The sequence below is a fragment of the Pseudomonas sp. F007 genome (assembly GCF_057814275.1).
Genome location: NZ_JBVATA010000001.1, coordinates 332,337 through 387,278, shown reverse-complemented (window position 1 = coordinate 387,278; position 54,942 = coordinate 332,337). Strand labels below are relative to the sequence as shown.

At 61.7% G+C, this 54,942-nt stretch carries 58 protein-coding genes and 2 pseudogenes (2 of these 60 running past the window's edge); 41 read left to right on the top strand and 19 right to left on the bottom strand.

The features are described from left to right. The 11 genes from edd to ACZYR5_RS01900 all read left to right on the top strand — a co-directional run. Nucleotides 1–1,236 carry the 3' portion of a phosphogluconate dehydratase gene (gene edd, locus ACZYR5_RS01950; protein ID WP_027619858.1) on the top strand. 591 nt of this gene lie to the left of the window's left edge, so only the last 1,236 of its 1,827 coding nucleotides appear in the window; its start codon lies beyond the left edge, outside the window; it ends in the stop codon at nt 1,234–1,236. Next, entirely contained in the window at nt 1,233–2,183 is a 951-nt protein-coding gene (locus tag ACZYR5_RS01945; protein ID WP_489088141.1) for a glucokinase, read from the top strand. Before edd ends, ACZYR5_RS01945 begins: the two co-directional genes overlap by 4 nt. A gap of 196 nt (nt 2,184–2,379) precedes the next feature. Next, entirely contained in the window at nt 2,380–3,111 is a 732-nt protein-coding gene (locus ACZYR5_RS01940; RefSeq protein ID WP_489088142.1) for a response regulator, read from the top strand. Then, the gene (locus ACZYR5_RS01935) at nt 3,101–4,558 is read left to right on the top strand and encodes an ATP-binding protein (protein WP_489088143.1); all 1,458 of its coding nucleotides are present in this window, start codon (nt 3,101–3,103) and stop codon (nt 4,556–4,558) included. The genes ACZYR5_RS01940 and ACZYR5_RS01935 overlap by 11 nt, the downstream gene beginning before the upstream one ends. Nucleotides 4,559–4,664: 106 nt before the next feature. Continuing rightward, a complete protein-coding gene (locus ACZYR5_RS01930) occupies nt 4,665–5,888 on the top strand; it encodes a D-mannose isomerase (RefSeq protein ID WP_489088144.1) in 1,224 nt (407 codons plus the stop codon). A gap of 116 nt (nt 5,889–6,004) precedes the next feature. Then, nucleotides 6,005–7,297, top strand: coding sequence for an ABC transporter substrate-binding protein (locus ACZYR5_RS01925; RefSeq protein ID WP_489088145.1), 1,293 nt, complete (start codon nt 6,005–6,007; stop codon nt 7,295–7,297). Between the two features lie 199 nt (nt 7,298–7,496). Beyond that, nucleotides 7,497–8,405: a carbohydrate ABC transporter permease gene (locus ACZYR5_RS01920; RefSeq protein WP_489088146.1), complete on the top strand. Its 909-nt coding sequence runs from the start codon at nt 7,497–7,499 to the stop codon at nt 8,403–8,405. After that, nucleotides 8,398–9,243: a carbohydrate ABC transporter permease gene (locus ACZYR5_RS01915; RefSeq protein ID WP_489088147.1), complete on the top strand. Its 846-nt coding sequence runs from the start codon at nt 8,398–8,400 to the stop codon at nt 9,241–9,243. The genes ACZYR5_RS01920 and ACZYR5_RS01915 overlap by 8 nt, the downstream gene beginning before the upstream one ends. Before the next feature lie 3 nt (nt 9,244–9,246). Continuing rightward, nucleotides 9,247–10,407 carry an ABC transporter ATP-binding protein gene (locus ACZYR5_RS01910; protein WP_489088148.1) on the top strand — a complete coding sequence of 387 codons (1,161 nt, stop codon included), beginning with the start codon at nt 9,247–9,249 and terminating at the stop codon, nt 10,405–10,407. Between the two features lie 134 nt (nt 10,408–10,541). Further along, nucleotides 10,542–11,888 (top strand): carbohydrate porin, encoded by a 1,347-nt coding sequence (locus ACZYR5_RS01905; RefSeq protein WP_489088149.1) that lies wholly within the window; start codon nt 10,542–10,544, stop codon nt 11,886–11,888. Between the two features lie 118 nt (nt 11,889–12,006). Next, nucleotides 12,007–12,861: a D-hexose-6-phosphate mutarotase gene (locus ACZYR5_RS01900; protein WP_489088150.1), complete on the top strand. Its 855-nt coding sequence runs from the start codon at nt 12,007–12,009 to the stop codon at nt 12,859–12,861. 128 nt (nt 12,862–12,989) lie between these two features. Here the strand turns inward: ACZYR5_RS01900 and ACZYR5_RS01895 are convergent, their stop codons facing one another. After that, nucleotides 12,990–13,850 carry a MurR/RpiR family transcriptional regulator gene (locus ACZYR5_RS01895; protein ID WP_177327272.1) on the bottom strand — a complete coding sequence of 287 codons (861 nt, stop codon included), beginning with the start codon at nt 13,848–13,850 and terminating at the stop codon, nt 12,990–12,992. 227 nt (nt 13,851–14,077) lie between these two features. On the opposite strand from ACZYR5_RS01895, the gene zwf reads away from it, so the two are divergent. The 3 genes from zwf to ACZYR5_RS01880 are packed head-to-tail and all read left to right on the top strand — an operon-like array spanning nt 14,078 to nt 16,930. Then, complete coding sequence (gene zwf / locus ACZYR5_RS01890; RefSeq protein WP_489088151.1) at nt 14,078–15,547, top strand: glucose-6-phosphate dehydrogenase; 1,470 nt, start codon at nt 14,078–14,080, stop codon at nt 15,545–15,547. Continuing rightward, entirely contained in the window at nt 15,534–16,247 is a 714-nt protein-coding gene (gene pgl, locus ACZYR5_RS01885) for a 6-phosphogluconolactonase (protein WP_489088152.1), read from the top strand. Before zwf ends, pgl begins: the two co-directional genes overlap by 14 nt. Nucleotides 16,248–16,264: 17 nt before the next feature. Next, a complete protein-coding gene (locus ACZYR5_RS01880) occupies nt 16,265–16,930 on the top strand; it encodes a bifunctional 4-hydroxy-2-oxoglutarate aldolase/2-dehydro-3-deoxy-phosphogluconate aldolase (protein ID WP_489088153.1) in 666 nt (221 codons plus the stop codon). A gap of 90 nt (nt 16,931–17,020) precedes the next feature. On the opposite strand, the gene ACZYR5_RS01875 is transcribed toward ACZYR5_RS01880, so the two are convergent. Both ACZYR5_RS01875 and ACZYR5_RS01870 read right to left on the bottom strand, forming a co-directional pair. After that, nucleotides 17,021–18,202, bottom strand: a complete 1,182-nt coding sequence (locus tag ACZYR5_RS01875) for an aminotransferase class V-fold PLP-dependent enzyme (protein ID WP_489088154.1) — start codon at nt 18,200–18,202, stop codon at nt 17,021–17,023. A 24-nt stretch (nt 18,203–18,226) separates the two neighbouring features. After that, nucleotides 18,227–18,463: a DUF3820 family protein gene (locus ACZYR5_RS01870; protein WP_027619874.1), complete on the bottom strand. Its 237-nt coding sequence runs from the start codon at nt 18,461–18,463 to the stop codon at nt 18,227–18,229. Between the two features lie 203 nt (nt 18,464–18,666). Here ACZYR5_RS01870 and ACZYR5_RS01865 point away from each other — a divergent pair, with 203 nt between their 5' ends. The 4 genes from ACZYR5_RS01865 to ACZYR5_RS01850 all read left to right on the top strand — a co-directional run bounded on the left by ACZYR5_RS01865 (nt 18,667) and on the right by ACZYR5_RS01850 (nt 22,348). After that, a complete protein-coding gene (locus ACZYR5_RS01865; protein ID WP_489088155.1) occupies nt 18,667–19,134 on the top strand; it encodes a ferritin-like domain-containing protein in 468 nt (155 codons plus the stop codon). A gap of 158 nt (nt 19,135–19,292) precedes the next feature. Continuing rightward, entirely contained in the window at nt 19,293–21,281 is a 1,989-nt protein-coding gene (locus tag ACZYR5_RS01860; RefSeq protein WP_489088156.1) for an FUSC family protein, read from the top strand. Further along, nucleotides 21,268–21,474, top strand: coding sequence for a DUF1656 domain-containing protein (locus ACZYR5_RS01855; RefSeq protein ID WP_027619877.1), 207 nt, complete (start codon nt 21,268–21,270; stop codon nt 21,472–21,474). The genes ACZYR5_RS01860 and ACZYR5_RS01855 overlap by 14 nt, the downstream gene beginning before the upstream one ends. Before the next feature lie 10 nt (nt 21,475–21,484). After that, nucleotides 21,485–22,348 (top strand): efflux RND transporter periplasmic adaptor subunit, encoded by an 864-nt coding sequence (locus tag ACZYR5_RS01850; protein WP_489088157.1) that lies wholly within the window; start codon nt 21,485–21,487, stop codon nt 22,346–22,348. 25 nt (nt 22,349–22,373) lie between these two features. Here the strand turns inward: ACZYR5_RS01850 and ACZYR5_RS01845 are convergent, their stop codons facing one another. Both ACZYR5_RS01845 and ACZYR5_RS01840 read right to left on the bottom strand, forming a co-directional pair. Then, nucleotides 22,374–22,844, bottom strand: a complete 471-nt coding sequence (locus ACZYR5_RS01845) for a MaoC family dehydratase (RefSeq protein ID WP_007902410.1) — start codon at nt 22,842–22,844, stop codon at nt 22,374–22,376. A 40-nt stretch (nt 22,845–22,884) separates the two neighbouring features. After that, a complete protein-coding gene (locus tag ACZYR5_RS01840; protein WP_489088158.1) occupies nt 22,885–23,829 on the bottom strand; it encodes an alpha/beta hydrolase in 945 nt (314 codons plus the stop codon). 337 nt (nt 23,830–24,166) lie between these two features. Here ACZYR5_RS01840 and fadD2 point away from each other — a divergent pair, with 337 nt between their 5' ends. Both fadD2 and fadD1 read left to right on the top strand, forming a co-directional pair. Further along, nucleotides 24,167–25,855, top strand: a complete 1,689-nt coding sequence (fadD2, locus tag ACZYR5_RS01835; protein WP_489088159.1) for a long-chain-fatty-acid--CoA ligase FadD2 — start codon at nt 24,167–24,169, stop codon at nt 25,853–25,855. A gap of 330 nt (nt 25,856–26,185) precedes the next feature. Beyond that, nucleotides 26,186–27,877 (top strand): long-chain-fatty-acid--CoA ligase FadD1, encoded by a 1,692-nt coding sequence (gene fadD1, locus ACZYR5_RS01830; protein WP_489088160.1) that lies wholly within the window; start codon nt 26,186–26,188, stop codon nt 27,875–27,877. A gap of 53 nt (nt 27,878–27,930) precedes the next feature. Here fadD1 and ACZYR5_RS01825 read toward each other — a convergent pair whose 3' ends face one another. Further along, entirely contained in the window at nt 27,931–28,308 is a 378-nt protein-coding gene (locus tag ACZYR5_RS01825) for a hypothetical protein (RefSeq protein WP_489088161.1), read from the bottom strand. Nucleotides 28,309–28,510: 202 nt separating this feature from the next. Here ACZYR5_RS01825 and ACZYR5_RS01820 point away from each other — a divergent pair, with 202 nt between their 5' ends. The 3 genes from ACZYR5_RS01820 (at nt 28,511) to def (ending at nt 30,369) form a co-directional block, all read left to right on the top strand. Then, nucleotides 28,511–28,702 carry a CsbD family protein gene (locus tag ACZYR5_RS01820; protein WP_489088162.1) on the top strand — a complete coding sequence of 64 codons (192 nt, stop codon included), beginning with the start codon at nt 28,511–28,513 and terminating at the stop codon, nt 28,700–28,702. Between the two features lie 174 nt (nt 28,703–28,876). Beyond that, the gene (locus ACZYR5_RS01815; protein ID WP_489088163.1) at nt 28,877–29,827 is read left to right on the top strand and encodes a YihY/virulence factor BrkB family protein; all 951 of its coding nucleotides are present in this window, start codon (nt 28,877–28,879) and stop codon (nt 29,825–29,827) included. A 2-nt stretch (nt 29,828–29,829) separates the two neighbouring features. Continuing rightward, nucleotides 29,830–30,369 (top strand): peptide deformylase, encoded by a 540-nt coding sequence (def, locus tag ACZYR5_RS01810; RefSeq protein ID WP_489088164.1) that lies wholly within the window; start codon nt 29,830–29,832, stop codon nt 30,367–30,369. A gap of 6 nt (nt 30,370–30,375) precedes the next feature. Here def and ACZYR5_RS01805 read toward each other — a convergent pair whose 3' ends face one another. Further along, entirely contained in the window at nt 30,376–30,783 is a 408-nt protein-coding gene (locus ACZYR5_RS01805; protein ID WP_489088165.1) for a GNAT family N-acetyltransferase, read from the bottom strand. 355 nt (nt 30,784–31,138) lie between these two features. Here ACZYR5_RS01805 and ACZYR5_RS01800 point away from each other — a divergent pair. Both ACZYR5_RS01800 and ACZYR5_RS01795 read left to right on the top strand, forming a co-directional pair. Then, a pseudogene (locus tag ACZYR5_RS01800) lies at nt 31,139–31,909 on the top strand (PAS domain-containing protein); the annotation flags it as partial. A gap of 9 nt (nt 31,910–31,918) precedes the next feature. Next, nucleotides 31,919–32,458 carry a methyl-accepting chemotaxis protein gene (locus ACZYR5_RS01795; protein WP_489095154.1) on the top strand — a complete coding sequence of 180 codons (540 nt, stop codon included), beginning with the start codon at nt 31,919–31,921 and terminating at the stop codon, nt 32,456–32,458. Between the two features lie 32 nt (nt 32,459–32,490). On the opposite strand, the gene gntR is transcribed toward ACZYR5_RS01795, so the two are convergent. Beyond that, a complete protein-coding gene (gene gntR, locus ACZYR5_RS01790; protein ID WP_489088166.1) occupies nt 32,491–33,522 on the bottom strand; it encodes an HTH-type transcriptional regulator GntR in 1,032 nt (343 codons plus the stop codon). A gap of 215 nt (nt 33,523–33,737) precedes the next feature. Between gntR and ACZYR5_RS01785 the strand changes: the two genes are divergently transcribed. Together ACZYR5_RS01785 and ACZYR5_RS01780 are read left to right on the top strand one after the other, a co-directional pair. Then, nucleotides 33,738–34,271, top strand: coding sequence for a gluconokinase (locus ACZYR5_RS01785; RefSeq protein WP_489088167.1), 534 nt, complete (start codon nt 33,738–33,740; stop codon nt 34,269–34,271). 82 nt (nt 34,272–34,353) lie between these two features. Further along, nucleotides 34,354–35,706 (top strand): GntP family permease, encoded by a 1,353-nt coding sequence (locus tag ACZYR5_RS01780; RefSeq protein ID WP_489088168.1) that lies wholly within the window; start codon nt 34,354–34,356, stop codon nt 35,704–35,706. Between the two features lie 192 nt (nt 35,707–35,898). On the opposite strand, the gene alaC is transcribed toward ACZYR5_RS01780, so the two are convergent. Then, entirely contained in the window at nt 35,899–37,116 is a 1,218-nt protein-coding gene (gene alaC / locus ACZYR5_RS01775; protein WP_489088169.1) for an alanine transaminase, read from the bottom strand. A 197-nt stretch (nt 37,117–37,313) separates the two neighbouring features. Between alaC and ACZYR5_RS01770 the strand changes: the two genes are divergently transcribed. The 3 genes from ACZYR5_RS01770 to ACZYR5_RS01760 all read left to right on the top strand — a co-directional run bounded on the left by ACZYR5_RS01770 (nt 37,314) and on the right by ACZYR5_RS01760 (nt 39,101). Next, the gene (locus tag ACZYR5_RS01770) at nt 37,314–37,976 is read left to right on the top strand and encodes a LysE family translocator (protein WP_489088170.1); all 663 of its coding nucleotides are present in this window, start codon (nt 37,314–37,316) and stop codon (nt 37,974–37,976) included. 67 nt (nt 37,977–38,043) lie between these two features. Continuing rightward, nucleotides 38,044–38,529 carry a GyrI-like domain-containing protein gene (locus ACZYR5_RS01765; RefSeq protein WP_489088171.1) on the top strand — a complete coding sequence of 162 codons (486 nt, stop codon included), beginning with the start codon at nt 38,044–38,046 and terminating at the stop codon, nt 38,527–38,529. Nucleotides 38,530–38,603: 74 nt separating this feature from the next. Next, nucleotides 38,604–39,101: a GNAT family N-acetyltransferase gene (locus tag ACZYR5_RS01760; protein WP_489088172.1), complete on the top strand. Its 498-nt coding sequence runs from the start codon at nt 38,604–38,606 to the stop codon at nt 39,099–39,101. A gap of 6 nt (nt 39,102–39,107) precedes the next feature. Here the strand turns inward: ACZYR5_RS01760 and ACZYR5_RS01755 are convergent, their stop codons facing one another. Continuing rightward, on the bottom strand, nt 39,108–39,593 hold the full coding sequence (locus ACZYR5_RS01755) for a GNAT family N-acetyltransferase (protein ID WP_489088173.1): 486 nt from the start codon (nt 39,591–39,593) through the stop codon (nt 39,108–39,110). Nucleotides 39,594–39,734: 141 nt separating this feature from the next. Between ACZYR5_RS01755 and ACZYR5_RS01750 the strand changes: the two genes are divergently transcribed. From ACZYR5_RS01750 to ACZYR5_RS01735, 4 genes are all read left to right on the top strand, one after another. Beyond that, nucleotides 39,735–40,169 (top strand): YybH family protein, encoded by a 435-nt coding sequence (locus ACZYR5_RS01750; RefSeq protein WP_489088174.1) that lies wholly within the window; start codon nt 39,735–39,737, stop codon nt 40,167–40,169. A 67-nt stretch (nt 40,170–40,236) separates the two neighbouring features. Continuing rightward, nucleotides 40,237–40,581 (top strand): YciI family protein, encoded by a 345-nt coding sequence (locus ACZYR5_RS01745; RefSeq protein ID WP_489088175.1) that lies wholly within the window; start codon nt 40,237–40,239, stop codon nt 40,579–40,581. 27 nt (nt 40,582–40,608) lie between these two features. After that, nucleotides 40,609–41,100, top strand: coding sequence for an SRPBCC family protein (locus ACZYR5_RS01740; protein WP_489088176.1), 492 nt, complete (start codon nt 40,609–40,611; stop codon nt 41,098–41,100). Beyond that, a complete protein-coding gene (locus ACZYR5_RS01735) occupies nt 41,100–42,335 on the top strand; it encodes an RNA polymerase sigma factor (protein ID WP_489088177.1) in 1,236 nt (411 codons plus the stop codon). Before ACZYR5_RS01740 ends, ACZYR5_RS01735 begins: the two co-directional genes overlap by 1 nt. Before the next feature lie 32 nt (nt 42,336–42,367). On the opposite strand, the gene ACZYR5_RS01730 is transcribed toward ACZYR5_RS01735, so the two are convergent. Next, nucleotides 42,368–43,222 carry a LysR family transcriptional regulator gene (locus ACZYR5_RS01730; protein ID WP_489088178.1) on the bottom strand — a complete coding sequence of 285 codons (855 nt, stop codon included), beginning with the start codon at nt 43,220–43,222 and terminating at the stop codon, nt 42,368–42,370. A gap of 92 nt (nt 43,223–43,314) precedes the next feature. Between ACZYR5_RS01730 and ACZYR5_RS01725 the strand changes: the two genes are divergently transcribed. Further along, nucleotides 43,315–43,761, top strand: coding sequence for a multidrug/biocide efflux PACE transporter (locus ACZYR5_RS01725; RefSeq protein WP_489088179.1), 447 nt, complete (start codon nt 43,315–43,317; stop codon nt 43,759–43,761). On the opposite strand, the gene ACZYR5_RS01720 is transcribed toward ACZYR5_RS01725, so the two are convergent. Then, the gene (locus ACZYR5_RS01720; RefSeq protein ID WP_489088180.1) at nt 43,762–44,784 is read right to left on the bottom strand and encodes a transporter; all 1,023 of its coding nucleotides are present in this window, start codon (nt 44,782–44,784) and stop codon (nt 43,762–43,764) included. A gap of 233 nt (nt 44,785–45,017) precedes the next feature. On the opposite strand from ACZYR5_RS01720, the pseudogene ACZYR5_RS01715 reads away from it, so the two are divergent. Together ACZYR5_RS01715 and ACZYR5_RS01710 are read left to right on the top strand one after the other, a co-directional pair. Further along, nucleotides 45,018–45,710 (top strand): annotated as a pseudogene (locus tag ACZYR5_RS01715) (methyl-accepting chemotaxis protein); the annotation flags it as partial. 165 nt (nt 45,711–45,875) lie between these two features. Then, on the top strand, nt 45,876–46,643 hold the full coding sequence (locus tag ACZYR5_RS01710) for a methyl-accepting chemotaxis protein (protein ID WP_489095153.1): 768 nt from the start codon (nt 45,876–45,878) through the stop codon (nt 46,641–46,643). Between the two features lie 66 nt (nt 46,644–46,709). Here ACZYR5_RS01710 and ACZYR5_RS01705 read toward each other — a convergent pair whose 3' ends face one another. Then, entirely contained in the window at nt 46,710–47,027 is a 318-nt protein-coding gene (locus ACZYR5_RS01705; RefSeq protein ID WP_489088181.1) for a PepSY domain-containing protein, read from the bottom strand. Nucleotides 47,028–47,180: 153 nt separating this feature from the next. Between ACZYR5_RS01705 and ACZYR5_RS01700 the strand changes: the two genes are divergently transcribed. After that, complete coding sequence (locus ACZYR5_RS01700; protein WP_489088182.1) at nt 47,181–48,068, top strand: sterol desaturase family protein; 888 nt, start codon at nt 47,181–47,183, stop codon at nt 48,066–48,068. 3 nt (nt 48,069–48,071) lie between these two features. Here ACZYR5_RS01700 and ACZYR5_RS01695 read toward each other — a convergent pair whose 3' ends face one another. Next, complete coding sequence (locus ACZYR5_RS01695) at nt 48,072–48,755, bottom strand: helix-turn-helix domain-containing protein (RefSeq protein WP_489088183.1); 684 nt, start codon at nt 48,753–48,755, stop codon at nt 48,072–48,074. Further along, entirely contained in the window at nt 48,756–49,883 is a 1,128-nt protein-coding gene (locus tag ACZYR5_RS01690; RefSeq protein WP_489088184.1) for a glycerophosphodiester phosphodiesterase, read from the bottom strand. Between the two features lie 300 nt (nt 49,884–50,183). Between ACZYR5_RS01690 and ACZYR5_RS01685 the strand changes: the two genes are divergently transcribed. Further along, entirely contained in the window at nt 50,184–50,504 is a 321-nt protein-coding gene (locus ACZYR5_RS01685) for a DUF2025 family protein (RefSeq protein WP_489088185.1), read from the top strand. Here the strand turns inward: ACZYR5_RS01685 and ACZYR5_RS01680 are convergent. Together ACZYR5_RS01680 and ACZYR5_RS01675 are read right to left on the bottom strand one after the other, a co-directional pair. Further along, nucleotides 50,494–50,817: an antibiotic biosynthesis monooxygenase family protein gene (locus ACZYR5_RS01680; RefSeq protein ID WP_489088186.1), complete on the bottom strand. Its 324-nt coding sequence runs from the start codon at nt 50,815–50,817 to the stop codon at nt 50,494–50,496. The two genes, ACZYR5_RS01685 and ACZYR5_RS01680, sit on opposite strands and share 11 nt — an antisense overlap. Beyond that, nucleotides 50,814–51,524: a CTP synthase C-terminal region-related (seleno)protein gene (locus tag ACZYR5_RS01675; protein ID WP_489088187.1), complete on the bottom strand. Its 711-nt coding sequence runs from the start codon at nt 51,522–51,524 to the stop codon at nt 50,814–50,816. Before ACZYR5_RS01675 ends, ACZYR5_RS01680 begins: the two co-directional genes overlap by 4 nt. 17 nt (nt 51,525–51,541) lie before the next feature. Here ACZYR5_RS01675 and ACZYR5_RS01670 point away from each other — a divergent pair, with 17 nt between their 5' ends. Next, entirely contained in the window at nt 51,542–52,522 is a 981-nt protein-coding gene (locus tag ACZYR5_RS01670) for a LysR family transcriptional regulator (RefSeq protein WP_489088188.1), read from the top strand. Here ACZYR5_RS01670 and ACZYR5_RS01665 read toward each other — a convergent pair. Beyond that, on the bottom strand, nt 52,500–53,558 hold the full coding sequence (locus ACZYR5_RS01665) for a diguanylate cyclase (protein ID WP_489088189.1): 1,059 nt from the start codon (nt 53,556–53,558) through the stop codon (nt 52,500–52,502). The two genes, ACZYR5_RS01670 and ACZYR5_RS01665, sit on opposite strands and share 23 nt — an antisense overlap. 161 nt (nt 53,559–53,719) lie before the next feature. After that, entirely contained in the window at nt 53,720–54,328 is a 609-nt protein-coding gene (locus ACZYR5_RS01660; RefSeq protein ID WP_489088190.1) for a TetR/AcrR family transcriptional regulator, read from the bottom strand. 198 nt (nt 54,329–54,526) lie between these two features. Here ACZYR5_RS01660 and ACZYR5_RS01655 point away from each other — a divergent pair, with 198 nt between their 5' ends. After that, on the top strand, nt 54,527–54,942 hold the beginning of the coding sequence (locus tag ACZYR5_RS01655) for an MBL fold metallo-hydrolase (protein ID WP_489088191.1). It continues 640 nt past the right edge of the window; 416 of the gene's 1,056 nt are visible here — the first part of the coding sequence; it begins with the start codon at nt 54,527–54,529; the stop codon falls past the right edge of the window.

The following is a 54,942-nucleotide window of genomic DNA, read 5'->3' as shown; positions in this document are numbered from 1 at the left end:
GCCGAAGGCAAGGCCAGCCGCGAGGAGCTGCTGGAGTCGGAGATGAAGTCCTATCACAGCCCCGGCACCTGTACCTTCTACGGCACTGCCAACACCAACCAGTTGCTGATGGAAGTCATGGGCCTGCACTTGCCGGGCGCCTCGTTCGTCAACCCGAACACACCCTTGCGTGATGCCCTGACCCGCGAAGCGGCGTACCAGATCACCCGCATGACCAAGCAGAGCGGCAACTTCATGCCGATCGGCGAGATCGTCGACGAGCGTGCGCTGGTCAACTCGATCGTCGCCCTGCACGCCACCGGCGGTTCGACCAACCACACCCTGCACATGCCGGCGATTGCCATGGCCGCCGGGATCCAGCTGACCTGGCAGGACATGGCCGACCTCTCCGAAGTGGTGCCAACCCTCAGCCACGTCTATCCGAACGGCAAGGCGGATATCAACCACTTCCAGGCGGCGGGCGGCATGTCGTTCCTGATTCGTGAGTTGCTCGGCGCCGGGTTGCTGCATGAAAACGTCAACACCGTGGCCGGTCATGGCCTCAGTCGCTACACCCAGGAACCATTCCTCGAAGACGGCAAGCTGGTCTGGCGTGAAGGCCCGACCGACAGCCTCGACGAAAACATCCTGCGACCGGTCGCTCGGGCATTCTCGCCGGAAGGCGGCCTGCGGGTGATGGAAGGCAACCTCGGCCGTGGCGTGATGAAGGTCTCGGCCGTGGCGCCGGAGCACCAGGTGGTCGAAGCGCCGGCCATGGTGTTCCAGGATCAACAGGACCTGGCCGATGCGTTCCAGGCAGGCTTGCTGGAAAAAGATTTTGTCGCGGTGATGCGCTTCCAGGGCCCGCGCTCCAATGGCATGCCGGAACTGCACAAGATGACGCCGTTCCTCGGCGTGTTGCAGGACCGTGGCTTCAAGGTGGCGTTGGTCACCGATGGGCGCATGTCCGGCGCGTCCGGGAAAATCCCGGCGGCGATCCACGTCAGCCCGGAAGCTTTTGTCGGCGGCGCTTTGGCCCGTGTGCAAGAGGGCGATATGATCCGCGTCGATGGCGTCGAAGGCACCTTGCAGGTGCTGGTCGATGCCGATGAATTTGCCGCGCGTACCCCCGCCACTGGCCTGCTGGACAACGGCATTGGCTGCGGGCGTGAACTGTTCGGCTTCATGCGCATGGCTTTCAGCTCGGCAGAGCAGGGCGCCAGCGCCTTTACCTCTGCCCTGGAGACGCTTAAGTGAAGCTAGCGCTGGTCGGTGACATTGGCGGGACCAATGCACGTTTTGCGTTGTGGAAAGACCAGCAGCTGGCCTCGGTCCAGGTGCTGGCAACCGCCGACTTCGCCTGCCCGGAAGACGCGATTGGCGTCTATTTGAAGGGCCTCGGCCTGGCGCCTGGCGCGATCGGCTCGGTGTGCCTGTCGGTGGCGGGGCCGGTGAGTGGTGATGAATTCAAGTTCACCAACAACCACTGGCGCCTGAGTCGTCAAGCGTTCTGCCAGACCCTGCAGGTCGAGCAATTGTTGCTGGTCAACGATTTTTCGGCGATGGCCCTCGGCATGACGCGCCTGCAGCCGGGCGAGTTCCGTGTGGTCTGCGAGGGCACGCCGCAGCCGTTGCGGCCGGCGGTGGTGATCGGTCCCGGCACGGGCCTGGGCGTTGGCACCCTGCTCGATTGCGGCGAGGGTCGTTGGGCGGCGTTACCGGGCGAAGGTGGACATGTCGACCTGCCGTTGAGCAGCCCGCGGGAAACCCAGTTGTGGCAGCAGATCCACAGCGAGATCGGTCACGTCAGCGCCGAAACCGCCCTCAGTGGCGGCGGCTTGCCTCGGGTCTACCGGGCGATCTGCGCGGTGGACGGCCATGAGCCGGTGCTCAATACTCCACAGGAAATCACCGCCGCCGGCCTGGCGGGCGATCCGATTGCCCTCGAAGTGCTGGAACAGTTCTGCTGCTGGCTGGGCCGTGTCGCCGGCAACAATGTACTGACCACCGGCGCGCGCGGCGGTGTGTACATCGTCGGCGGGGTGATTCCACGGTTTGCCGATTTCTTCCTGGAAAGCGGTTTTGCTCGTTGCTTTGCCGACAAGGGCTGCATGAGCGAGTATTTCAAGGGCATTCCGGTGTGGCTGGTGACGGCGCCGTATTCGGGTCTGATGGGGGCTGGGGTGGCGTTGGAGCAATCCTGAGACCGCGGCGCCTGCATCGCTGGCAGGCCAGCTCCTACAGATTTGCGGCGCCTGCATCGCTGGCAGGCCAGATCCCACACCTGTAGGAGCTGGCGCCCGCTTGCGGCTTGCCAGCGAACAGGACCTTTCACACAACCAGGCTCCAAACCCAATCGGCCATACTCCGTCCCTAATTCCAACAACAAGGATGCCGCCCGTGAGCGCAGTCAACAAATCGATTTTGCTGGTCGATGACGATCAGGAGATCCGCGAGTTGCTGGACACCTACCTGACCCGCGCCGGTTTCCAGGTGCGCACCACGCCCGATGGCGCCGGTTTTCGCCAGGCGCTGAACGAAGCGCCGAGCGACCTGGTGATCCTTGATGTGATGCTGCCCGACGAAGACGGTTTCAGCCTGTGCCGTTGGGTGCGCCAGCATCCGCGTCAGGCGCATGTGCCGATCATCATGCTCACCGCCAGTTCCGACGAAGCTGACCGGGTGATCGGCCTGGAGCTCGGCGCTGACGATTACCTCGGCAAACCCTTCAGCCCTCGTGAATTGCAGGCGCGGATCAAGGCCCTGTTGCGTCGTGCGCAATTCGGCCAGGAACGTTCCGGCGGTGAAGTGTTGGCCTTCGATGACTGGCGGCTGGACATGGTCAGCCACCGGCTGTTTCACACCGATGGCGAAGAAGTGATTCTGTCCGGCGCCGACTTTGCCCTGCTGAAACTGTTCCTCGATCACCCGCAGCAAATCCTCGACCGCGACACCATCGGCAACGCCACCCGCGGTCGCGAGCTGATGCCCCTCGACCGCATCGTCGACATGGCCGTCAGCCGCTTGCGCCAGCGCCTGCGTGATACCGAAAAACCGGCGCGGCTGATCCGTACCGTGCGCGGCAGTGGCTACCAACTGGCGGCCAATGTGGTTGCCGGCAATGGTCACTAAAGTGCTGGCGCAAGTGCCGGTACCGCGTTCACTGCTCGGGCGGATGCTGTTGCTGACGCTCTTGGCGGTGCTGTTCGCCCAGGCGCTGTCGAGCGCGATCTGGGTCTCGCAACTGCGCGCCACGCAACTGGAAGGCCTGGTCACCGCCGCACGCAGCCTCGCCCATTCGATGACCGCCAGCGTCAGTTACTTCCGCTCGTTGCCGGTGGCCTATCGGCCGCTGGTCCTCGACCAGTTGCGCAGCATGGGCGGCACCCGATTCGTGGTGACCCTCAACGACAAACCGCTGGACATGCAACTGCTGCCACCGACCCCACGCAAGCAAGCGGTGCTGGCGGCGGTGGACGAAGTGCTGCGCCAATCCCTGGGGGCGGACACCGACATCTCCGTGCAATTCGTCAGCCCGGATGACCTGCGGATTTTCAATGGCGGGCTGAAGCTCGATGAATTGCCACGCTCCTGGGCGCACTACGCCCTGACCCTGGAGCCGGTCAACCCGCCGGTGCTGGTGACTCAGATAAAACTGGCCCAGGGCGAGTGGCTGTACATCGCCTCGCTGCTGCCGGAGCCCTACACCAGCCTCGAAGAGCAGGGCCTGCCGGCGCAACAGGTGTGGTTCATCCTGCTCACCAGTGGCTTCCTGCTGTTGTTCATTGGCTTGCTGGTGCACTGGCAAAGCCGGCCGCTCAAGCGCCTGGCGCGGGCCGCGCGGGACATGTCGCTGGGCGCCGATGTGCAACCGGTGGCCGAGGGCGGCGGCAGTGAGGTGGTCGAAGTCGGACGGGCGTTCAATGCCATGCGCGAACGGATCAGCCGCTACCTGACCGAGCGCAGCCAGTTGTTCAGTGCTATTTCCCATGACCTGCGCACCCCCATCACCCGCCTGCGCCTGCGGGTCGAGCTGCTGGAAGACGAGCAACTGCAGTACAAGTTCGGCCGCGACCTGGATGAGCTGGAGTTGCTGGTCAAGGGCGCCCTGCAATGCGTCAAGGACACCGACATTCACGAGAACATCGAACCGGTGGATCTCAACCTGGTGCTCGATTGTTTGGTCGAGCCTTACCTGGCGCCCATCGGCAATGGCCGCGTGACCCAACAGGGGCGGGCGCTGGCGCCGTATCCGGGCAAACCATTGGCGCTCAAACGCTGCATCGGCAACCTGATCGACAATGCCCTCAAGTATGGGCAGAACGCCCATCTGCACATCGAGGACGACGACGGTGCCTTCATCCTGCACGTCGACGACGAAGGCCCCGGTGTTCCCGAGCAGCGCCTGGAACAGGTCTTCGAGCCGCATTTCCGCCTGGCCGGGCAGCAACAGGGTTATGGCCTGGGGCTCGGTATCGCGCGCAACATCGCCCACAGTCATGGCGGCGAGGTCAGCCTGCAGAACCTGCGCGAAGGCGGCTTGCGGGTGACGTTGCAGTTGCCGCGCTCAGTGGATTAGTGCCGATTGTCACCAGGCGGTGACATAACCCACCGCCTTCGTTACCTGCGCGTCCTGACCCCTTGTTTAGACTCCGTTGCAGTCATAACAACAAGAAAGGTACGCCATGAATTCCGCTCCCGCCCATCACCAATGGCTGGCCGATGAGGGCCTGCGCCTGCTGACGTTTGCCAAGGCCTCACGCCTGCCCGCAGGCTTCGGCAACCTTGATCAAAAGGGCCGCCTGCCGGCCGATGCCACGGCACAGACCATGAACACCGCGCGCATGACCCACAGCTTCGCCCTGGCCCATATCCAGGGCCTGACGGGGTTTGCGCATCTGGTGGATCACGGCATCGACGCGCTGATGGGGCCGTTGCGCGACGCCGAGTACGCTGGCTGGTTCGCAACGGCTGATGCGCAGGACAACGACAAGGCCGCCTACCTGCACGCCTTTGTCGCGCTGGCGGCGAGTTCTGCGGTCGTCGCCCGGCGACCAGGTGCTCAGGCCTTGCTCAGCGAGGCAATCAACATCATCGACAGCTATTTCTGGAGCGAGGAGGAGGGCGCCCTGCGCGAGTCCTTCAACCGCGACTGGAGCATCGAGGAGGCCTATCGCGGCGCCAACAGCAACATGCACGCCACCGAAGCCTTCCTCGCCCTGGCGGATGTCACCGGTGACAGCCGCTGGCTCGAGCGGGCGCTGCGGATTGTCGAGCGAGTGATTCACCAGCATGGCGCGGCTAACGACTACCTGGTGATCGAACATTTCGACCGGCACTGGCGGCCGCTGCGTGACTACAACCAGGCCAACCCGGCCGACGGTTTTCGCCCGTTCGGCACCACGCCGGGTCATGGTTTCGAGTGGGCACGGCTGTTGTTGCACCTGGAAGCCGCGCGCATCCAGGGTGGGCTCGTCACCCCCGACTGGCTATTGAGTGATGCCCGGCAACTGTTCGCCAACAACTGCCGGTACGCCTGGCAAGTCGATGGCGCGCCGGGGCTGGTCTACACCCTCGACTGGCAGCAACGCCCGCTGGTGCGCCAGCGCCTGCATTGGGTGCACTGCGAAGCCAGCGCCGCGGCCAGCGCCTTGCTCCAGCGCACGGGGGAGAGTGAATACGCAACCTGGTATCGGCGTTTATGGGACTACAGCGAGCATCACCTGATCGACCGCGTCGACGGCAGCTGGCACCACGAGCTCGATGTGCAGAACCGCCCGAGCAGCGAGATCTGGGGTGGCAAACCAGACCTCTATCACGCCTGGCAGGCAGTGCTGATCCCACGATTGCCGTTGGCGCCGAGCCTCGCCACGGCATTGGCCCAGGGCTCTGCTGCAAGGGTTGTGTAACCATATGGTGACATTTGCCCGTCGCTTCGTTACCTGCGCCACGGATCAGCCTGTTTAAACTCGTTTGCAGCGCAAGCACCAGACTTGCATGCATAACAACAAGAAAGGTACTTCAGATGAATGCGATTTCTCGCCTCGCCACTGTCATTTCCCTTGCCTCACTGTTCCCCCTCAACGCTATGGCCGCTGACCCGAAAGGTTCCGTGGAAGTCGTGCATTGGTGGACGTCGGGCGGTGAAAAAGCAGCGGTGGATGTGCTCAAGGCACAGGTCGAAAAAGACGGCTTTACCTGGAAGGACGGCGCCGTCGCCGGTGGTGGCGGTGCAACGGCCATGACCGTGCTCAAGAGCCGTGCGGTCGCCGGCAACCCACCGGGTGTGGCGCAGATCAAGGGCCCGGACATCCAGGAGTGGGGCAGCACCGGCCTGCTCAGCACCGATGCCCTGAAAGAAGTGGCCAAGGCGGAAAACTGGGATGGCCTGCTGTCGAAGAAGGTCTCCGACACCGTCAAGTTCGAAGGTGATTACGTCGCCGTGCCGGTGAACATCCACCGCGTCAACTGGCTGTGGATCAACCCTGAAGTGTTCAAGAAGGCCGGGATCGACAAGGCCCCGACCACCCTCGAAGAATTCTACGCCGCCGCCGACAAACTCAAGGCCGCCGGCTTCATCGCGCTGGCCCACGGTGGTCAGCCATGGCAGGACAGCACCGTGTTCGAAGACGTGGTGCTGTCGGTGATGGGCGCAGACGGCTACAAGAAAGCCCTGGTGGATCTCGACCAGAAAACCCTCTCCGGCCCGGAGATGGTCAAGTCGTTCACCGAGCTGAAAAAACTCACTGGCTACATGGACCCCAACCGCGCCGGGCGTGACTGGAATATCGCCGCCGCGGAAGTGATCAACGGCAAGGCCGGCATGCAGATGATGGGTGACTGGGCCAAGAGCGAGTGGACCGCCGCGCATAAAGTTGCCGGCAAGGACTACCAGTGCGTGCCGTTCCCGGGCACCGAAAAAGCCTTCACCTACAACATCGATTCGCTGGCGGTGTTCAAGTTGAAAGCGGATCGCAAAGGCGATATCGCCGCCCAGCAGGACCTGGCCAAGGTCGCCCTGGGCAAGGACTTCCAGAAGGTCTTCAGCATCAACAAGGGCTCGATCCCGGTGCGCACCGACATGCTCAACGAGATGGATGCACTGGGCTTCGACGCTTGCGCCCAGGCTTCGGCCAAAGACTTCCTGGCGGACGACAAGTCCGGTGGCCTGCAGCCAAGCATGGCGCACAACATGGCCACCTCGCTGGCCGTGCAGGGCGCGATCTTTGACGTCGTGACCAACTTCATGAACGACAAGGATGCCGACCCGGCCAAGGCCAGTGCGCAACTGGCCTCGGCGGTCAAAGCGGCCCAGTAATCCCTGACATAGTCCTTCCCTGATTGGAACGGGGGCTTTGTAGGAGCTGGCGCCCGCTTGCGGCTTGCCAGCGATGCAGGCGACTCGGTTTGTCGATGAACCCGGTTGATGCCTTCGCTGGCAAGCCAGCTCCTACAGAATCCTGTTCCAACCGGGACGGCGCAGTGTCGATTCATTTCTCTTCACCTGGATTATCCCGATGAGCTCTGTGGCGGTTTTCAGCAAAGCCTCACCGTTCGACGCCCTGCAACGCTGGCTGCCCAAACTGGTTTTGGCGCCCAGCATGCTGATCGTCCTGGTGGGCTTCTACGGTTACATCATCTGGACGTTTGTCCTGTCCTTCACCAACTCCAGCTTCATGCCGAGCTACAAGTGGGTCGGCCTGCAGCAATACATGCGCCTGATGGACAACGATCGCTGGTGGGTCGCGAGCAAGAACCTGGCGCTCTTTGGCGGCATGTTCATCGGCATCAGCCTGCTGCTCGGAGTATTCCTCGCGGTGCTGCTGGACCAGCGCATCCGCAAGGAAGGTTTCATCCGCACCATCTACCTGTACCCGATGGCGCTGTCGATGATCGTCACCGGTACTGCCTGGAAGTGGCTGCTGAACCCGGGCCTGGGCCTGGACAAGATGCTGCGTGACTGGGGCTGGGAGGGCTTTCGCCTGGACTGGCTGGTGGATCAGGATCGGGTGGTCTACTGCCTGGTGATCGCCGCCGTATGGCAAGCCTCGGGGTTTGTCATGGCGATGTTCCTCGCCGGTCTACGGGGTGTCGATCAGTCGATCATCCGTGCCGCCCAGGTCGACGGTGCGAGCCTGCCGACCATCTACCTGAAGATCGTCCTGCCGAGCCTGCGCCCGGTGTTCTTCAGCGCCTTCATGATCCTCGCGCACATCGCGATCAAGAGCTTCGACCTGGTGGCAGCGATGACTGCCGGTGGTCCCGGCTATTCCTCCGACCTGCCGGCGATGTTCATGTATTCGTTCACCTTCAGCCGTGGCCAGATGGGCATCGGTTCGGCCAGCGCCATGCTGATGCTCGGTGCCGTGCTGACCATCCTCGTGCCGTACCTGTACTCCGAGTTGCGAGGCAAGCGTCATGACTAATCAACTCGCAAAACCGACCCTGAGTTTCAGTCGAATCGCGATCTACGCCACCCTGCTGCTGGCGGCGGCGGTGTACCTGATCCCGCTGGTGGTGATGCTGCTGACCAGCTTCAAGTCGCCGGAAGACATTCGCACCGGCAACCTCCTGAGCTGGCCGACGGTGATCGACGGCATCGGCTGGATCAAGGCCTGGGACGTGGTCGGCGGCTACTTCTGGAACTCGGTGAAGATCACCGTGCCGGCGGTGCTGATCTCAACCCTGGTCGGCGCCATGAACGGCTACGTGCTGTCGATGTGGCGCTTCCGCGGTTCGCAACTGTTCTTCGGCCTGCTGTTGTTCGGCTGCTTCCTGCCGTTCCAGACCGTGCTGCTGCCGGCCTCGTTCACCATCGGCAAACTCGGCCTGGCCAACACCACCACCGGCCTGGTGCTGGTGCACATCGTCTACGGGCTGGCGTTCACCACGCTGTTCTTCCGCAACTACTACGTGAGCATCCCCGACGCCCTGGTCAAGGCGGCACGCCTGGACGGCGCGGGCTTCTTCACCATCTTCGGCAAGATCCTGCTGCCGATGTCGATTCCGATCGTGATGGTCTGCCTGATCTGGCAATTCACCCAGATCTGGAACGACTTCCTGTTTGGCGTGGTGTTCGCCAGTGGCGATGCGCAACCGATCACCGTGGCCCTGAACAACCTGGTCAACACCAGCACCGGGGCCAAGGAATACAACGTTGACATGGCCGCCGCGATGATCGCCGGGCTGCCGACACTGCTGGTCTACATATTCGCTGGCAAGTATTTCCTGCGTGGGCTGACGTCCGGCGCGGTCAAGGGGTGAAACATGGCAACTCTCGAATTACGCAACGTCAACAAAACCTACGGCGCCGGTTTGCCGGACACCCTGAAAAACATCGAGTTGAAGATCGATGACGGCGAATTCCTGATCCTGGTCGGCCCGTCCGGTTGCGGTAAGTCGACGCTGATGAACTGCATCGCCGGCCTCGAGCAGATCAGTGGCGGCGCGATCCTGGTGGACGACGCCGACATCAGCGGCATGAGCCCCAAGGATCGCGACATCGCCATGGTGTTCCAGTCCTATGCGCTGTACCCGACCATGAGCGTGCGCGACAACATCGCCTTCGGCCTGAAGATCCGCAAGATGCCCGCCGCCGAGATCGACGCGGAAGTGGCGCGAGTGTCCAAGCTGCTGCAGATCGAACACCTGCTCAGCCGCAAGCCGGGCCAGTTGTCCGGTGGTCAGCAACAGCGCGTGGCCATGGGCCGGGCGCTGGCGCGGCGGCCGAAGATTTACCTGTTCGACGAACCGCTGTCCAACCTCGACGCCAAGCTGCGGGTCGAGATGCGCACCGAAATGAAGCTGATGCACCAGCGCCTGAAGACCACCACTGTCTACGTGACCCACGACCAGATCGAGGCCATGACCCTCGGCGACAAAGTGGCGGTGATGAAGGACGGCATCATTCAGCAGTTCGGTACGCCGAAAGAGATCTACAACGACCCGGCCAACCTGTTCGTGGCGAGCTTCATCGGTTCGCCGCCGATGAACTTCATCCCCCTGCGCCTGCAGCGCAAGGACGGTCGCCTGCTGGCGCTGCTCGACAGCGGCCAGGCGCGTTGCGAGCTGCCGCTGGGCATGCAGGACGCCGGCCTGGAAGACCGCGAAGTGATCCTCGGCATGCGCCCGGAACAGATCGTCCTGGCCAGTGGCGACGCCAACGGCTTGCCGAGCATCCGCGCCGAAGTCCAGGTCACTGAACCGACCGGTCCGGACACCCTGGTGTTCGTCAATCTGAACGACACCAAAGTCTGCTGCCGCCTCGCCCCTGATGTGGCGCCGCAGGTGGGCGAGACCCTGACCCTGCAGTTCGATCCGGCCAAGGTGCTGCTGTTTGACGCCAAGACTGGGGAGCGGTTGGGGGTTGCCGGTGTGCCACAAAGCGAAACCCGAGCCGCCAACGTCACCCAATTCAAAGGCCGCTGAAAATTGTAACTGTAGGAGCGAGCCTGCTCGCGATGGAGTGTCAGTCGACATCAATGCAGCTGACACACCTTCGCGAGCAAGCTCGCTCCTACAGAGGACTACGCAATCCAATAACAATAAACGAGGAAGTAGGGATGAAATCGAAGAACAACGCCCGGTTGATCTGCCAGGTCACCGCCGCCGCAGCCCTGGTGCTCGCCGGCAATGCCATGGCCGCTGATGCCTTCAGCGCCGACTCGAAATGGATGACCGGCGACTGGGGCGGCGAGCGCACCAAGCTGATCGAGCAGGGCATCGACATCAAGATGGACTATGTCGGTGAAGTCGGTGGCAACCTGCACGGCGGTTTCAATGACGACAAGACTGCCCGCTACGCCGACCAGTTCGGCCTGGGCGCAGCGCTGGACCTGGAGAAGCTGTTCGGCTGGGACAACACCCAGGCCAAGATCCAGCTGACCAACCGTAACGGCGAGAACATCTCCAACGATCGTATCGGCGACCCGCGCGCCGGCACCCTCAGCTCGTCCCAGGAAGTCTACGGCCGTGGCCATATGGTCCGCCTGACCCAGCTGTGGATCCAGCACCAGTTCCTCGACAACACCCTCGACGTCAAGGCCGGTTACTTTGGCGAAGGCGAGGACTTCAACACCTTCCCCTGCGAGTTCCAGAACCTGGCGTTCTGCGGCTCCCAGGTGGGTAACTGGGCCACCAACATCTGGTACAACTGGCCGGTCAGCCAGGCGGCGATTCGCGTGAAATACAACATCACGCCAGAGTTCTACGCGCAGATCGGCGCGTACAACCAGAACCCGTCGCAGCTCGAGCACGGCAACGGCTTCAAGCTCAGCGGCAGCGGCACCGCAGGTACGGTGTTGCCGGTCGAATTGGTCTGGTCGCCGAAGGTCAACAACCTGCCGGGCGAGTACCGCGTCGGTTACTACAAGAGCACGGCCGATGCCAACGACGTGCGCGAGGACGACAACGGCCAGGACGCCGCGACCACCGGTGACGGCTACCGCGTGCACGACAGCAAGCACGGCTACTGGTTCGTCGCCCAGCAGCAACTCACCAGCCACAACGGCGATGCCTCGCGTGGCCTGAACGTCGCCGCCAACGCCACCTTCCACGACAAGGACACCAACGTCGTCGACAACTACCAGTCGCTGATGTTTGTCTACAAGGGCCCGTTCGATGCACGTCCGAAGGACGATATCGGCATCGGTTTCGCGCGGATTCACGTCAACGATGACGTGAAGAAAAACGCCGAGCTGACCAACGCCGCCAACGGTGTCAGCAGCTACACCGACCCGCTGTTCGCGCCGCTGCGCAGCACCGAGTACAACTACGAGCTGAATTACGGCATCCACGTCACCAACTGGCTGACCGTGCGCCCGAACCTGCAATACATCACTCACCCAGGCGGTGTGGATGAAGTCGACAATGCGCTGGTCGCCGGCCTGAAAATTCAGTCGGTGTTCTGACGCGGTTGCGATAAGCTCCTCTCAATGTGCGCATTTTTGCGGACGGCCGTGGCTGTCCGCTTTTTTTTGCGCCGGACATGAGCTCGCAACGACAACAATGAATTCGGGACCTTGGCACATGCCAGAGCATCCGCTGCAACGTTTCTTCAAATCCATGCGCGAGCGCCCGGTGTTCGCCTGGGAGCGCTATCAGAAGCGCGACGTGCTGGTGATCGACCATCCGCTGTGCCAGGCGGTGTTCAGCCGCCAGGGCGCGCAGCTGCTGCATTTCCAGCCGGCGGGGCACAAGCCGTGGTTGTGGTGCGCGGCCAAGTGGCCGCAGGTCGGCGCCATTCGTGGCGGCGTGCCGGTGTGCTGGCCGTGGTATGGCCGTCATCCCAGCGAAAATGCCTGGCCGTCCCATGGCTGGGCGCGACTGCTCGACTGGAAGCTGATCGACAGCACCAGTGACGAAGATGGCGTGCGCCTGCACTGGCAATTGCAGCTATGCGACTGGCAAGTGGACCTGCACGCGCACCTCGGTGAGCGCATGGACCTGCGCCTGAGCACCGAGCATCAGGACAGCCTGCCGTGCCAGTTGAGCCATGCTTTGCACGCTTACTGGCGTATTGGCGATGTCGGTGAGGTAGCGCTGTCTGGGCTCGATGGAGCCCAGGGTTACGACCAGCTCAAGCGCGAGAATTGCCAGCAGGAGGGCGAGTTGCGGGTCGACGGCGGCTGCCAGCGAGTGTTCCAGCATGACGGCGAATTGCAGCTCAACGACCACGCCTGGGATCGGGCGTTGTACATCGATACCGGGGCCTCGGCCGATACGGTGGTCTGGCACCCCGGCTCACGACCGCTGTTGGGGGTGAGCTGGAATGAGGTGTCGGAGTTTGTCTGTGTCGAAGCGGCGAGTGGCGGCACCGACAGCCTGTGCCTGAAGCCCGGGGAGCGGGCGCATTTGAGTTTGCAGGCGCGGGTGGGGGGGTAGTTCGGGGATTTGTTGTGTGGCTGCCGGCCTCTTCGCGGGCAAGCCCGCTCCTACAGTTCATTCGCGCCGAGCACAAAACCTGTGGGAGCTGGCTTGCCCGCGAAGAGGCCAGAACAGGCAATAGAAATCTAATTGAACTCATCCCCCACCGGATACCGGCTGGCGTTGAGGCTTTCCTTGATCTTGCGCAAATGCGGCTGGAAGTCGACGCCACGGCGCAGGGTCATGCCGGTGGCGAGCACGTCGAGCACGGTCAATTGGATGATCCGCGAGGTCATCGGCATGTAGATGTCGGTGTCTTCCGGCAGCGGGATGTTCAGGCTCAGGGTGCTGGCCTTGGCCAGTGGCGAGTTTTCGGCGGTCAGGCCGAGCACCGAGGCACCGTTTTCCCGGGCAATCCGAGCCACTTCCACCAGTTCGCGGGTGCGGCCGGTGTAGGAAATGATCACGAACAACTCACCGGTATGGGCCACCGAGGCAATCATTCGTTGCATCAGCACGTCGGCGTGCGCCGTCACGGCCAGGTTGAAACGGAAGAACTTGTGCTGGGCATCCAAAGCCACCGGGGCTGAGGCGCCGAGGCCGAAGAAGTGGATTTGCCGCGCTTGGATCAACAGGTCGACGGCGCGGCTGATCAGGTTCGGGTCCAGTGCCTGGCAGGCGCTGTCCAGGGAGGCGATGGCGCTGCCGAAGATCTTTTGGGTGTAGGCCTGCGGGTTGTCGTCGGCTTCCACCGCGCGGCTGACGTAAGCGGCGCCGCTGGCCAGGCTCTGGGCCAGCTGCAGCTTGAGCTCCGGGTAGCCGCTGACACCGAACGAGCGGCAGAAGCGGTTGACCGTCGGTTCGCTGACCGAGGCGGCCTGGGCGAGGGCGGCGATACTGAAGCGGGTGGCCTGCTGTGGGTTGAGCAGGATCACTTCGGCGACCTTGCGTTCGGCCTTGTTCAGGTCCTCAAGGCGATTCTGGATCTGTTCCAGTAGATTTCGCACGCGGTCCATATGAATTTCCTTGGTTCTGCGTTGCAAATAGGGGCTTGGCTAGGCCAATTGGGACTTTGAACGGTCCCATAACGGTGGCCTATCCTACTGATGGCCCCGACTGACCACCACTCGGAATCTGTATTTTGGAAAAATGTTGTGGTTATTACTACATTTTTCCTTGAGCGATGCCTTGAAAAAAGGTATTTGTAGCTTAACTTGATAAAAGAACAAACATCATGCCCTCGATTACGGTTGAACCGTGCACCTTTTCCCTGTTCGGCGCCCTTGGCGATCTGGCGTTGCGCAAGCTGTTTCCTGCCTTGTACCAACTCGACGGCGCCGGCCTGCTGCACGAGGACACGCGTATTATCGCACTGGCCCGTGAGCCCGGCAGCGCCGAGGATCATCTGGCTTTCATCGCCCGCGAGCTGCGGCGTTTCGTCGAGGCCAAGGATATCGATGAGGTCGTGGTCGAGCGCTTCCTGGCGCGCCTGACGTACCTGCACGTCGACTTCCTCAAGGCCGACGACTACCTGGCACTGGCCGAACTGGCCGGCACCACGCAACGCATGATTGCCTACTTCGCCACACCGGCCGCGGTGTACGGCGCGATCTGCGAGAACCTGGCGCAGGTCGGCCTGGCGGAAAACACCCGGGTGGTGCTGGAAAAACCCATCGGTTCCGACCTGGAATCGTCGCGCAAGGTCAACGACGCCGTCGCGCGGTTCTTCCCGGAGAACCGCACCTATCGCATCGACCATTACCTGGGCAAGGAGACGGTGCAGAACCTGATCGCCCTGCGCTTCGCCAACAGCCTGTTCGAAACCCAGTGGAACCAGAACTACATTTCCCACGTGGAAATCACCGTTGCCGAGAAGGTCGGGATCGAGGGCCGCTGGGGCTACTTCGACAAGGCCGGGCAACTGCGCGACATGATCCAGAATCATCTGTTGCAGCTGCTGTGCCTGATCGCCATGGACCCGCCAGCGGACCTCTCGGCCGACAGCATCCGTGACGAGAAGGTCAAGGTGCTCAAGGCCCTGGCGCCGATCAGCCCGGAAGGCCTGACCACCCAGGTGGTGCGCGGCCAGTACATCGCCGGCTACAGCGCGGGTAAACCGGTCCCGGGTTACCTGGAAGAGGAAAATTCCAACACCCAGAGCGACACCGAAACCTTCGTTGCCTTGCGTGCCGATATCCGCAACTGGCGCTGGGCCGGCGTGCCGTTCTACCTGCGCACCGGCAAGCGCATGCCAGACAAGCTGTCGCAGATCGTCATCCATTTCAAGGAACCGTCGCACTACATCTTCGCCCCCGAGCAGCGCTTGCAGATCAGCAACAAACTGATCATCCGCCTGCAGCCGGACGAAGGCATTTCCTTGCGCGTGATGACCAAGGAGCAGGGCCTGGACAAGGGCATGCAACTGCGCAGCGGTCCACTGCAACTGAATTTCTCCGACACCTATCGCAGCTCGCGGATTCCCGATGCCTACGAGCGGTTGTTGCTGGAAGTGATGCGCGGCAATCAGAACCTGTTTGTCCGTAAGGATGAAATCGAAGCCGCGTGGAAGTGGTGCGACCAGTTGATCGCCGGCTGGAAAAAATCCGGTGATGCGCCCAAGCCGTACGCGGCGGGGTCCTGGGGGCCGATGAGCTCGATTGCACTGATTACGCGGGATGGGAGGTCGTGGTATGGCGATATCTGAATTGCAGCTGCCGCAAGGCGTCAGCGCACATGCTTACAAGAGCCCGGTGCTGTTGGCCGAAGGACTGGCCCTGAGCGTAGTCAAGCAACTGAGCGACGCGATCGACGCCCAGGGCAGTGCGACCCTGGTGGTGTCCGGCGGACGTAGCCCGGTGGCGTTTTTCCAGCATCTGGCCAAGCAGAAACTGGAATGGTCGAAGGTCGTGGTCAGCCTGGCGGATGAGCGCTGGGTGCCGGTCGAGCACGCCGACAGCAATGCCGGCCTGCTCAAGCGTTACTTGCTGCAAGGACCTGCGGCCAGCGCGCAGTTTCTCAGCCTGTACAGCGCCAGCGCCAACCTTGAACAGGCGGCCGAACAAGCCGATCGCCTGCTCGCCGAGTTGCCGCGCATCGATGTGCTGATTCTCGGCATGGGCGACGACGGCCACACCGCGTCGTTGTTTCCCAACAGCCCGAACCTCGCACAAGCCCTGGAGGCCGATGGCAGCCGCCGTTGCTGGCCGATGCTGGCGCCGACCGTGCCGCACCAGCGCTTGACCATGAGTCGCGCGTTGCTGGCTTCGGCACGCTACACCGCATTGTCGATTTCCGGTCAGTCCAAGCTGACCACCCTGAAGGCTGCACTGTCCGGTGACGATGTCGCCGCCATGCCGATTCGTGCATTTCTGCAACCCACGTTAGAGATTTACTGGTGCCCATGAGCCAAGGATCAGCCGCTATGAAAAACCCATCCCCGACCGTTTCCATGGCGGACAAAGTTGCCCTGATCGACAGCCTCTGCGCCAAGGCGCGGATCCTGCCGGTGATCACCATTGCCCGTGAGCAGGATGTCCTGCCGCTAGCCGACGCCCTCGCTGCCGGCGGCCTGACCGCCCTGGAAGTGACCCTGCGCTCGCAGTACGGCCTCAAGGCCATCCAGATCCTGCGTGAACAGCGTCCGGAGCTGGTGACCGGTGCCGGCACCGTGCTCGATCGCACCACCCTGGCGGCCGCCGAAGCTGCCGGTTCGCAGTTCATCGTCACCCCGGGCATCACCCGTGAGCTGCTGGAAGCCAGCGTCGCCAGCCCGATTCCGCTGCTGCCGGGGATCAGCAACGCTTCCGGGATCATGGAAGGCTATGCCCTGGGTTATCGCCGCTTCAAATTGTTCCCGGCCGAAGTCAGCGGCGGCGTGGCCGCGATCAAGGCGCTGGGCGGTCCGTTCGGCGAAGTGAAATTCTGCCCGACTGGCGGCGTCGGCCCGGCCAACATCAAGAGCTACATGGCGTTGAAAAACGTGATGTGCGTCGGCGGTAGCTGGATGCTTGACCCCGAGTGGATCAAGAACGGCGACTGGGCGCGTATTCAGGAGTGCACCGCCGAGGCGCTGGCACTGCTGGACTGATCGCTTTACCTGACACTTCGTTGTGTGTTCTACGGCTTTACGGTGCGCTTGGTCGGCGCACCGTTTTTTTTTGCCCGTTGAAAACCTGGGTCAGCTCAGTTCGATCAGGGCCTTGGCCAGGTAATGCATATTTTCGGCAGTGCTGGTCAGCCCCGGCGTAATCCGAATGCACGGACCGCACGCCGCGCCGGCGCGGGCCACGGTGAAGAGGTTGTAGTCGCTCAGCAGGCGTTCGACCAGGGCCTGCTGATCGGCATGCCGGGTGAAGCGCATCGAAGTGATTGCGCAGTACAGCCGCGGGTCGTCCGGGGTCGTGACCTCGATCCCGGGGACGTCACGCACGGAATCGACCCAGAGGTTGCGCAGGTAGTTGAGGCGCGCGCCCTTGGCCGCCGCACCGCCCATCGCCCAATGCTCTTCCAGCACCAGTGGCAAGGTCAGCAGGGCAGGGATGTTCTGGGTACTGTAGGGCGTACGCGAGCGGATGTCGGTGACCGGGAAGTGGAACTCGCCCATGTCCGGATCGATCTCGGCCAGGCGTTCCGGGGCGATGTAGATGAAGCCCAGGGTCAGTGGCGCGCCGATCCATTTGTGCAGGTTGTAGCCGGCAAACGCAATGCCCAGTGCTTGCAGGTTGAATTCGATCTGGCCGAGGGCGTGGGCACCGTCGAGAATCACCTCCACGCCATACTCGCGAGCCAGCGCGGCAATCGCCTGGACCGGCATCACCAGGCCGGTGCGGTGGGTGACGTGGGTCAGCGCCATCAGCTTGAGGCGCGGATGCTGTTCGAACGCGGCGCGATAGCTCGCCAGCAGGCTGTCGAAGCTGGTGGGATGGGCATGCTGGATTTCGATCACTTCGACGCCACGGTGCTGGCCCAACCAGCGCATTGCGCTCTTTACCGTGTCGTACTCCAGGTCACACAACAACACCTGATCGCCGGGCTGCAAGCCGTTGTAGTTGCGAATCAACGCCTGCAGGCCGTCCGATGCGCAGCGGGTGAACGCGACAGCCTCGGCCGACACCTGCAACAGCTCGGCCAGTCGCTCGCGGATCTTCACGCTCTCGATCTGCTCGAAGCGCTGGCGTACGTACACCGAGTTGCTGCGGTTGACCATCTCGATATTGCGCTGGTATTCGTCGATCACCGTGCGCGACATGCGGCCGAAGTAGCCGTTCTCCAGGTTGATCGGGCCGGGCTGGACGTCGTAGCGATCGGCGAAGGTCTGCCAGAAAACTTCATCACGGGCACGTAGGGTGTTGTCGGGCATGGGCGATTCGCTCTCGGGCAAGGTTCAGTGACGTGGCTTGGGTTTGCCGTGCTTGGCCCGTAACGGGTCGAGCAAGTCGGACAGGCCGTTGTGATCGATTTCCTGCATCAGGGCCAGCAAACCGCCCAGCTCACCGTGGGGAAAACCCTCGCGGGCGAACCAGTTCAGGTACGGGCCGGGCAGGTCGGCGATGATCCGACCCTTGTATTTGCCAAAGGGCATTTCGCGGGTGACCAGCAGTTCGAGTTTCTCGGGATTCATCCAGTGGTCTTCTTCAATCTGACCTTGGGAAAATACAGGCATTCTGCATGCAGGCCAATTGACAGATCATGCAAATAACGAGGATACAGATTTCGCGCTAAGACATAAGTTATTGAAATCAAAAGAGAAATTGTCGATTAAAAAGCTGGCACACGAGCTGCAATGTCCTCTCCACATTCCCATAACCTGGAAGGAATTGAAAAATGACCGACATGAACAAAGAAGCCATCTCCGTCCTCAACGACCTGATCGAAACCAGCAAGGACGGCCAGGAAGGGTTCAAAACCTGTGCTGAAGACATCAAGCACCCAGAACTTAAAGCGCTGTTCATCAAGCGTTCTGCCGACTGCGCCACCGCTGCTGCAGAACTGCAGAGCAGTGTCCGCGCCATGGGCGGCGATCCGGAAACCTCTACCAGTGTCAGCGGTGATCTGCACCGCCGCTGGGTCGACCTCAAGTCGATGATCACCGGCAAGGACGAAGAGGCGGTGCTCAACGAAGCCGAGCGTGGTGAAGATCATGCGCTCAAGGCTTACAAAGAGGCGATCGAGAAAATCAACAAACACAACCTGGTGGGCATTCGTGACCTGGTTGAGCGCCAGTATCACGGTGTGCAACGCAATCACGACCAGGTCAAAGCCTTGCGCAATCAGGCGCGCGCCCGCTCGTAAGCGTCGAAAACCTGTCAAAAACGCCAGCTTGCCTGGCGTTTTTTTGTGCTTTGGAATTAGCACTGGACGAATATAGATAGCTAGCTAATAATTTGCTTGTCGTCGTTCGTCAGCGATCACGACTATGGTTGTTTCATCCCCTCCCAGAGTTGTTTTTTGTGCCCATTACCCTGCAAGCCTTGCTGGCTCCCGACCGTCGCGCCTTGCAGTTCGCGCTCAAGACCCTGCTGGGCGGTGGGTTGGCGTTGTGGCTGGCATTGCGTTGGGGTCTGGAACAACCGGCGTGGGCCTTGATGACCGCATTCATCGTCGCCCAGCCGTTGTCGGGCATGGTGGTACAGAAGGGCATGGCGCGTCTGCTGGGCACGGTGGTGGGAACCGTGATGGCGGTGGTCTTCGTCGGCCTTTTCGCCCAGACACCCTGGCTGTTTTTACTGGCACTGGCGTTGTGGTTGGGGCTCTGTACCGCCAGCTCGACCTTGTTGCGCAGTGCCTGGTCCTATTCCTTTGTGCTGGCCGGCTACACCGTGGCGATTATCGCGCTGCCGGCCTTGAGTCATCCGCTGACCGTGTTCGATCAGGCGGTGGCGCGTTGCACGGAAATCTCCCTGGGGATTCTCTGCGCCACCGCCAGCAGTGCCTTGATCTGGCCGCTGCGGGTCGAGCAGCAACTGACAGCCCAGGCCCTGGCGGCGTGGCAAAGCGGCCTGCAGACGGCGCGGGCGACTTTGGTCGGCGATCGTCAGGCGCGCAAGGGCCTGCTGGAAATCCTCGGGCGGATCGTCGCCGTCGACGCCCAGCGCGAGCACGCCTGGTTCGAGGGCGGGTTGGGGCGCCAGCGGGCGCGGGCGATCAGCGGGTTGAGCCAGAAACTGCTGATGCTGTTGCGCATCTCGCGCTCGGTTCGCCGGCAGTGGCGCCAGCTCGACGAGCGCGAAGCTGCCCAGTTGCAGCCGTGGATGGAGCAGGTGCAGCAGGTGCTGGAGAGCGCCGACACCGGCGCCATGCAGGCCCTGCGCCCGCGCTTGCTTGACGCCTCGCATGGGGCCTCGATCAGCACCGCGCAAAGTTATTGCCTGGCCCGCTTCGCGCTGTTGCTCGACTCCGCGCTGGCCGCTTCAGTGGCGCTGGATGCGGTCAAGGAAGGTCGCGAGCCCATCGAACAACCCGCGACCCTGACACCGCACCGCGACCTGTCTTTGGCCCTGGTGTTTGGCGCGCGCAGTGCCCTGGCGTTTCTCACGGTCGCCAGTTTCTGGATGGCCACCGCCTGGCCCGCCGCGGCCGGTGCCATGTTGCTGACCTGCGTGGTCTGCAGCCTGTTCGCCAGCCGAGAGAACGGCGCGCAGATCGGCATGAGTTTTATGCGCGGTATCTTCCTGGCGATTCCGGTGGCCTTTGTGGTCGGCGAAATCCTGTTGCCGCAATGGAGCAGCTTCGCCCTGCTGGGGATGGCCTTGGGCGTGCCGCTGTTCTTTGGCGCATTGGGTATGGCCAAACCGCAGATCGGCGCGACCGCCACTTCCTTTTGCCTGCATTTCATCGTGCTGGTGGCGCCGCTGAACCAGATGGCCTTTGATGTTGCGGTGTTCCTCAACAGTGCCCAGGCGATGATGATTGGTGTCGGCGCTGCAGTGCTGGCGTTCCACTTGTTGATCTTGCGCAACCCGGCCTGGCACGGTCGGCGCCTGCTGGCGGCGACCCTTGATGACTTGATCCGCCTGACCCGGCGCAACCTGCGCGGCGCGGAAAGCTGGTTCGGCGGGCGCATGGCCGATCGTTTGCTGCAACTGGCGCGGCATTATCCGGAGCTGCCGCAGCAGGCGCGCAGTCGCTGGGATGACGGTGTATTGGGCCTGGATATCGGCGATGAATTGTTGCACTTGCGTTTGAGCCTGGCGGTGGCACAAGTGCCGGTCAGCGCTCAGCAACGCGACTATCTGGAACATCTGGAATCGGCCTTGCGCCAGGGGCCGGCGGGTAATCGCGCGGATATTCTGGAAGCGCCTACGGCGAGTTTTCTGCACAGCCTGCAGGCATTTCCAGCCAGCGATGCGCTGAAACTTTCCCAGGGCGCCCTGGTGCAGTTGCAACGTAGCTGGCGCGCCTGGTGCCAGCAACAGGAGGACAGCCATGGGCTTGCGTGAGTGGGCACTGGGTGGGGTGTTGCTCAGTCCGTTTCTGATTTATGTGCTGCTGGCGCTGGTGCTGACCGCCGGCTTGCGATTATTGCTGCGCCTGACCCCGGTCGGTCGCTGGATCTGGCATGAGGCGCTGTTCGATTGCGCGCTGTATGTCTGTGTCCTGACCCTGATCACCCTGGGGCTCGGGCCTTTATAAGGAGTTGACTATGCGTACTTCCGTACGTGTCGCGGTAACCCTGTGCCTGGTGGCCGTGGCGATTTTCGCCGGCATGCACCTGTGGCAGTACTACATGCTCACCCCCTGGACCCGCGATGCGCGGATTCGCGCCGACGTGGTGGTCATCGCCCCCGACGTGTCCGGCTGGGTGGAGGAGCTCAAGGCGGTCGACAACCAACCGGTCAAGGCCGGTGATCTGTTGCTGAGCATCGACCGCGAGCGCTACCAGGCAGCGTTGGAGAAAGCTCGCGCGGTGGTGCAGACCCGCCAGCAGCAACTCAGCCTGCGCGAACATGAAGCCAGCCGCCGCGCCGCCCTCGGGCCGCAGGCAATCAGTGCCGAGTTGCGCGAGAACGCGCAGATCAACGCCGGTATTGCCCGAGGTGAATTGCGCCAGGCCGAAGCCGACGCCAAGCTCGCCGAGATCAATCTGGCCCGTAGCCAGGTGCATGCGCCACGCAGCGGGCACGTGACCAATCTGCGCCTGGCCCAGGGCAATTACGTGAATGCCGGGCAGCCGGTGATGGCGTTGGTCGACGAATCGACGTTCTACGTGCAGGCGTATTTCGAGGAAACCAAATTGCCGCGAATCAAGGTCGGCGATCCGGTCAAGGTCTGGCTGATGAGTGCGGGAGAGGCGATTGCGGGGCAGGTCGAGAGCATCAGTCGCGGGATCAATGATCGCAACAGCACGCCGGACGGCCAGTTGCTGGCTCAGGTCGAGCCGACGTTCAACTGGGTGCGCCTGGCCCAGCGGATTCCAGTGCGGATCAAGTTCGACCGGCTGCCCGAAGGGATCAACCTGAGCTCGGGGATGACCGCCAGTGTGCAGGTGCAGGAAGCGGCCCGATAGGCACCGGGCCGCAATGACTGCCTGATCAGCCGATGCTGATGGCCGGCAGGGTGGGCAGGGTGACGGTCTGCTGTTTGCGCGGGGCGAGGATTTCCGCTTCGCCATCGACCACCAGTTCATCGCGCTGGTTGAACACGCGAGTGGCGATGCGTACGCGGAATTTCGGCAGTTTTTCGAGGATTTCCAGGCGCACGGTCAGGGTGTCGCCGATTTTCACCGGCTTCTGGAAGCTCATCGTCTGGCCGATGTAGATAGTGCCCGGCCCAGGCAGTTCGCAGGCCACGGCGGCGCTGATCAGCGCGCCGCTGAACATGCCGTGGGCAATGCGTTCCTTGAACATGCTGGCGGCGGCGAATTCGGCGTCCAGGTGCACCGGGTTGTGGTCACCGGACATCGCCGCGAACAGCTGGATGTCGCGCTCTTCCACGGTTTTGCTGTAGCTGGCGGTCTGGCCGACTTCGAGGGCTTCGTACGGCGTGTTGGTAACCTGGGTCATGTGCTGAATCCTGTGACGAGTTGAGTGCAAGAGCCGAGGCTCATTCGGTTCTGGGTGGCCGGCGTTGGCTCAATGCCTTGTCCAGCCAGGTGAGCAGGTCCGCGGTGACTTCGTCGCGGTTGCTCTCGTTGAACAATTCGTGCCGGGCTTGCGGGTAGAGATTGAGTTGCAAGTCCTGGCTGCCGGCCTGACGCAAGGCATCAGCCAACGACTTGAGACGCTTGCCCTCGCTCACCGGATCACATTCGCCGCCCATGATCAGCAAGGGCAGGCCCGGATCGATCTGCGCGAGATTGGACGCTTTGCTGATCTGCTGCAAGCCGCCGAGCATGTCGATCCACATCTGGTTCGTGCAGCGAAAGCCGCAGAGCGGGTCGCGGACGTATTTGTCGACTTCGGCCGGGTCGCGACTGAGCCAGTCGAACGGGCTGCGATTGGGTTTGAACGCCTTGTTGAAGGAGCCGAACGACAGCCATTCGATCAGCGCACTGCGCCCGGTTTTCCCTTGGCGTCGCCGCTCGAAACGGGCAATCAGGCTTGCTGCGCGGTACAGCGCCACCGGCTGGAAATTCGAGCCGCTGAGCACTGCGCCATACAGGCTGGCGCTGTGATGCAGCAGATAGGCCTGGGCAATGTAGCTGCCCATGCTGTGACCCAGCAGCACGATCGGCACACCGGGATGCTGTTGGCCGATGTGCTGATTGAGGCTGGCCAGGTCGCCGACCACCTTGCACCAGCCGTCGTCATCGGCGTAGTGACCCAGCACGCCGTTTTCCGCCGTCCGGCCATGCCCGCGCTGATCCAGTGCATAGACCCCGTACGCCTGGTTACACAATTGTTCTGCCAGGCGTGCATAGCGCGCGCTATGTTCCGCCATCCCGTGGGAAATCAGGATCACCGCCTTGGGCGGGCCTTCGGGCAACCACTGGTTGACGAAGAGACGGCTGTGGTCATTCGCGGTCAACCAGAACGTATCGTGGATCATGGCGGTTCCTTTGCGCGGGGTCGTTGCATTGTATAGCGCATCGACTGGCGCACGGGGGATGTGGGCAATCCATGGCAGCAAGATTCACGCGGTCAATGACACTGATGCTCATATTTGCCTGATTCGCCATAACTGCTAGTGTCCCAGAAGCTCCGCTTTGAGCGCCGTCTTTGCTCTGTAGGAGCGAGCCTGCTCGCGAAAAATCTGCAGGCGCCGCGTTCATTCAGGATGCACGCGTCAGCCTTGACGTTTTTCGCGAGCAGGCTCGCTCCTACAGGGATCGACGCGGCATCACCTCAAGCGGCCCGGATTGGCTCAGGTATAGAGGACAAGAACAATGCAACCTGATTTCTGGAATGACAAACGCCCGGCCGGTGTACCCGTGGATATCGACCTGGGTGCCTACCAATCGGTGATCGAGGTGTTCGAACGTTCCTGCAAGAAATTTGCTGATCGTCCGGCGTTCAGCAACATGGGCGTGACCCTGACCTACGCCGATCTGGAACGTTATAGCGCGGCCTTCGCCGGTTACCTGCAGAGTCAGACCGACCTGGTGCCGGGCGATCGCATCGCGGTGCAGATGCCCAATGTCCTGCAGTACCCGATTGCCGTATTCGGCGCCTTGCGCGCCGGCCTGATCGTGGTCAACACCAATCCGCTGTACACCGCGCGCGAGATGCGCCACCAGTTCAAGGATTCCGGTGCCCGGGCGCTGGTGTACCTGAACATGTTCGGGCAGAAAGTCCAGGAAGTGCTGGCCGATACCGAGATCCAGTACCTGATCGAAGCGAAGATGGGCGACCTGATGCCCACCGCCAAGGGCTGGCTGGTCAATACCCTGGTCGACAAGGTCAAGAAGATGGTCCCGGCCTATGACTTGCCGCAGGCGATCTCCTTCAAGACCGCCTTGCGCCTGGGTCGCGGCCAGGGCATCAAACCGCTGCACGCCGGGCTCGACGACATCGCCGTGCTGCAGTACACCGGCGGCACCACCGGCCTGGCCAAGGGCGCGATGCTGACCCACGGCAACCTGGTGGCCAACATGCAGCAGGCCCGTGCCTGCCTCGGCCAGTTCGGTCGCGACGGCCAGCCGCTGTTGCGTGAAGGCCAGGAAGTGATGATCGCGCCGCTGCCGCTGTATCACATCTATGCCTTCACGGCGAACTGCATGTGCATGATGGTGACCGGTAACCACAACGTGCTGATCACCAACCCGCGGGACATCGCCGGGTTTATCAAGGAGCTGAAAAACTGGCGCTTCTCGGCATTGCTGGGGCTTAACACGCTGTTCGTCGCGCTGATGGATCACCCCGACTTCAAGACCCTGGATTTCTCCAGCCTCAAGCTGACCAACTCCGGCGGTACTGCGCTGGTCAAGGCTACAGCCGAGCGCTGGGCACAACTGACCGGTTGCCGGATCACCGAAGGCTACGGCCTGACCGAGACTTCGCCGGTGGCCTGCACCAACCCCTATGGCGACCTGTCGCGCCTGGGCACCGTCGGCATTCCGGTCCCCGGCACGACCTTGAAAGTGATCAATGACGAGGGCGTCGAGCAAGCCCTGGGCGAGCGCGGCGAGCTGTGCATCAAGGGGCCGCAGGTCATGAAAGGCTACTGGCAGAAACCCGAGGCCACGGCCGAGGTGCTGGATGCCGAGGGCTGGTTCAAGTCCGGAGATATCGCGGTGATCGATCCGGACGGTTTTGTGCGCATCGTCGACCGCAAGAAAGACATGATCATCGTCTCGGGTTTCAACGTGTACCCCAACGAGATCGAAGACGTGGTCATGGCCCATCCGAAAGTCGCCAACTGTGCGGTCATCGGCGTGCCGGACGATCGCTCCGGGGAGGCGGTGAAGCTGTTTGTGGTGGCTCGCGAAGCGGGAGTCAGCCTTGAAGAGCTGAAGGCCTACTGCAAGGAAAATTTCACCGCCTACAAGGTGCCCAAGCACATCGTGTTGCGTGAGTCGTTGCCGATGACCCCGGTGGGCAAGATCCTGCGGCGGGAGTTGCGCGACATCGCGTAATGTTTTGTTAGCGAGCCGGCAGCACAAAAGGGGCGTCCATCAATGGGCGCCCCTTTTTTTGTCCCTGGAAAAGTCGTTTGAACCCTGTAGCACGGGTATTTCAGGGTGTTTAGATTTTTTACTCTAAAAATGACCATTAAAGTTTCTTGAGTCATCATAGTGACCGTAGAGGCCTGTTTTGGCTCTAGTAGGCCCTTGGCAAAGCTGCTACTCTCGGCGCGCTTTGGGACTTCTCGGCACTCGATAAACGCCAGATTCACCAAAAACACACACCAATAATAATCGCATCAAATGCGGTGAAGAATTCGCGTTGCTGAGGAGTGGGCTTCCATGATCGAAGACTTTTGGAAGGATAAGTACCCAGCTGGGATTGCTGCCGACATCAATCCAGACGAGTACCCGAATATTCAGGCAGTGTTGAAGCAATCCTGCCAACGCTTCGCCAACAAGCCGGCTTTCAGCAATCTCGGCAAGACACTTACCTACGGTGAGCTGTACGAATTGTCCGGGGCATTTGCTGCTTATCTGCAACAGCATACCGATTTGCGCCCGGGCGATCGAATCGCCGTGCAATTGCCCAACCTGCTGCAGTACCCGATCGCCGTGTTTGGTGCCATTCGCGCCGGCCTGATCGTGGTCAACACCAACCCGCTGTACACCGCGCGGGAAATGGAACACCAGTTCAACGATTCCGGGGCCAAGGCGCTGGTGTGCCTGGCGAACATGGCGCACCTGGCCGAAGCCGTGGTGCCCAAGACTGGCGTCAAGCACGTGATCGTCACCGAAGTGGCGGACCTGCTGCCACCGCTCAAGCGCCTGCTGATCAACAGTGTCATCAAGTACGTGAAGAAGATGGTCCCGGCGTTCAACCTGCCGAATGCCATCAAGTTCAATGACGTGCTGGGCAAGGGTCGCGGCCAACCGGTGACCGAAGCCAACCCGGCCAGTAGCGACGTGGCCGTGCTGCAATACACCGGCGGCACCACGGGCGTGGCCAAGGGCGCAATGCTGACCCACCGCAACCTGGTGGCGAACATGCTGCAGTGCAAGGCGCTGATGGGCTCCAACCTGCACGAAGGCTGCGAGATCCTGATTACGCCGCTGCCGCTGTACCACATCTATGCCTTCACCTTTCATTGCATGGCGATGATGTTGATCGGCAACCACAACATCCTGATCAGCAACCCACGTGACTTGCCGGCGATGGTCAAGGAACTGTCGAAGTGGAAGTTCAGTGGCTTTGTCGGCCTCAACACGCTGTTCGTGGCGCTGTGCAACAACGAAGGCTTCCGCAAGCTGGATTTCTCGGCGATGAAAGTCACCCTGTCCGGCGGCATGGCCCTGCAACTGGCCGCCGCCGAACGCTGGAAAGAAGTCACTGGCTGCCCGATCTGCGAAGGCTACGGCATGACCGAAACCAGCCCGGTGGCCACGGTCAACCCGATCCAGAACATCCAGATCGGCACCATCGGTATTCCAGTGCCTTCGACCCTGTGCAAAGTCATCGACGACGCCGGCGTGGAACAGCCGCTGGGCGAAATCGGCGAGCTCTGTGTGAAAGGGCCACAGGTGATGAAGGGCTACTGGCAACGCCAGGAGGCTACCGACGAGATCCTCGACAGCGAAGGCTGGCTGAAGACCGGCGACATCGCGCTGATCCAGCCGGATGGCTACATGCGCATTGTCGATCGCAAGAAAGACATGATCCTGGTCTCCGGTTTCAACGTTTACCCGAACGAACTGGAAGACGTGCTGGCGACCCTGCCGGGTGTGCTGCAGTGCGCGGCGATTGGTGTGCCGGACGAGAAGTCGGGCGAGGCGATCAAGATTTTCATCGTCGCCAAGCCGGGGGTGACCCTGACCAAGGAGCAGGTGATGAGCCACATGCGCGCCAACGTCACCGGCTACAAGGTGCCGAAGGCCGTCGAGTTCCGCGATGCGCTGCCGACCACCAACGTCGGCAAGATCCTGCGTCGCGAGCTGCGTGATGAAGAACTGAAGAAACTTGGCCTGAAGAAGTAAACCAGGCGCCCAACAAAAAGCCCCGCAATGCGGGGCTTTTTGTTGGCACAGTCTTACTGCTGGAACTGCGCAAAATTCACATTGGTGCCGGCTGGGCGCATGTCCTGCAGGAAGGAGTCCTTGTCGGCACTCAACTCCAGGCTCAGGGCAGCCTTGCGCTTGCCTTCGTTGCGTACCACCAGGCCTTCGAGCTTCTCGCGCAGGAACACCGTCGGCACCTTCAGGTGCAGCAGGGTGTCGGTGGCCGGCGTGTGCATCAGCAGGTGAATCCACTCGTACTGACCAATCGCCAGGCGCGTCACCGGGAGGTCGAACCACCAGATGTTGCGGTTGCGGTTCAATTCGCTGAAGTGGCAGTTGTTGACGCCCAGCACTGCACCGCCCAGTTCCTGGTTTCTGCGGGCAATAGCCTGCTTTTTATCGAGTTTCATAACGTTCCTACACAAATGGAGCTTCAGTGCCAAAGCCTGAACAAGGCGCACATTCTCCCGGCTAAAGCGGCAAACATAAAGCCCAACCTGCATGGGCTGATGAAATGATGCGGGTGAAAATAAATGAAACTCCTCGCAATACCAGCCGGTCAACGTCTAGGTAAGCCCTTTTGACCACTGAACGTTCACAGGAGTAACGACCATGAGCAGCACTGGCGATAAAGCAAAAGGTTTGGCCAACGAAGCCGTCGGCAACATCAAGCAGGGTATCGGCAAGGTCACCGACAACACCAAGTTGCAGACCGAAGGCAAGATCCAGGAGAAGAAGGGCGAAGCCCAGCAAGAACTGGGCAAGGCCAAGGACGCAGTGAAGAACACCGTCGACAAAGCCTGATTCGGTTCGCCGACGTTGACGCAGCATGACGGCCATCCGCGGATGGCCGTTTTTATGTCAGTCGGGACTGGACTACGCTTGAAATTGTTTCAAGGTCGCCAAACGAGCTACTTTGATGTAGAAAACGGCCCCTGAGTCGCCTCCGACTTCAATCCAGCGGCGAAAGGAGACGCTATGATTTTCCCCGATTTGAAAGGCTTGCCCCTGCATCGCGTGATGATGCGCACCGTCACCGAGTTCGTCGATGACGAAATGTCGACCTACGCCTCGGCACTGGCCTATCAGATGTTGTTCTCGCTGTTTCCTTTCATCCTGTTCCTGATCGCCCTGATCGGTTTCCTGCACCTGCCGGACTTTTTCTCCTGGCTGCGCCTGCAGTCGGAACTGGTATTGCCGCCGCAGGCCCTGGAACAGGTCAATCCGGTCATCGACCAACTGCAGCAATCCAAGGGCGGACTGCTCTCGGTGGGTATCGTCATCGCCCTGTGGACTGCCTCGGCCGGTGTGCGGCTGATGATGAGCGCGATGAACGCCGCCTACGACGTGGTTGAAGGGCGGCCGGTGTGGAAGCGCTTTCCGCTGTCGATTATCTATACCGTCGGCATTGCCGGCATGCTCCTGATCGCTGCCGCGCTGATGGTGCTGGGCCCGCAGGTGATGGAGTGGATTGCCGCGCAGATCGGCATGCAGGAGTTCATCGTCACGGTCTGGACGATTCTGCGCTGGCCGGTGATTGTGATCCTGCTGATGATCGCGGTCGCGTTGATCTACTACGTGATGCCGGACGTTAAGCAGGAATTCCGCTTCATTACCCCGGGCTCGGTGCTGGCAGTCGTGGTGTGGATCATCGCGTCCCTGGGCTTTGGTTTCTATGTGAAGACCTTTGCCAACTACAACGCCATGTATGGCAGTATCGGTGCGATCATCGTGCTGTTGCTGTACTTCTACATTTCCGCGGCGGTGCTGCTGCTCGGCGCTGAAATGAATGCGGTGATCGAACACATGTCGAGTGAAGGCAAGGATCCGGGGGAAAAAGTCCCGGGTGAGCACGAGCACGAACCCAAACAACACGTTTCGGGATTGGGACGGGACCACTCGCTCAAACCGACCTCTGACGAAGCCTGATCATGATCCGTGAAATTCTCAAAATGGGCGATGAACGCCTGCTGCGTATTGCCCCACCGGTCCCGGCGGAAATGTTCGACAGCCCGGAGCTGTGGCAGTTGATCGACGACATGTTCCAGACCATGGAAAGCGTCGGTGGCGTCGGCCTGGCCGCGCCGCAGATTGGTGTCGACCTGCAACTGGTGATCTTCGGCTTCGAGCACAGCGAGCGCTATCCCGACGCTGAAGCGGTGCCGCAGACCATCCTGATCAATCCGTTGATCACCCCGTTGGACCCGAGCATGGAAGAGGGCTTCGAAGGCTGCCTGTCGGTGCCGGGCCTGCGTGGGGCCGTCGAGCGTTACCAGCACATCCGCTATGAAGGGTTCGATCCGAAGGGCGAGCCGATTGTGCGCTATGCCTCTGGGTTTCATGCGCGGGTAGTGCAGCACGAGTGTGATCACCTGATCGGTCGGTTGTACCCGTCGCGCATCAGCGACTTCCGCAAGTTCGGCTTCACCGAAGTCATGTTCCCCGATCTTGATCCCAACGCCGACGACTGAACCCGTTCAACCCCGGGCCATGGCGATCATCGGCTTGCTGCGGCGGTAGCGCAGCAGGCGCTCGCCCAGCGCCTGGGGCAGCAGCGGATGGGCGCTGAAACCGCTGCGCTCATAGAAGCCTTGCAGATCCGGGTGACAGAACAGCCACACCGGCGTGCTGATCGTCGCCAGCGCCTCGGCCATCAAGGCCGCCGCCACACCCTGGCCGCGACAGGCCGGGGCGACAAACAAGCCCGTCAACCAGAACCCCGATGCCACCGGCCGCAAGCACAGCCCGGCGATGATTTCGTCACGCCGGCCGACCCACAGCTGCGCGTCACGCACCGCTTTCATCGACGATTGGTGGCTGCGATAGAACTTGTTCATCAGTGGCCACAGGGCTTCATCGAGCTGGCTGTACTGGGTGTCGGGCATGGTAACTGTCATCGATTCTCAAGGGCGCAGAGTATAAGAGACCGACGGTTGGCGCTGAACCGATTTTGTCCCGATTACTGGCTTAATGATGGCCTTGCAGCCGTGAAGAGCCTGTCTATGCTTACGGCTGAGCGACTGATCCTGGCGCTTGAGTTGGCCTGTCCCGGGCAATCAAGAGAGGGGCGCCCCAGTAGGAACGTGCGGCACGAACCTCCGATTCAACTCTGTTATTCACTTGATCTGACCCTCCCGCAGAGGGGTGTGTGTGCCTGTTCCATGGAACGTTGTGGTGGATACGTTGAAAGACCGATGAACTTTCATCAATCAAAAAAACCGTGCTTGGGGCAATACGACCATGTTTAACCTACATCACAAATCCGACCTGCTCGAGATTCAACGAACCACCTGCGCGTTGACCGAAGCCAATGCCAAATGGGCGGCGATCAGCCGTTCGATGGCCATGATCGAGTTCGGTCCGACGGGGGTGATTCTCGATGCCAATGAAAACTTCTGCGCGGCCGTCGGCTATTCCCTTGAGGAAATCCGTGGCAAGCATCATCGGATTTTCTGTGAGGATGACTACGCCAGCAGTGTCGATTACCAACGCTTCTGGCGTGATCTGGGGCGCGGCGAGCCCAGCAGCGGGACCTTCCAGCGCTTGAACAAGAAGGGCCAGGAAGTCTGGCTGGAAGCGAGTTACATGCCGGTGTTCGGTGTCGACCGCCAGGTCACCAGCGTGATCAAGGTGGCCACGGATATCACTGCCCGGGTCCATAAGGAACATGAAAATCAGAGTCTGGTAAACGCCGTCGGGCGAGCGATGGCAGTGATCGAGTTTTCACCCGATGGCAGGGTCATCAAGGCCAATGAAAACTTCCTGCAGACCATGCATTACTCGCTGGGCGAGGTGGTCGGGCAGCACCACAGCCTGTTCTGTCACCGCTCGGAAAGCGAGTCGGCGGCCTATAAGGCGTTCTGGGCCTCACTGAACCGAGGCGAATTCCATTCCCACCGGTTTGAGCGGGTCGATAAATATGGCCGCATGGTTTACCTCGAAGCGTCCTACAACCCGATCTTCGATGCCCGCGGGCGCTTGTACAAAGTGGTCAAGTTCGCCAGCGACATCACCCCGCAAATGACCACCCTGCAGACCGCTGCGGAATCCGCTCACGCCACCTCGGTGCAAAACGACGCTTGTGCCCGCAAAGGCTCGCAGGTGGTGCAGCAGACCGTGCAGATCATCGAGGAGATTTCCCGGGACCTGAATGAAGCGGCGCTGAGCATCGATGCGGTGAGCAAGCAATCGGACATCATCGGCAGCATCGTGCAGACCATCCGTGGGATTGCCGACCAGACCAACCTGCTGGCACTCAACGCTGCCATCGAAGCGGCGCGGGCTGGCGAGCATGGTCGTGGCTTTGCGGTGGTGGCCGATGAAGTGCGTAGCCTGGCGGCGCGGACCAGCAAGGCGACCCTGGAGATCGTCGATGTGGTGCGCAAGAACCACGACTTGTCGCTGAGCGCGGTATCGAGCATGCAGTCGAGCCTGAGTCGCACCGGACTCGGGGTCGAACTGGCGAACGAGGCGGGTGAGGTCATCCTGGAAATCCAGCAGGGTTCACGTCACGTGGTGGACGCCATCGGCCAGTTCAGTTCGAGTTTGCAGCTCAACTGAATCCGCTCCACTGAATCGTAGCGGCCTCGAACTCAAGTGCTTTCACGGACCTTGAGTTCGAAACCCATGTCCACCAGCGGTTTGGCGATACGGTTGCCGGCCATCAGCGTCAGCAGGTGTTCGGCGGCCCGCCGGCCGATGGCTTCGCGCGGGGTGCTGATGCTGCTCAGGCGCGGCACCATGTGTTCGGAAGCGGGCAGGTCGTTGAAGCCCAGCACCGCCACCTGCTCGGGAACCTTGATGCCGTGGCGCATGGCCTCGAGCAGGGCGCCGTGGGCCAGGTCGTCGTTGCCGAAGAAGATCGCATCGACTTCGGGGTGGTTGGCCATCATCTGCAGGAACAACTCGCCGCCCAGTCCGACCGAGGAGGGGCGCGGCGTCAGCAATTCCAGATCCGGATCATGGCGGCCGGCATGCTGCAGGGCGCGGCGGAAGCCTTCGCCACGCAGCAGGGTGCGCTGGTCGAGTTGTGCGCCGATGTACGCCAGTTTTTTCCGGCCGCGGGCGAGCAAATGTTGCGCGGCAGTTTCACCGGCGCTGATTTGCGAGAAGCCGACGCAGTTCACGCCGGCATCGGGGTCCAGGTCCATCATGTAGACGCAGGGCACATTGCTCGTCTCGACCATCCGCCGGGCGCTATCGGTGCGGTCAAAACCGGTCAGCAGCAAGCCGCGTGGCTGGTAGGCCATGTAATTGCGCAGCAGGTTTTCTTCTTCGTCACGGGAGTAATGGCAGTTGCCGATCAGCACTTCGAAGCCTTTGGGGCGCAACACCTGATGGATGGCTTCGAGGGTTTCGATGAACAGCAGGTTCGACAGCGACGGCACCAGTACCACCACCGATTGACTCTGCGCCGAGGCCAGGGCGCGGGCCGCGGGGTTGACCACGTAATTGAGTTGCGAGGCGGCCTGCTGGACTTTTTCCACCAGTTCGGTGGCCACCGTGCTGACCCCGCGCAAGGCGCGCGAAGCGGTGATCGGACTGACCCCGGCCAGGCGGGCAACTTCGTTGAGGGTAGGGCGGCCAGTGGTGCGGGTATTTTTATCGTTTTTGGTCGAGGTCATCGGGCGGCTTGCCAAACAAAATTCAAGGCACTAAGGTAGCGCTGTCTCGATGCGGCTGCAAATGATTGAGCGGGGGTTGCCTGATCCCTGCCTGTCGGCGTTGGACAAGAATGTGTTGCAACCCATAAAAACGACAAGAAGTCGTCGGCAATGGCTGCGTTTGCACTAGAGTTTCAATGAGCAAAGGTAGCGCTGTCTGCGCGCTGAGGTGTTACATGAGTCAACCAATCTCCGCCCTGGTCATCATGGGCGTGGCCGGCTGCGGCAAGTCCAGCGTCAGCGAGGCCTTGTGCCAGCTCAGCGGCGCAACCGGTATCGAAGGCGATTCCTTTCATCCAACGGCCAACATCGAGAAGATGAGCGCCGGCATTCCCCTGAACGACGACGACCGTGCCGGCTGGCTCGACAGCCTGTGCGACGAACTGCGTCGCGTCGATGCCAAGGGCCAGCGCCCGGTGTTGACCTGTTCGGCCCTCAAGCACAGTTATCGCGAGCGCTTGCGCAGCGCCTTGCCGGGCCTGGGCTTCGTGTTTCTCGAACTGAGTCGCGAGGTGGCCGCCGACCGGGTCTCCCATCGTCCGGGGCACTTCATGCCGTCGACCCTGATCGATAGTCAGTTCGCCACCCTCGAGTCGCCGGTCGGTGAACCGCTGACCCTGGCCCTCAATGCCTCCGTTCACAGCGTCGAGCAATTGGCCGCGCAAGCCCACGATTGGTGGCTTGGGCATGGCCTGAAGCTCGCCGTATGAGTTTTGCTTTCAAAGGTAGCGCTGTCCTGATGGCTATTGAATTACCCGCTTTAATAACAACAACAACCAGGAGACACCCCTAATGTTCGGCATGTCCCACGACACGTTCCTGCTGCTCGATGCAGTGGTCACGGTGATTGGCTTGATTGTCCTGATCACCAAGTTCAAGTTGCATCCCTTCATTGCGTTGATCATCGCGGCCGCGTTCCTCGGGCTGACTTCGGGCATGCCGATCGGCACCATCATCAAGGCGTTCCAGGACGGCTTCGGTGGGGTACTGGGGTTCGTCGGGATCATCCTCGCGCTGGGCACCATGCTCGGCAAGATGATGGCCGAGTCGGGCGGGGCGGATCAGATTGCCCAGACCCTGATCCGTGCCTTCGGCAAGGACAAGGTGCAGTGGGCAATGATGTTCGCCGCGTTCCTGGTGGGCATCCCGCTGTTCTTCGAAATCGGCTTCGTGCTGCTGATCCCGCTGGTGTTCATCGTCGCCCGGCGCACCGGCGTGTCGATCATCAAGATCGGTATCCCGCTGCTGGCCGGTCTGTCTGCGGTGCACGGCCTGGTGCCACCGCACCCGGGCCCGCTGCTGGCGATCGGCGTATTCGGTGCCGACATCGGCAAGACCATCCTGTACGGCCTGATCGTGGCGCTGCCAACGGCGATCATCGCCGGTCCGATCTTCGGTACCTTCATTGCCAAGCACATTCCCGGTCACCCGAACCAGGAACTGGTGGATCAACTGGCCCGCGAGACCGATTCGGCCACCTTGCCGAGCTTCGGCATCACCCTGGTCACCGTGCTGTCGCCGGTGTTCCTGATGCTGCTCAAGACCTTTGCCGACGTAGTGCTGCCTGACGGCAACTTCTTCCGCACCTTCATGGACCTGATCGGCCACCCGATCTCGGCGCTGCTGCTGGCGTTGCTGTTGTCGCTGTACACCTTCGGCTACAAGCAGGGCATCGGCTCCCAGCAGATGCTCAAGTGGCTCGACGCGAGCCTGGCGCCCACCGCCGCGATCATTCTGATCATCGGTGCGGGTGGTGGCTTCAAGCAGATGCTGGTGACCAGCGGCGTGGGTGACGTGATCGGGCACATGGCGGTGGCCGCGCAGATCTCGCCGATCCTGCTGGCCTGGCTGGTGGCCGCGGTGATCCGTATCGCTACCGGTTCGGCAACCGTGGCGACCATTACTGGCGCGGGCATTGTGGTGCCGGTGGTGGGGATGATCCCTGGGGTCAACCGTGAGCTGCTGGTGCTGGCCACCGGTGCCGGCTCGCTGATCCTGTCCCACGTCAACGACGCCGGTTTCTGGCTGGTCAAGCAGTACTTCAACATGACCGTGGCCGAAACCTTCAAGACCTGGACGGCGATGGAGACCATTCTGTCGGTGGTGGGCCTGGGCTTTATCCTGTTGTTGTCGCTGTTCGTTTAAGCGATTCGACAGACACAAAAAAACCGCAGCGATGCGGTTTTTTTGTTTTAAATCGATTTCATTGTTGAACACGGTCCCTGTAGGAGCGGCGGTGCGACGATTCGACTTGCCCGCGAAGAGACCACCAGTTTCACCATTTATTTCGGCTGATTGACCGTCTTCGCTGGCAAGCCAGCTCCTACAGGTTTTGTGTCAGGCGTTGGTTTTGCTGACTAGCCCATCCGCTCTGAACATCCCGCGAATGCCGCGTACCGCCTGGCGAATCCGGTCCTGGTTTTCGATCAGGGCGAAGCGCACGTGGTCGTCGCCGTACTCGCCAAAACCCACGCCCGGAGACACACAGACCTTGGCTTCGGCCAGCAGTTTCTTGGCAAATTCCAGCGAGCCGAGGTGCGCGTATTGCTCGGGGATTTTCGCCCAGACATACATCGAGGCTTTCGGATTCTCGACCATCCAGCCCAGCTCATGCAGGCCCTTGACCAGCACATTACGGCGCTGCCGGTATTGCTCGGCAATGTCGCGCACGCACTGTTGATCGCCTTCCAGCGCCGCAATGGCCGCCACCTGCAGGGGGGTGAAGGTGCCGTAGTCGTGGTAGCTCTTGATCCGCGCCAGGGCGTTGACCAGCTCCGGGTTGCCGACCATGAAACCGATGCGCCAGCCGGCCATGTTGTAGCTTTTGGACAGGGTGAAAAATTCCACCGCAATGTCCTTGGCACCCGGAACTTGCATGATCGACGGGGCTTTCCAGCCGTCGTAGACGATGTCGGCGTAGGCCAGGTCGTGGATCACCAGCACGTCGTACTGCTTGGCCAGGGCGATCACGCGCTCGAAGAAATCCAGCTCCACGCACTGCGCGGTGGGGTTGGACGGGAAGCCGAGGATCATCATTTTCGGCTTCGGGATCGAGCCACGAATGGCTCGTTCCAATTCGGCGAAGAAGTCCACGCCCGGAATCAGCGGCACCGAGCGCACCTGGGCGCCGGCAATCACCGCGCCGTAGATGTGGATCGGGTAGCTCGGGTTGGGCACCAGCACCGTGTCGCCCTGGTCGAGGGTGGCCAGCATCAGATGCGCCAGGCCTTCCTTGGAACCGATGGTGACGATGGCTTCGCTTTCCGGGTCGATGTCGACCTCGTAGCGATCCTTGTACCAGCGGGAAATCGCCCGGCGCAGGCGCGGAATACCTTTGGAGGTGGAGTAGCCGTGGGTGTCTTCGCGCTGTGCGACGGTGACCAGTTTTTCCACGATGTGGGGCGGGGTCGCACCGTCAGGGTTACCCATGCTCAAGTCGATGATGTCTTCGCCACGACGTCGGGCGGCCATCTTCAGCTCGGCAGTGATGTTGAATACGTAAGGGGGGAGTCGATCTATGCGCGCAAAGCGGCGCGGCGAACCTTGGTCTGCCATTGTTGCCTCAGGATACGTTAGCGCCCGGAACCGTCCGAGCGACGCTGACCACTGCGGTGGTCTGGGCGCACGATAAGGGTGGCGACGGGCTATTGTCTAGTGGCCACAAGCAACTATTTTCGACGACACTGTTCGGCTTGCGCGCTTTTTGCAGTGTCGCGCGGCACTGCCTCAATCAACTTCGAACGGAATGAAACATGGAGTTTTCCAGCGGCTTTCTGCTGAGCCTCTCGCTGTGCCTGGATATCGGCGTGGCCAATATCGCCATGATTACCCTGGCCATGCAGCGCGGGTATTTCCAGGGTTTTGCCCTGGGTCTGGGGACCTGCTTCGGCGACCTGATCTACGCGGTGCTGGCCCTGGCCGGAATGACCGTGTTGCTGCAGTACTCGGCGGTGCGCTGGGTGCTGTGGATCGGCGGATCTGCGTTGTTGCTGTACTTCGCGGCGAAGATGGTTTACTCGGCCATTCACCACAGTGCGGTTGTGGCGACAGCCGGTGAGGTCAGTGGTGGTTCTCATCGTCGCGAGTTCCTGCGCGGAATCTTCCTGGCGATGTCCTCGCCCAGCGCAATCCTCTGGTTCGCCGCAGTAGGCGGTACTTTGATTGCCCGCTCCGGCGGCGGTGGCCCTGCCAGTGCCGGATTGTTCCTGGCGGGCTTCTTCTGCGCCGGCCTGCTGTGGAGTGCCGGCCTGTGCCTGGCAGCGACCCAGGGTGGCAAGTTGCTGGGCGATAAGTTGCTGCGGTATTCCTATATGGCATCTGCAGCGATCTTCTGCTATTTCGCGGTCTACGTGATTCTATCCGGCTACAACGAGTTTGTCGGTGCCACTGCTGTGGTAGCGCTGCCGGGGCTTTGACTGGGGCTTTGCGAATTCGCTTCTATACTCCCAGCCGAACCCAATTTTCAGCGGCAGGAGGTGATTCATGGATGAGCCAAAACAGGGCGCCAGCGCACAGCAGCGCTTCGAAAAAGGGCATTTTTTGTTGATCGCCGGTTTCGGCGAGCACTTTTCCATGAACAAGGCTGATGGCATTCCCAAACTCTGGGAGCGATTCATTCCGCACATCGGCAAGGTGCCGGGGCAAATTGGCGAAGTGACCTACGGCGTGTGTTGCAGCGCCGATGGCCAGGGCGGATTCGAGTACGTCGCGGGTGTGCAAATCAGCAAACTCGACGACCTGCCCGAGACTTACCGCTGGGTTGAAATCCAACCCCAGGACTACGCAGTGTTCATTCACCCCGGGAAGCTCGACAGCCTGCCGCAGACCTTCGATTACATCTTCAAGCACTGGCTGCCGCAGTCCGGGCATGAGGCCGGGCAGGCGCCGGTGTTCGAGCGCTACAGCGCCGACTTCGACCCGGTCAGCGGCTGCGGCGTGCTGGAAATCTGGGTGCCGTTGAAAAAGTAACCGCCCATGGCGCCGGGGAGGGGGCTGGATCGATTATGATCCGAGCCCCCCTTTGTCTTGTCCGGACCTTTGCCATGAATGCTTCCTCGCCTGTCATCCGTCAGGTCACCGTCGCTGACCTCGACCGTTGTTTTGCCATCGAAACCGAGGCCTACGAGGGTGATGAGGCGGCCACTCGCGAGAAGATCGCCACGCGCATCGAGACCTGGCCCGAGGGTTTCATCGTCGCCGAAGTAGAGGGCGTCGTCGCTGGCTTTATCAACTCGGGCGCGGCGTACCAGGTGGAAATGGCCGATGAAGCCTTCAAGGAGATGATCGGCCACGACCCGGACGGCCCGCAGGTGGTGATCATGTCGGTGGTGGTGCACCCGGACTACCAGGGCCTGGGCCTGGCGAAGCTGTTAATGGGCGAGTTCATCGCACGCATGCGCGAGCTGGGCAAGATCCGCATCAACCTGATGTGCCGCGAGCAGCACATCCGCCTGTATGCAGGCTTTGGCTTTGCCTACCTCAAGGCTTCAGAGTCAGACCACGGCGGCCTGGCCTGGCATGAAATGGCGCTGGACCTGTAGGTCTTTTCAGAACGCCAGGGCCATGCGCCGTTCGTAGCCGATACGACCCTTATAGGCGTCGCCGCTGTCGACCCAACCCTGTTGCCGGTACAGCGCCAATGCCGCTGTATTGTCGGTATCCACCGACAATTCCAGGCCCTTGATCTGCGGCCAGGCTCGGCGCGCAGCGTCCGGCAGGGCTTGCAGGCAGGCTTTGCCATAACCCTGGCCCTGGCAACGGCGGTCGACTTGCAGCGCGTGCAGGGAGGCGGTGTCTTCGTGAGCCCAGGTTGGCAGGAAGGGCGGGCGCTTGAGCAGCAGGAAGGCCACGGGAATATCGTCGGCGACCAGCGCAAACCCCTGGATTGCATCGCCGGCGGCCGCGCCCAGGGCATGCAGGGCGCCATGAATATCGCCGCTGAACAGCTTTTGCGCGGGGTGGATTTCGATGGCTTCCACCTGTTGGCGTTGCAGCGTCGAGAGCTGTGCATAAGGAACGAGTTGAGTAGCCACTGAGGTGTCCGTCATCCGGCGAAATCAAGGCTCGGATTTTATCCCGTTTGCAGTCGGACAGATTTTTTTCTTCACGCTGTCGAATGCGGTGAGTGCCAGTCGACTAAGGGTGTCTTCCGATAAAACAGCAGGAGAGCCGTGATGAACGCGCCGATGGAAAACACTGAGGTCCACACCCTGATCGAGCACTACCGCAAAGCGGTGGTGGCCAAGGACATCGACACCCTGATGAACCTGTACGCCGACAACATCGTCTCGTTCGATGCGGTCAAAGCCCTGCAATTCAAGGGCAAGGCGGCCTACCGTGCGCATTGGGAAGAGTGCATGACCTATTGCCCCGGCCCGCACCTGTTCGAGTTCGCCGAACTCAAGGTCACCCAGAGCCAGGACCTGGCGTTCGCCCACTGGCTGGTGCACTGCGGTGGTACCGACGACAAGGGCGAGACCAAGGGCTGCTGGATGCGCGCCAGCGCCGGGTACCAGCGGATCGCCGGGCAATGGCGGATTGTCCATGAGCATTGGTCGGCGCCGTTCGACATGGTCAGTGGTGCGGCCTTGTTCGAGCTTGAGCCCTGATCGTCGGGTTTTTCGCCAAACCTGCAATCTGCAGCCATAGTTGATCAGCCCGCAGCGGGAGAGCCTTATGAAATACCTATGCCTGGTCTACAGCGACGAGCGCGTGCTGCACAGCTCGCCCGACAGCCCCGAGGACGCCGAGTGCATGGCCTACGCCGAGTCGGTGCAGGGCAGCGGGCGAATGCTCGCCGCCGAAGCCTTGCAGCCGGTGCAGACCGCCACCACGGTGCGCATGCGCGGCGGCAAGCTGTCGATCACCGATGGTCCGTTCGCCGAAACCAAGGAGCAGTTGGCCGGGTTTTACCTGATCGAGGCCAAGGATCTGAACGAAGCGCTCCAGGTCGCCGGGAAAATTCCCGCCGCCCGGGTCGGCAGTGTCGAAGTCCGTCCCGTCCGTGAACTGAATCTCTGATAACAAGCATAAGACAGGAGTTTATTCATGAGCATTTCCAACGCCGGCCGGCAGCCGGCTGATCACGAACTGGTCATCAGTCAGACGATTGATGCGCCACGCAGCAAGGTGTTTCGTGCCTGGACCGAACCGCAGTGGCTCACCCAGTGGTGGGGCCCCCACGGTATGACCACGCCCGAGTGCGAAATGGACCTGTGGGTCGGCGGCCAGTTTCGGACCCTGATGCGCGCCCCGGATGGCAGCGAGTACCCCACCAGCGGCGTGTTCCTGGAGATCCAGGCGCCGCGGCGGCTGGTGTTCACCGATGCCTTCAAGCCGGGCTGGATCCCCTCCGGCAAACCTTTCATGACCGCCGAAGTGACCTTTGATGAGGTCGATGGCAAAACCCTGTATACCGCCCGTGCCATGCACTGGAATCAGGAAGACCGGCAGGCGCACGAGGCCATGGGTTTTCATGAGGGCTGGGGGCAGAGCCTCGAGCGCCTGGTGACGCTGGTCACCCAGGGCATGCCCGACTGATGCCCGGCGAGGCGGTCAAGGCGCTGGTCGAGTCGGTCTACCGCAACGAGTCGCGGCGGATCCTGGCGACCTTGATCCGCTTGCTCGGCGATTTTGACCTGGCCGAAGAGGCCCTGCATGAAGCCTTCTTCGTCGCCGTCGAGCGCTGGCAACGCGACGGTGTGCCGGATAACCCACGGGCCTGGCTGGTCTCCACCGGACGCTTCAAGGCGATTGACGGCCTGCGCCGGCGCGCACGGTTTGCCGCGTCCCAGGCACAACTGGTGGCGCAACTCGAAGCGCTGGAAGAGGCCGAGTGGAGTGTCGAAGACGTGCAAGACGATCGCCTGCGCCTGATCTTCACCTGTTGTCACCCGGCACTCGCCGCCGATGCGCAAGTACCGCTGACCCTGCGTGAAGTCTGCGACCTCACCACCGAGGAAATCGCCCGGGCCTTTCTCGCGGCGCCAGCCACCATCGCCCAGCGCATCGTGCGCGCCAAAGCGAAGATTCGCGATGCGAAAATCCCTTATCAGGTGCCGTCTCTGGCCGAGTTGCCGGAGCGCCTGGACAGCGTGTTGCGGGTGATTTACCTGGTGTTCAACGAAGGCTATTCGGCCTCCGTCGGTACTGAAGTGACCCGCGAGGACCTGACCCGCGAAGCGATCCGCCTCGGTCGCCTGCTCATGGAGTTGCTGCCGGAGCCCGAGGTGATGGGGCTATTGGCGCTGATGTTGCTCAACGAGTCGCGACGCCCGGCGCGCACCTCGCCCTCCGGCGAATTGATCCTGCTGGATGAGCAGGACCGTTCGCTATGGGATGCAGGAATGATTGCCGAGGGCTGTGGCTTGATCGAGCGTGCCTTGGGCCAGCGCGACATCGGGCCTTATTGCCTGCAGGCGGCGATCTCGGCGGTGCATGCCGAAGCGCCGAGCGCCGCCGAAACCGACTGGGCGCAGATCGTCGGTTTGTACGACGTATTACTCCAGGCGCTGCCGTCGCCGGTGATCGAACTCAATCGTGCGGCGGCGTTGTCGCGGCGTGATGGCCCCTTGGCCGGACTGCAGTTGGTCGAGCAAATCCTTGCGCGCGGCGAACTGCTCGACTATCACCTGGCGCATTCAGCGCGAGGCGAGTTCTGTCGTCAGTTGGGGCGAGTAGACGAGGCGCGGGCAGCCTATCGCCGGGCCCTGGAACTGACCCGGCAAGTCCCCGAACAACACTTCATCGAGCAGCGCCTGCGCGAGTTGGGCTGACGCCACTCAGGTTGGGTTTTTGCCACCTGAGGTCATTCGAGCATCTTCGCCAGCATCCAGCTGCCTGCCGGCCCCGGTGGGTTCAGCCGTGACCAGAGCGCATCCACCGCCACCGGTTTTGGCCAGCCACGGACCTTGAGCTCCTGCAGGGTTCCGGGACCAAATCGCGCCACCAGCCAACGCGGCAGCGGCGCCCAACCGAATCCGCCCTGGGCCATTTCCAGCAGCATCAGGTAACTCGGCGCCGACCACACTCGACCCTGGGCACGGGTTTCGTAGGGATTGATGATGGTTGCCAGGCGCAATTCGCGGTGTTGCTGGAGCACTTGCCGGTCGATCTTCGACAGCGCGGCCAAGGGGTGCGAGGGCGATACGAACAAGGCGATTTCGGTGTGCTCGTCGACGGTCGCGCGGTCCAGGTCCGGCGGGTAATGCTCCTGCATTTCGGCGAAGGCGATGTGGGCGCGCCCGCTTTGCACCAGGGCGATCAAGTCGTCGCACTCGGCGATCAGGCATTCCAGCTCGAGGTCCGGGTAACGCTGTTCGAACTCGCTCAGGGCGGCTTCGAAGCGGTCCGATTGGTAGGTATCGGACATCGCGATAGTGAGCTTCGGTTCCACCCCTTGCGCCAGCTGCGCCGCACTCATCTCCAGGCGGCTGCTGGCCGCCAGAATGTCCTCGGCGCGCTGCAACAGCACGTGCCCGGCCGAGGTCAGGCCGGGCTTGCGGCTGCTGCGGTCGAACAGGGTGACGTTGAGGTCGATTTCCAGGCTGGCGACCGCCGCGCTGATGGTCGACTGGCTCTTGCCCAGCTTGCGCGCGGCAGCGGAAAACGAGCCCTGGGTCGCCGCCTGGACGAACGCCAGCAGCACTTCATGTGAGGCCATGAACTATCGCCTTGGTCGATGGTTATTGATTATGAAGTATCGATATCGTGGCAGATGATGGCAACCCTGTTCACCTGTAAAGGCATTGGATCATGACCCCGCAAAAATCCCTTACCGAGCGTATTGGCCAGGCCATCGGTTTCGAAGTGCTCGCTGTTCTGATCTGTACGCCGCTGCTGGCGTGGCTGATGGACAAGCCGGTGGTCGACATGGGCGTTGCCACCATCGCCATCGGCCTGATTGCCCTGGCCTGGAACGTGCTCTTCAACGGCCTGTTCGACCGTCTGCTCAAGCGCCTGGAGTGGGCGCCCAGCGCCTTTACCCGGGTGGTTCACGCCTTGCTGTTCGAAGGCGGACTGGTGGCCGTCAGTGTGCCGTTGATTGCCTGGTGGCTGAACGTCAGCCTGTTGCAGGCACTGATTCTCGACATCGGCGTGCTGTTGTTCTTCCTGCCGTACACCTACGTCTACCACTGGGCCTATGACGTAGTGCGCGAGCGTATGTTGCTGGCCAGGAGCGTGCGCGCATGCAGTCGTTGATCAGTAATCTCCGCGCTTGCGAAACGCCCAGCGCCCGGCAATCAGGGTAAAGGACGCCACCAGCGCGACCAGGATCCAGAAGCCTTCGGGATCGCCCGAGAGCGGCACGCCGCCGACGTTCATCCCGAAGAAGCCGGCGATGATATTGATCGGCAGCGCCAGCACCGTGACCACGGTCAGGGTGAACAGCGTGCGGTTGCTCTGTTCATTGAGGTTGGCGGCGATCTCTTCCTGCAGCAGTTTGATCCGCTCGCCGAGGGCCGTGAGGTCGTTGATGATCAGGGCGAACTCTTCGGTGGATTTGCGCAACTCCTTGACGTCCTCTTTCTGCAGCCACTGCGGCGGGCGATTGAGCAGCCGCAGCAGCGAGCCCGGTTCCAGCGCCAGCAAGCGTTGCAGGCGCACCAGCACGCGGCGGTTGGCGCCCAGTTCGGCGCGGTTGGTCGAGAGCCGGGAGGACAGCAGTTGGTCTTCAACCTGATCGACGCTGAGGCTGGTCTTGCGCACGATCTGGGTCAGCACTTCGCCCTGATCGCGCAACAGGTGCACCAGCAACTCCAGGGGCGAGCGAAAACACTCGCCGGCCTTGACCGAAGAACGCAGCTTGTCCACCGAGTGCAGCGGTTGCAGGCGGGCGCTGACGATCAGCCGGCTGCGAGCGCAGACCCACAGGGTCGAGACGTCTGAGGATTGCAGGTTGCTGAGGTTGAACACCACGTCGTTGACCACCGCCAGCAAGGCCGAGTCGACGTGCTCGATGCGTGTCGAGCGCGAGCCTTCATGCAGCGCTTCGAAGAACTCGTCGGGCAGTGCCAGGTGGGCTTTCATCCAGCGTTCGCAGGCGGCGTGGGCGAGGTTCAGGTGCAGCCAGAGGAATTCGTCTTCACTGGCCGGTTGCTGCAGGCGTTTCAGCGCCTCGGCCGATTCAATCTCGCGACCGCGTTCACCGGGGCGAAAGCTGAAGCCATAGAGCAGGCCAAAAAGATCGGCGTCACGGTGGCGGTGATCGATGCTGTAGTTCATGGCGTCTCGCGGGAGGGCGCGTTCGCCGGGCACATCTCAGCGACGCTTGAACGGCATCATGACGGTCCAATCTGACCGTTGTGTGACACTTTGACGAATGGCGGAAAGCGCTCTAAACCGCTGGTCGGAGCCGCTCAAGAAATGCCCGTCGAGGCCGATGATGCCTAGGCTGGTCTGTGCAGCCGGGTTCTCGCCTGGCTGTCCGCATTATTCCTGTCGTGAGATACCCCTCGATGTTTTTGCAAAAGTCCCTGAGAGCTCAAATCCTCGCGCTGCTGAGCGGCAGCCTGTTCGCCATGTTGTTGATTGCCCTGGCCAGTTTTTACCTGCTCTCCAGCGGCGTGCAGAGTTACCGGCAACTGATCGAGGGGCCGCTGCATACCTCGCAATTGATCGATGAGGCCAACCTACAGTTCAAGATCCAGGTGCAGGAGTGGAAGAACGTCCTGTTGCGCGGCAAGCAGCCGGCCGATCGGGACAAGTACTGGCAGCAGTTCCAGGCGCGTCAGGGCGATGTGCAGACTATTCTTGGCGAGTTGAGCCGCCAGCCGGCCATCGAGCCAGCGCTCAAGGCGCGGATCGACAGCCTGCGTGACGCGCACCGGGCGCTGGGCAGCGCTTATCAGCAAGGGCTGGAAGCCTATCGGGCAGCCGGGGCCGATCCGGCGGCAGGTGATAACGCGGTCAAGGGTGTGGACCGCGCCACCAGCGAACAGATGAGTGAACTGGTCAACGAATTGCGCCAGCGTGGCAACCAGCAATCGACCGCGATCAGTAGCAGCGCCGAGCGCACAGTGCTGCTGGGCATTGTGGTGATGTTGATCTCGGGGTTGCTGATCGGCCTGTTCAGTCTGTGGCTGGTTAACCGGCATCTGGTGCAGCCAATCCAGCGCTTGATCGAGTACGTCGCGCAATTGAGCCAGGGGCGTTTTTCGGCGCGGGTGGCCAACGATCGCCAGGACGAACTGGGTCGCCTGGCAGTGGCAGCCAATACCTTGCGCGATTTTCTCGCCGAAACCTTCGCCCGCCTGCAACGCAGCGCCACCGATCTGGACAGCGCCAGTGGTGAGCTGAATGCGATTGCCGGGCAGATGTCCCATGGCACCCACGAACAATTCAGCCGCACCGACCAGGTGGCCACGGCGATGAACGAAATGTCCGCCACGGCCCAGGAAGTTGCCCGGCACGCCGCCGATGCCGCGCGGGCCGCCGACGATGCCGATCAGTCGGCACAACAGGGCGAGCAGGTGATGCAGAGCACCATCCACGCCATCACCCAAATGCGTGGTGAAATCGCCAACACCGCCACTGTAATTCGCCGTCTGGAGACCGACAGCGAGCGCATCGGCAAAGTGCTGGAAGTGATTCGCGGGATCGCCGAGCAAACCAACCTGCTGGCACTCAACGCCGCCATCGAGGCCGCGCGTGCCGGTGAAGCCGGGCGTGGTTTTGCCGTGGTCGCCGATGAGGTGCGCAGCCTGGCCCAGCGCACGGCGGCGTCGATCATCGAGATCAACCAGATTATCCAGAGCGTGCAAACCGGTGCAGTGGACGCCGCGCAGGCGATCGAAAGCGGTCAGTCGCGCAGTGACGAGAGTGTCGAGCAAGTGACCCGCGCCGGCGCCATGCTGGAGCGCATCACCGAGGCGGTAGAGGCTATTCGCGACATGAACCGGCAGATTGCCACGGCCGCCGAAGAGCAAACCTCGGTCGCCGAAGACATCTCGCGCAACCTCACGGAAATCACCAGCATCGCCAGCACCAACCTGGACAACGTGCAGCGCACGCAAGCGGCCAGCGGCAACCTGCATGGTTTGTCGGGGCAGTTGAATGAAGTGACGGCGCGCTTGAGTGAATAAACGCTCGGTGTGAACGAAAAAAGCCGCACAACCCTGAGGGTGTGCGGCTTTTTGGTCTGGCAGCGATTACTTGTCCTGTTTATTGCTCAGGACTGCACCGGTCTTGGCGTCGAGCTTCACGTCCCACTCGACGTTCTTGGCGTCGCGGATTTCCACTTCATAGACATAGGTGCCGTTGGCGTCTTGATCCAGTTCGGTGTCGGTGATGTTGGCCGCAGTGGTACCTGGGTGCACCGCCAGGGCCGCCTGATTGAGTTTTTCGAAGTCCATGATCGCGCCCGACTTCAGCAGGCCAGGGATCAGGTCAGGACGGACGTCGGCCATGGCAAAACCGGCGGACAGGGTCAGGGCAGCGGCAGTGAACAGGGTGGTCAACGTTTTCATGGTTCATTCCTTGGTTTGAGCTGTTTAAGTGAAATCAGGTTAATGGTTGCAACTTAATTCATCCTTAATCCACGACATGGGTGCTTTGCGCCGTTTGTTCAATCCTCCCACGTTCGGGCGCGACATGCTGGAGCCAGATCAATGGAGGCTCTCATGAAACGTTTGTTCGCCGTACTTTATGCACCAATGTTCCTCGCCGGGTTTCTCGGTTGCGCTATTGCCCTGGTCGGCGGGACCGGGCTTTCGTCCTGGTGGTTGCTGGGGTTTTTTCTCTGCGCGCTGCTGGTCTCGTTCCTCGCCGAACAGTTTTTACCCTATGAGCCCAACTGGAACCGCGACCAGGATGACAGCGGGCGCGATGTGGCCCATGCGCTGGTCAACGAAGCCTGTAATGCGGCGGCCTTGCTGATGCTGCCGGGACTGGTGGCGTTGCTGTCCTTCGAGGGTATCTGGCCGATCGATTGGCCGTTGTCGGCGCAACTGTTGCTGGCGATGTTCATCGCCGACGCCGGCTTCAGCCTGACCCATTACGCCAGTCACCAGGTGCCGTGGATGTGGCGCCTGCACGCGGTGCATCACAGTGTCGAGCGGCTCTATGGCTTCAATGGCCTGATGAAGCATCCGCTGCACCAATTGCTGGAAGCGTCGGTCGGCTTCCTGCCTCTGATCCTGATGGGCGTTCCCATGGAGGTGGCAGTGCTGCTGGCGTTCGCCATCAGCCTGCAATTGCTGCTGCAGCATTCCAACGTCGACATGCGGCCGGGGTGGCTGTTCTACGTGTTTGCCTGGGCACCGGTGCATCGTTTGCACCACATGAAATATGGCGCGGCGGGCAACGTGAACTTCGGCTTGTTCTTCAATCTGTGGGACCGACTGCTGGGCACGGCGCTGCTCAATCCGGCCTATGAGATTCGTCACGGTGACCTGGGCATCGGCAATCGCGCGGATTTCCCCAAAGGCTATGTCGATCAGTTGCTCGATCCGTTCCGGCCTGAACAGTTGGGCGAGGATCCTGCAGTGCCCGAGGGGCTGCGGCGCTGAGGTTCAAGCGCGCAGGCAAATGTCGATGGCGCCCAGGCCCTGGCTGGCGGTGACGCCGAAGATCTTTTTCAGGCTGCGTGACAGGTGTGCGCTGTCGGCGAAGCCTGCCTTGTGAGCGGCGGCGGTGACGTTGTGCCCGGACAACAGCAGGGCCATGGCCAACCGCAGCCGACGCCAGAGCACCAGGCGGCGCACCGGCAAGCCGACCTGTTGGGCGAACAGCCGTTCCAGTTGGCTCAGGGAGACGTTGGCTTGTTCGGCGAGGGAGGCAGCGGCGACTTTGCCGCAGAGCAGATTGTCCAACGCGGCCAGGGCCCGCACGATGCGTGGGTCGTCGAGTTGGCGGCGCGGGCAGAGTTGCAGTGCCAGATCGAGGTCGGGCAATGTCGGCTCGACAGCGCGCACGTGCGCCTGCAGCACGTGGGCATCGAACATCAAGGGCTCGGCGTAGAGGCTGAAGACCTGGTCGGCGGCCTCGATAATGGCGTGGGGACGCATCGATTCGATAAACATCTGCTGACCAGTTCGTGTCACGCCGTCCTGTTCAAGGGTGACGGGCTGCCCGGTGGCGATGATCAGTTGATGGGCGTAATGCGCGTGGGGCGTGGTACGGCCGAGCTTGCCGAACACCAGACCATAGTCACGCCCCAGCCACAGTTGCCCGCTCCATTCCTGGGCCTGGTCCACTCAGAAGCCGTTGCGTTCGAGCAACTGGGCGACGGTGCCGGTTGCCGGACGCTGGTAGTACTTGAGCAGTTCGCTGGTGCGGTTGGTGAAAATGCCGTCGACACCGGCCTCCATTGCCTTCTGGTAGTCCTGCTCGTCGTCGAGGGTGTAGACGTGCACCAGCATGCCCTGATCGTGGGTGTACTGGTTCATCCAGGGTTGCACCAGGTCGGCGTAGCTCTGGTCGCCGAGGTCGGAGCGGGTCGCCGAAGGGCCGGTGCCGATCGCGCCGTGGGCCTTGGCGAAGTCGACCCAGTGCTCGAAGGCCGCGTTGTCTTTGGGTTGTTGCTTGGCGTAGAAGCTGGCTTTGTCCTTGTCGCCGGAGTCGGCAAATTTCACCTTGGACTTGGGTTCGATGCTGCCTTCGGCGACCCACAGCAGAAGGATCTTTGGCACGTGCGGCATCTCCTGCTGGAGCATCTGCAGGCTGCTCTTCTCGAACGTCTGCAGCACCACTTTGCCTTTGCCCTGACCGACGCCCAGCTCGCTCTTGGCCAGTTTCGATCCGGCTGGGCTCAGCCAGCCACGGTCCTGCAACTTGTCCTTGAGGTCGCGCTCGATCCCGGGAAACTGCTTCGGCTCCTTGGTCTCGATGTACAGGCCGGGCTTGTGCCGCGGGTTGCCCTGGGCGATGTCGATGACTTCGTCGAGGGTCAGGATCTGCAGGCCGGCATAGGCGGGACGGGCGCGATCCGGGTACGCCGTGTTGAACCAACTGCCGGCGTCCAGGGTTTTCAGTTCAGCCAGGGTGAACGCATTGGCCGGGCTGTCCTTGCGCTCGGGAAACTTGCTGGCGACGTCGGTGGTGCGTTGCAGGTTGTCGTCGTGCAGGGCGAACAGTACGCCGTCCTTGCTGCGTTGCAGGTCCAGTTCCAGGTAGTCGGCGCCCAGATCGCGTGCGAGCTTGTAAGCTGCGGCGGTAGACTCCGGGGCGTCGAAGGAGGCGCCGCGGTGGGCGATCACCGCCGGATGCGGAATACCATTGGCCGTTGCCACCGCCTTGGGGCTTGCGGGCTCGGCAGCCTGTAGCTGGCCGACGCTGAGCAGCAGGCTCAGCAGCAGGGCGTTGTGGGAAAAGTGGGTAGGCATGGTCGAAGTCCTTTCGTCAGTCGCGTTGCAGAGGAATACCTTTTAACAACTGAGTGACTGTTGTGCTATCGCGCAACCGACATAAAGCTGTGCGAATGCGTTTTTGTGGGAGCGAGCCTGCTCGCGAAAAACCGCAACGATGACGCGAGCACGCGGAATCTGCCCATCACGCTCGGTTTTTTCCGCACCTTTGCAGTACTCTTGGCCCCGGCAGTTTCCCCGGGAGAGGGAGCGCCGCTCGTTCGCCCTGCGTGTAAACCATTGATCACCGGTCCGTCCCGACCTTTTGTGAGGTTTACCATGCGCATCACTTCTGAACTCATCTGCCAGGCCGCCGACCAACTCCAGGGCTTCGTCGGTCTCAATCGCAAGACTGGCCAATACATCGTGCGCTTCAGCGAGGACTCGTTCGGCATGGACGTCGCCGATGACGGCATCATCCCCAGCAACGAGTTCGTCTGGGCGCCCGGCCCGGAGCAGACCATGATCCTCAAGCGCGAGCTGATCCAGTTGTTGCTGGACCAGAACATCGACGAGCGAATCAACATCAGCGACCCGCTGCGGGTGTATATGCGCCGGGTCGATGTGCCGCAGATTACCGCGCTGCGGGTCAGGACCTGAACGCGTAGGTACGCTCGACCTTGCACACCCGCGTCTGAAAGGCGCTGTACCAGGTCGAGCGGCCTTGCTCGCGGATGGCGCTGTGGTCGGCGTGGTGTTTCCAGGCGCGGATCGCTTCTTCGCTGTTCCAGTACGACACGGTAATTCCCAGGCCGTCGCCGCCGCGTGCCGATTCCACGCCGAGAAACCCCGGTTGTTCGCGTGCCAGTTCGAGCATTTGCTCTGCGGCTTGGGCGTAACCCCGATCCCCCGGGCTGCGCAGCGAGGTGAAGATCACCGCGTAGTAGGGCGGTTGTGGTGTGGTGGCGATCATCGCTGGTTCCTCGCGCAGGCTTCGAGGAAAGCCGCGACCAACGGCGGTAGTTGGCCCTTGAGCGCAGCGCGTTCGGGCTGGAACAGGGTGGCGACGAAGAACGGATGGGCCTGCAACTCGATCGCCCGGGGTTCGCCGCCCTCATCATGGCCGCTGACGCGCAGATCCTGATTCAGCAGTTCGTCGATGAAAGCCGGATTGATCCCGTAGCGGCAGCGATAGCCTTCGCTGATCTGTTTGCTGGCGTAGGCCTTGGCGATCAGCGAGCCTTCGACTAACTGGATGTGGTCGATGGCTTCGACCAGCGCACAGGTCAGTGGTGCGATCACGGCACGTGCTGCGTCAGGCGCCGTTTCTCCGTGTTCAGCGTCGGCCCAACCCATTACAGTGCGGGCGAACTCCAGCACGGCATGCTGGAACCCGCCGCAGGTACCGAGAAACGGCCGCCGTTGTTCTCGCGCAAAACCAATCGCCCGCAGCGCGCCATCAGTGTTGCGGTAGGGGCTGTCCGGCACACACCAGAGGCCGTCGAAGCAGGAGAAATCGCTATCGGCGGCGATCGATTCGGTCGCCAGCCATTGCCACTGAATGTCGCGTTCGATGTGCCGTGCGGCGAGTTCAAGGGCCAATGGAATGGCCTGGTGGGCGGTGATCTGTGGGTCGTAGTCGCCGATCAGGGCAATACGCAGGGGCTGGGTGGTGTGCATCGTGCCTCCAAGACTGGTTGATTCCTGGCGGCTACTATAGATTGGCGTTCACGCAATCAATATTGGCGTTTCCACAAGTGATCAATGCAGCTGTGCACTATCAACTGGATTATCCAGACCTCGTCCTGATCCTGGCATTGGTCCGCGGTGGTTCCCTGGCGCGTGCCGCATCGCTATTGAAAGTCGATGTATCGACGGTGTTTCGCGGCGTTCGCCGTCTTGAGGGCGCGTTGGGCCAGGCGTTGTTCGAGAAAAGCCGGGCCGGGTATTTGCCCACCGGCCTGGCCCGGACCCTGGCCGAGCAGGCTGAACGTGCCGAGCAGGCGCTGGAAGCTGCGCGCGTGGGTGTGGAGCAGGGCGGGGAGGTGGTCAGTGGCACCGTGCGCCTGACCTGCACCGATTCGGTACTGCATGCCTTGCTGCTGCCGGCGCTGAAGCAGTTCATGCCGCGCTATCCGGCATTGACCCTGGAACTGAGCACCTCCAACGATTTTGCCAACCTCAGTCGCCGCGATGCCGACATCGCGCTGCGCCTGACCCGCTCGCCACCGGAGCACCTGGTCGGACGGCAATTGGCGGCGGTGGCCTACAGAATCTGCGCCAGTGTCGACTACCTGCAGTCAGTGGATGCGCAGGACCTGTCACGCCTGAGTTGGATCGCCGTGGACGATTTCCTGCCGGATCACCTCACCGTCACCTGGCGTCGTCAGCACTTGCCCGGCGTGCAGCCGGCCTATCGTTGCAACAGCATGCTCGCCGTCACCGAGTTGGTACGGGCCGGGCTTGGCGTAGCGGTGTTGCCGGACTTCCTGATCGATCCGGCGCAGGGCATGCGAGCGCTGGGAGCGTCGCTGGCCGGTCATGACAGCAGTCTGTGGCTGTTGACTCGTCCGGACTGTCGCGCCTTGCGCTCGGTGGTGACGCTGTTCGACCAATTGGCGCGAGCGATTCGCTTGCCGGCGCAACGGGCGGTCGTCACGCCGGATTCGTCACGCTGACTCGGGCGCCGGCAGTACAGTTGCGGCCATTGCTCTTGGCGCTGTACAGCGCCTTGTCCGCCTCATCGAGCCACTGGGCGGCGTCACTGAAGTGCAACTGATACGTCGCCAGGCCAATGCTCAGGCTGACGTTCAATGCGGCGACCTGTGGATGACGATACTGGCTGAATACCAGGCGCAGGCGTTCCATCACTTCAATGGCTTGGTCCTGCGGCAAATTAGGAAAAATCACACAGAATTCATCACCGCCATAACGGCCCGCCATGTCGCTGTCGCGCAAGTTGCGCTTGAGCTCGAGACTGAGTTGGCGCAGGACGCTATCGCCGACGATGTGCCCGTAGGTGTCGTTGATGGCCTTGAAATGATCGATGTCGATCAGGCCGATGGTGGCGGTGCTTGGTTGGTGCCGGCATTCATCGAAAGTGATTTGCAGCAGGTCCTTCCAGGCACCGTGGTTGAGCAGGCCGGTCAGGCTGTCGGTGCGACTCAGGGCACTGAGTGCGCGTTTGTGCTGGGAGAGTTTGATTGCCAGTTGATAGCACACCATGCCCACGGCCAATGGGTAGAGGGTCAGCATCGGCAAGCAGGCGTACACCTGGGCCTGGCTGACCGAGAAGGTGAAACCGACCCTCAGCAGGCTCCAGGAAACGGCGATCCCCAGCAGTTGCGCCAGGCTACCCTGAAATAACAGGCGTACCCCGCCGGCGGCGACATTGTTCATTGCCATCATCGAGAGGATGGTCACGGTCGCCAAGGGATTGAACTGCATGGTGGCGGCCCAGAATCCGCCGGCCAGCGAGTCGATCAGCAGATTGCGCCGCTCGGCCTTGTAGGGAAATGCCGAGCGGCTCGACAGTTGAAAGGCCAGGTGCGGCCAGACTGCCGCGTTGAATAGCAGCACTCCCCAGACCCAGTCGGGTGGGGCCAAAGGATAAAGGCCTGCGGCCACACTGAGGCAGCCTATGCCCAGGCCAATGATCCTGGGTTTGTAGATGCGCCTGGCAAACGACAGCCCTTTGCCGCGTTGGTTTTCCATGGATTAGAGGCACTCGAATCGCTTTGAAATAACTTGTCGTGTTTTTTCAAAGTTTCCAAAGATGGGGTTAGCCGCCCAATAGTGTCATTTATCCCACGGGCACGCATCCGTCGTCCGCGAGACATACTGGCGTGGGAGCGTAGCGCAAATCAGGAAGGTCGCTAGCACTGATAGCAGGCGAGGAACATATCCAGTGCCGATTCGATCACCGTGCCTTGCATTTCCGGCGACAGCGCAGGCTGGTTCAGCGATATCTGCGGCCAGAAGGCGAAGGCCTTGAGCATCCCGTGCAGTTGCTGGGCGGCGAAGCCCGGATCGACCGGCTTGAGTTGGCCGTCAGCCTGGGCTGCGCGAATCCACAGGGTCAGCGCTTCTTCACGTTCGCCGATGCGCAGCACCATGTCCTGGACCCGCTCCGGCGAGTGAATGGTCGCGGCAATCGCCACCCGCGCCAGATCCAGGAAGCTGTTGTCGGCGAGCATCTGCAACTTGGCCCGCAGCAGTTGCCGCAGTTGTTCGCGCAGGGGTTGCCCAGGGCTGTAGAGGGCGTCTTCCTGGGCCGTGACATTGGTCCACAAGCGGCGCAGGATTTCGCTGAACAACTCTTCCTTGCTCGGGAAGTGGTTGTACACCGTGCGCTTGGACACACCGGCAGTCGCAGCAATCTTGTCCATGCTGGTGATGTCGAAGCCGCTGACGCGGAATTCGGCAATCGCCGCCTGGACGATGGCTTCGCGCTTACGCTCGGTGAGGCGTTGGGGAGCTGTCATAAATGAGCTTCGGCAGGTTGGGTGAAGAGTTACACTCGGTAGTTTACTTATCCGTGGCTTTGTTGCAATCTAGAAACTACACCGTGCAGTGTAGTTGTGCCGGTGATAATTAGAGTTCAAGGCTGACGCGTGCGTGCATTGGCCAACCCTCGTCCAACAGGAATCTTCGGTTCCAACGGTTTCTGGAGTCATTTCCACATGGCCACTTTCTCTTACCAGGCGGACAGCGCCACAGCCTTGAAAACTTCCCGTCAGGAACAGGGGCGCTACCGCAATCATGCGCCAGTCAGCCAACCGGGGCTGCGCAAGACCCTGCGTATTTTCTGGAACATGCTCTTCAACAAACCACGCAATACGCGACCTGCCGGGCTCATTCCGGTTCAGCCGCTGAGCCGCGAGCAATTGCTTGCAGCGCCCAACCACAGTGTCTTCCGACTCGGGCATTCCACCTTGCTGCTGAAGTTGTGCGACAAGTTCTGGCTGACCGACCCGGTCTTTGCCGAACGCGCCTCGCCCGTACAGTGGGCCGGCCCGCAACGCTTCCATCAGCCGCCCATCAGTCTTGAAGCATTGCCCGAGATCGAAGCGGTGATCCTGTCCCATGATCATTACGA

Coding starts and splice junctions, on each gene's coding strand:
- ACZYR5_RS01935 (WP_489088143.1), top strand. CDS start 3,101: ATGGTCACTAAAGTGCTGGCGCAAGTGCCGGTACCGCGTTCACTGCTC.
- ACZYR5_RS01930 (WP_489088144.1), top strand. CDS start 4,665: ATGAATTCCGCTCCCGCCCATCACCAATGGCTGGCCGATGAGGGCCTG.
- ACZYR5_RS01925 (WP_489088145.1), top strand. CDS start 6,005: ATGAATGCGATTTCTCGCCTCGCCACTGTCATTTCCCTTGCCTCACTG.
- ACZYR5_RS01920 (WP_489088146.1), top strand. CDS start 7,497: ATGAGCTCTGTGGCGGTTTTCAGCAAAGCCTCACCGTTCGACGCCCTG.
- ACZYR5_RS01915 (WP_489088147.1), top strand. CDS start 8,398: ATGACTAATCAACTCGCAAAACCGACCCTGAGTTTCAGTCGAATCGCG.
- ACZYR5_RS01910 (WP_489088148.1), top strand. CDS start 9,247: ATGGCAACTCTCGAATTACGCAACGTCAACAAAACCTACGGCGCCGGT.
- ACZYR5_RS01905 (WP_489088149.1), top strand. CDS start 10,542: ATGAAATCGAAGAACAACGCCCGGTTGATCTGCCAGGTCACCGCCGCC.
- ACZYR5_RS01900 (WP_489088150.1), top strand. CDS start 12,007: ATGCCAGAGCATCCGCTGCAACGTTTCTTCAAATCCATGCGCGAGCGC.
- zwf (WP_489088151.1), top strand. CDS start 14,078: ATGCCCTCGATTACGGTTGAACCGTGCACCTTTTCCCTGTTCGGCGCC.
- pgl (WP_489088152.1), top strand. CDS start 15,534: ATGGCGATATCTGAATTGCAGCTGCCGCAAGGCGTCAGCGCACATGCT.
- ACZYR5_RS01880 (WP_489088153.1), top strand. CDS start 16,265: ATGAAAAACCCATCCCCGACCGTTTCCATGGCGGACAAAGTTGCCCTG.
- ACZYR5_RS01875 (WP_489088154.1), bottom strand. CDS start 18,202: ATGCCCGACAACACCCTACGTGCCCGTGATGAAGTTTTCTGGCAGACC.
- ACZYR5_RS01870 (WP_027619874.1), bottom strand. CDS start 18,463: ATGAATCCCGAGAAACTCGAACTGCTGGTCACCCGCGAAATGCCCTTT.
- ACZYR5_RS01865 (WP_489088155.1), top strand. CDS start 18,667: ATGACCGACATGAACAAAGAAGCCATCTCCGTCCTCAACGACCTGATC.
- ACZYR5_RS01855 (WP_027619877.1), top strand. CDS start 21,268: ATGGGCTTGCGTGAGTGGGCACTGGGTGGGGTGTTGCTCAGTCCGTTT.
- ACZYR5_RS01850 (WP_489088157.1), top strand. CDS start 21,485: ATGCGTACTTCCGTACGTGTCGCGGTAACCCTGTGCCTGGTGGCCGTG.
- ACZYR5_RS01845 (WP_007902410.1), bottom strand. CDS start 22,844: ATGACCCAGGTTACCAACACGCCGTACGAAGCCCTCGAAGTCGGCCAG.
- ACZYR5_RS01840 (WP_489088158.1), bottom strand. CDS start 23,829: ATGATCCACGATACGTTCTGGTTGACCGCGAATGACCACAGCCGTCTC.
- fadD2 (WP_489088159.1), top strand. CDS start 24,167: ATGCAACCTGATTTCTGGAATGACAAACGCCCGGCCGGTGTACCCGTG.
- fadD1 (WP_489088160.1), top strand. CDS start 26,186: ATGATCGAAGACTTTTGGAAGGATAAGTACCCAGCTGGGATTGCTGCC.
- ACZYR5_RS01825 (WP_489088161.1), bottom strand. CDS start 28,308: ATGAAACTCGATAAAAAGCAGGCTATTGCCCGCAGAAACCAGGAACTG.
- ACZYR5_RS01820 (WP_489088162.1), top strand. CDS start 28,511: ATGAGCAGCACTGGCGATAAAGCAAAAGGTTTGGCCAACGAAGCCGTC.
- ACZYR5_RS01815 (WP_489088163.1), top strand. CDS start 28,877: ATGATTTTCCCCGATTTGAAAGGCTTGCCCCTGCATCGCGTGATGATG.
- def (WP_489088164.1), top strand. CDS start 29,830: ATGATCCGTGAAATTCTCAAAATGGGCGATGAACGCCTGCTGCGTATT.
- ACZYR5_RS01805 (WP_489088165.1), bottom strand. CDS start 30,783: ATGCCCGACACCCAGTACAGCCAGCTCGATGAAGCCCTGTGGCCACTG.
- ACZYR5_RS01795 (WP_489095154.1), top strand. CDS start 31,919: ATGACCACCCTGCAGACCGCTGCGGAATCCGCTCACGCCACCTCGGTG.
- gntR (WP_489088166.1), bottom strand. CDS start 33,522: ATGACCTCGACCAAAAACGATAAAAATACCCGCACCACTGGCCGCCCT.
- ACZYR5_RS01785 (WP_489088167.1), top strand. CDS start 33,738: ATGAGTCAACCAATCTCCGCCCTGGTCATCATGGGCGTGGCCGGCTGC.
- ACZYR5_RS01780 (WP_489088168.1), top strand. CDS start 34,354: ATGTTCGGCATGTCCCACGACACGTTCCTGCTGCTCGATGCAGTGGTC.
- alaC (WP_489088169.1), bottom strand. CDS start 37,116: ATGGCAGACCAAGGTTCGCCGCGCCGCTTTGCGCGCATAGATCGACTC.
- ACZYR5_RS01770 (WP_489088170.1), top strand. CDS start 37,314: ATGGAGTTTTCCAGCGGCTTTCTGCTGAGCCTCTCGCTGTGCCTGGAT.
- ACZYR5_RS01765 (WP_489088171.1), top strand. CDS start 38,044: ATGGATGAGCCAAAACAGGGCGCCAGCGCACAGCAGCGCTTCGAAAAA.
- ACZYR5_RS01760 (WP_489088172.1), top strand. CDS start 38,604: ATGAATGCTTCCTCGCCTGTCATCCGTCAGGTCACCGTCGCTGACCTC.
- ACZYR5_RS01750 (WP_489088174.1), top strand. CDS start 39,735: ATGAACGCGCCGATGGAAAACACTGAGGTCCACACCCTGATCGAGCAC.
- ACZYR5_RS01745 (WP_489088175.1), top strand. CDS start 40,237: ATGAAATACCTATGCCTGGTCTACAGCGACGAGCGCGTGCTGCACAGC.
- ACZYR5_RS01740 (WP_489088176.1), top strand. CDS start 40,609: ATGAGCATTTCCAACGCCGGCCGGCAGCCGGCTGATCACGAACTGGTC.
- ACZYR5_RS01735 (WP_489088177.1), top strand. CDS start 41,100: ATGCCCGGCGAGGCGGTCAAGGCGCTGGTCGAGTCGGTCTACCGCAAC.
- ACZYR5_RS01730 (WP_489088178.1), bottom strand. CDS start 43,222: ATGGCCTCACATGAAGTGCTGCTGGCGTTCGTCCAGGCGGCGACCCAG.
- ACZYR5_RS01725 (WP_489088179.1), top strand. CDS start 43,315: ATGACCCCGCAAAAATCCCTTACCGAGCGTATTGGCCAGGCCATCGGT.
- ACZYR5_RS01720 (WP_489088180.1), bottom strand. CDS start 44,784: ATGAACTACAGCATCGATCACCGCCACCGTGACGCCGATCTTTTTGGC.
- ACZYR5_RS01710 (WP_489095153.1), top strand. CDS start 45,876: ATGTCCCATGGCACCCACGAACAATTCAGCCGCACCGACCAGGTGGCC.
- ACZYR5_RS01705 (WP_489088181.1), bottom strand. CDS start 47,027: ATGAAAACGTTGACCACCCTGTTCACTGCCGCTGCCCTGACCCTGTCC.
- ACZYR5_RS01700 (WP_489088182.1), top strand. CDS start 47,181: ATGAAACGTTTGTTCGCCGTACTTTATGCACCAATGTTCCTCGCCGGG.
- ACZYR5_RS01690 (WP_489088184.1), bottom strand. CDS start 49,883: ATGCCTACCCACTTTTCCCACAACGCCCTGCTGCTGAGCCTGCTGCTC.
- ACZYR5_RS01685 (WP_489088185.1), top strand. CDS start 50,184: ATGCGCATCACTTCTGAACTCATCTGCCAGGCCGCCGACCAACTCCAG.
- ACZYR5_RS01680 (WP_489088186.1), bottom strand. CDS start 50,817: ATGATCGCCACCACACCACAACCGCCCTACTACGCGGTGATCTTCACC.
- ACZYR5_RS01675 (WP_489088187.1), bottom strand. CDS start 51,524: ATGCACACCACCCAGCCCCTGCGTATTGCCCTGATCGGCGACTACGAC.
- ACZYR5_RS01665 (WP_489088189.1), bottom strand. CDS start 53,558: ATGGAAAACCAACGCGGCAAAGGGCTGTCGTTTGCCAGGCGCATCTAC.
- ACZYR5_RS01660 (WP_489088190.1), bottom strand. CDS start 54,328: ATGACAGCTCCCCAACGCCTCACCGAGCGTAAGCGCGAAGCCATCGTC.